The organism is Arthrobacter sp. GmRoot5-12 (genome assembly GCF_059739365.1).
Genome location: NZ_AP046056.1, coordinates 4428239 through 4485909 on the forward strand (window position 1 = coordinate 4428239; position 57671 = coordinate 4485909).

Annotated in this window: 47 protein-coding genes and 1 pseudogene (2 of these 48 running past the window's edge); 29 read left to right on the forward strand and 19 right to left on the reverse strand. The window is 60.9% G+C overall.

Annotated features, from left to right (window positions below):
• The 4 genes from AC6JAM_RS20435 to AC6JAM_RS20450 all read left to right on the forward strand — a co-directional run.
• Positions 1–749 carry the end of a glycoside hydrolase family 3 protein gene (locus AC6JAM_RS20435; protein WP_497935777.1) on the forward strand. It extends 1120 nt beyond the left edge of the window, so 749 of the gene's 1869 nt are visible here — the last part of the coding sequence; the start codon falls outside the window, past its left edge; the stop codon is at positions 747–749.
• 80 nt (positions 750–829) lie between these two features.
• Positions 830–2002 carry a Gfo/Idh/MocA family protein gene (locus tag AC6JAM_RS20440; protein ID WP_497935779.1) on the forward strand — a complete coding sequence of 391 codons (1173 nt, stop codon included), beginning with the start codon at positions 830–832 and terminating at the stop codon, positions 2000–2002.
• A 1-nt stretch (position 2003) separates the two neighbouring features.
• The gene (locus AC6JAM_RS20445; RefSeq protein ID WP_497935781.1) at positions 2004–2999 is read left to right on the forward strand and encodes a sugar phosphate isomerase/epimerase family protein; all 996 of its coding nucleotides are present in this window, start codon (positions 2004–2006) and stop codon (positions 2997–2999) included.
• Between the two features lie 787 nt (positions 3000–3786).
• Positions 3787–5079 carry an MFS transporter gene (locus tag AC6JAM_RS20450; protein ID WP_497935782.1) on the forward strand — a complete coding sequence of 431 codons (1293 nt, stop codon included), beginning with the start codon at positions 3787–3789 and terminating at the stop codon, positions 5077–5079.
• A 746-nt stretch (positions 5080–5825) separates the two neighbouring features.
• Here the strand turns inward: AC6JAM_RS20450 and AC6JAM_RS20455 are convergent.
• The 7 genes from AC6JAM_RS20455 to AC6JAM_RS20485 all read right to left on the reverse strand — a co-directional run bounded on the left by AC6JAM_RS20455 (position 5826) and on the right by AC6JAM_RS20485 (position 15613).
• Positions 5826–7262 (reverse strand): APC family permease, encoded by a 1437-nt coding sequence (locus AC6JAM_RS20455; RefSeq protein WP_497935783.1) that lies wholly within the window; start codon positions 7260–7262, stop codon positions 5826–5828.
• 562 nt (positions 7263–7824) lie between these two features.
• Positions 7825–9111 carry a flavin monoamine oxidase family protein gene (locus tag AC6JAM_RS20460; protein ID WP_497935784.1) on the reverse strand — a complete coding sequence of 429 codons (1287 nt, stop codon included), beginning with the start codon at positions 9109–9111 and terminating at the stop codon, positions 7825–7827.
• Entirely contained in the window at positions 9108–9470 is a 363-nt protein-coding gene (locus AC6JAM_RS20465) for a cupin domain-containing protein (RefSeq protein WP_497935785.1), read from the reverse strand. The genes AC6JAM_RS20460 and AC6JAM_RS20465 overlap by 4 nt, the downstream gene beginning before the upstream one ends.
• A 63-nt stretch (positions 9471–9533) precedes the next feature.
• Complete coding sequence (locus tag AC6JAM_RS20470; protein WP_497935786.1) at positions 9534–10991, reverse strand: aldehyde dehydrogenase family protein; 1458 nt, start codon at positions 10989–10991, stop codon at positions 9534–9536.
• A gap of 554 nt (positions 10992–11545) precedes the next feature.
• Positions 11546–12346, reverse strand: a complete 801-nt coding sequence (locus AC6JAM_RS20475; protein WP_497935788.1) for a hypothetical protein — start codon at positions 12344–12346, stop codon at positions 11546–11548.
• Between the two features lie 182 nt (positions 12347–12528).
• Positions 12529–14856 (reverse strand): ATP-binding protein, encoded by a 2328-nt coding sequence (locus tag AC6JAM_RS20480; RefSeq protein ID WP_497935789.1) that lies wholly within the window; start codon positions 14854–14856, stop codon positions 12529–12531.
• A gap of 82 nt (positions 14857–14938) precedes the next feature.
• Positions 14939–15613 (reverse strand): GntR family transcriptional regulator, encoded by a 675-nt coding sequence (locus AC6JAM_RS20485; protein ID WP_497935790.1) that lies wholly within the window; start codon positions 15611–15613, stop codon positions 14939–14941.
• Between the two features lie 409 nt (positions 15614–16022).
• Here AC6JAM_RS20485 and AC6JAM_RS20490 point away from each other — a divergent pair, with 409 nt between their 5' ends.
• The 22 genes and pseudogenes from AC6JAM_RS20490 to AC6JAM_RS20595 all read left to right on the forward strand — a co-directional run bounded on the left by AC6JAM_RS20490 (position 16023) and on the right by AC6JAM_RS20595 (position 41049).
• Complete coding sequence (locus AC6JAM_RS20490; RefSeq protein ID WP_497935791.1) at positions 16023–16289, forward strand: hypothetical protein; 267 nt, start codon at positions 16023–16025, stop codon at positions 16287–16289.
• A complete protein-coding gene (locus AC6JAM_RS20495; protein ID WP_497935793.1) occupies positions 16289–17134 on the forward strand; it encodes a DODA-type extradiol aromatic ring-opening family dioxygenase in 846 nt (281 codons plus the stop codon). Before AC6JAM_RS20490 ends, AC6JAM_RS20495 begins: the two co-directional genes overlap by 1 nt.
• A gap of 77 nt (positions 17135–17211) precedes the next feature.
• Positions 17212–18237 (forward strand): dihydrodipicolinate synthase family protein, encoded by a 1026-nt coding sequence (locus AC6JAM_RS20500; protein ID WP_497935794.1) that lies wholly within the window; start codon positions 17212–17214, stop codon positions 18235–18237.
• Positions 18238–18277: 40 nt separating this feature from the next.
• Positions 18278–19594 carry an aromatic ring-hydroxylating oxygenase subunit alpha gene (locus tag AC6JAM_RS20505; RefSeq protein ID WP_497935796.1) on the forward strand — a complete coding sequence of 439 codons (1317 nt, stop codon included), beginning with the start codon at positions 18278–18280 and terminating at the stop codon, positions 19592–19594.
• Between the two features lie 2 nt (positions 19595–19596).
• Complete coding sequence (locus tag AC6JAM_RS20510; RefSeq protein ID WP_497935797.1) at positions 19597–20115, forward strand: aromatic-ring-hydroxylating dioxygenase subunit beta; 519 nt, start codon at positions 19597–19599, stop codon at positions 20113–20115.
• Positions 20116–20127: 12 nt separating this feature from the next.
• The gene (locus AC6JAM_RS20515) at positions 20128–20406 is read left to right on the forward strand and encodes a hypothetical protein (protein WP_497935799.1); all 279 of its coding nucleotides are present in this window, start codon (positions 20128–20130) and stop codon (positions 20404–20406) included.
• Entirely contained in the window at positions 20403–21185 is a 783-nt protein-coding gene (locus AC6JAM_RS20520; RefSeq protein ID WP_497935801.1) for an SDR family NAD(P)-dependent oxidoreductase, read from the forward strand. The genes AC6JAM_RS20515 and AC6JAM_RS20520 overlap by 4 nt, the downstream gene beginning before the upstream one ends.
• Before the next feature lie 73 nt (positions 21186–21258).
• Positions 21259–21843: an amino acid synthesis family protein gene (locus AC6JAM_RS20525; protein ID WP_497935804.1), complete on the forward strand. Its 585-nt coding sequence runs from the start codon at positions 21259–21261 to the stop codon at positions 21841–21843.
• On the forward strand, positions 21840–23042 hold the full coding sequence (locus tag AC6JAM_RS20530; protein WP_497935805.1) for an amidohydrolase family protein: 1203 nt from the start codon (positions 21840–21842) through the stop codon (positions 23040–23042). The genes AC6JAM_RS20525 and AC6JAM_RS20530 overlap by 4 nt, the downstream gene beginning before the upstream one ends.
• 28 nt (positions 23043–23070) lie before the next feature.
• Positions 23071–23277 carry a ferredoxin gene (locus tag AC6JAM_RS20535; protein WP_497935807.1) on the forward strand — a complete coding sequence of 69 codons (207 nt, stop codon included), beginning with the start codon at positions 23071–23073 and terminating at the stop codon, positions 23275–23277.
• A complete protein-coding gene (locus AC6JAM_RS20540; protein ID WP_497935808.1) occupies positions 23277–24470 on the forward strand; it encodes an NAD(P)/FAD-dependent oxidoreductase in 1194 nt (397 codons plus the stop codon). The genes AC6JAM_RS20535 and AC6JAM_RS20540 overlap by 1 nt, the downstream gene beginning before the upstream one ends.
• A 38-nt stretch (positions 24471–24508) precedes the next feature.
• Complete coding sequence (locus tag AC6JAM_RS20545; protein ID WP_497935809.1) at positions 24509–25645, forward strand: alpha/beta hydrolase family protein; 1137 nt, start codon at positions 24509–24511, stop codon at positions 25643–25645.
• 196 nt (positions 25646–25841) lie between these two features.
• On the forward strand, positions 25842–26171 hold the full coding sequence (locus AC6JAM_RS20550) for a hypothetical protein (protein WP_497935811.1): 330 nt from the start codon (positions 25842–25844) through the stop codon (positions 26169–26171).
• An 832-nt stretch (positions 26172–27003) separates the two neighbouring features.
• On the forward strand, positions 27004–28509 hold the full coding sequence (locus AC6JAM_RS20555) for an NAD-dependent succinate-semialdehyde dehydrogenase (protein ID WP_497935812.1): 1506 nt from the start codon (positions 27004–27006) through the stop codon (positions 28507–28509).
• 56 nt (positions 28510–28565) lie between these two features.
• Complete coding sequence (locus AC6JAM_RS20560) at positions 28566–29984, forward strand: MFS transporter (RefSeq protein WP_497935813.1); 1419 nt, start codon at positions 28566–28568, stop codon at positions 29982–29984.
• Positions 29985–30234: 250 nt separating this feature from the next.
• A pseudogene (locus tag AC6JAM_RS20565) lies at positions 30235–32588 on the forward strand (FdhF/YdeP family oxidoreductase).
• Between the two features lie 356 nt (positions 32589–32944).
• The gene (locus AC6JAM_RS20570; protein ID WP_497935814.1) at positions 32945–33457 is read left to right on the forward strand and encodes an SRPBCC family protein; all 513 of its coding nucleotides are present in this window, start codon (positions 32945–32947) and stop codon (positions 33455–33457) included.
• 211 nt (positions 33458–33668) lie between these two features.
• A complete protein-coding gene (locus AC6JAM_RS20575) occupies positions 33669–34478 on the forward strand; it encodes an oxygenase MpaB family protein (RefSeq protein WP_497935816.1) in 810 nt (269 codons plus the stop codon).
• Positions 34465–34947, forward strand: a complete 483-nt coding sequence (locus AC6JAM_RS20580; RefSeq protein WP_497935818.1) for a hypothetical protein — start codon at positions 34465–34467, stop codon at positions 34945–34947. Before AC6JAM_RS20575 ends, AC6JAM_RS20580 begins: the two co-directional genes overlap by 14 nt.
• Entirely contained in the window at positions 34947–35951 is a 1005-nt protein-coding gene (locus tag AC6JAM_RS20585) for a hypothetical protein (RefSeq protein WP_497935819.1), read from the forward strand. The genes AC6JAM_RS20580 and AC6JAM_RS20585 overlap by 1 nt, the downstream gene beginning before the upstream one ends.
• A gap of 607 nt (positions 35952–36558) precedes the next feature.
• On the forward strand, positions 36559–40113 hold the full coding sequence (gene mobF / locus AC6JAM_RS20590; protein ID WP_497935820.1) for a MobF family relaxase: 3555 nt from the start codon (positions 36559–36561) through the stop codon (positions 40111–40113).
• Positions 40114–40764: 651 nt separating this feature from the next.
• The gene (locus AC6JAM_RS20595; protein ID WP_497935821.1) at positions 40765–41049 is read left to right on the forward strand and encodes a hypothetical protein; all 285 of its coding nucleotides are present in this window, start codon (positions 40765–40767) and stop codon (positions 41047–41049) included.
• Positions 41050–41169: 120 nt separating this feature from the next.
• Here AC6JAM_RS20595 and AC6JAM_RS20600 read toward each other — a convergent pair whose 3' ends face one another.
• From AC6JAM_RS20600 to AC6JAM_RS20640, 9 genes are all read right to left on the reverse strand, one after another.
• Positions 41170–41661: a single-stranded DNA-binding protein gene (locus AC6JAM_RS20600; RefSeq protein WP_497935823.1), complete on the reverse strand. Its 492-nt coding sequence runs from the start codon at positions 41659–41661 to the stop codon at positions 41170–41172.
• A gap of 56 nt (positions 41662–41717) precedes the next feature.
• Complete coding sequence (locus tag AC6JAM_RS20605) at positions 41718–42797, reverse strand: ArdC-like ssDNA-binding domain-containing protein (protein WP_497935825.1); 1080 nt, start codon at positions 42795–42797, stop codon at positions 41718–41720.
• Positions 42798–42950: 153 nt separating this feature from the next.
• The gene (locus AC6JAM_RS20610) at positions 42951–43463 is read right to left on the reverse strand and encodes a hypothetical protein (RefSeq protein WP_497935826.1); all 513 of its coding nucleotides are present in this window, start codon (positions 43461–43463) and stop codon (positions 42951–42953) included.
• Positions 43456–45261 carry a type IV secretory system conjugative DNA transfer family protein gene (locus tag AC6JAM_RS20615; RefSeq protein WP_497935827.1) on the reverse strand — a complete coding sequence of 602 codons (1806 nt, stop codon included), beginning with the start codon at positions 45259–45261 and terminating at the stop codon, positions 43456–43458. The genes AC6JAM_RS20610 and AC6JAM_RS20615 overlap by 8 nt, the downstream gene beginning before the upstream one ends.
• A gap of 8 nt (positions 45262–45269) precedes the next feature.
• Positions 45270–46715: a putative type IV secretion/conjugal transfer ATPase gene (locus AC6JAM_RS20620; protein WP_497935829.1), complete on the reverse strand. Its 1446-nt coding sequence runs from the start codon at positions 46713–46715 to the stop codon at positions 45270–45272.
• Positions 46712–48211 carry an SCO6880 family protein gene (locus tag AC6JAM_RS20625; protein ID WP_497935832.1) on the reverse strand — a complete coding sequence of 500 codons (1500 nt, stop codon included), beginning with the start codon at positions 48209–48211 and terminating at the stop codon, positions 46712–46714. Before AC6JAM_RS20625 ends, AC6JAM_RS20620 begins: the two co-directional genes overlap by 4 nt.
• Positions 48204–49523, reverse strand: a complete 1320-nt coding sequence (locus tag AC6JAM_RS20630; protein WP_497935834.1) for a type IV secretion system protein — start codon at positions 49521–49523, stop codon at positions 48204–48206. Before AC6JAM_RS20630 ends, AC6JAM_RS20625 begins: the two co-directional genes overlap by 8 nt.
• 54 nt (positions 49524–49577) lie before the next feature.
• On the reverse strand, positions 49578–49865 hold the full coding sequence (locus tag AC6JAM_RS20635) for a hypothetical protein (protein WP_109864358.1): 288 nt from the start codon (positions 49863–49865) through the stop codon (positions 49578–49580).
• A gap of 237 nt (positions 49866–50102) precedes the next feature.
• Entirely contained in the window at positions 50103–50522 is a 420-nt protein-coding gene (locus AC6JAM_RS20640; protein WP_497935837.1) for a hypothetical protein, read from the reverse strand.
• A gap of 14 nt (positions 50523–50536) precedes the next feature.
• Between AC6JAM_RS20640 and AC6JAM_RS20645 the strand changes: the two genes are divergently transcribed.
• Both AC6JAM_RS20645 and AC6JAM_RS20650 read left to right on the forward strand, forming a co-directional pair.
• Positions 50537–51319, forward strand: coding sequence for a hypothetical protein (locus tag AC6JAM_RS20645; protein WP_497935839.1), 783 nt, complete (start codon positions 50537–50539; stop codon positions 51317–51319).
• Positions 51320–51734: 415 nt separating this feature from the next.
• Positions 51735–53813 (forward strand): KAP family P-loop NTPase fold protein, encoded by a 2079-nt coding sequence (locus AC6JAM_RS20650; protein WP_497935841.1) that lies wholly within the window; start codon positions 51735–51737, stop codon positions 53811–53813.
• Positions 53814–54075: 262 nt separating this feature from the next.
• Here AC6JAM_RS20650 and AC6JAM_RS20655 read toward each other — a convergent pair whose 3' ends face one another.
• Complete coding sequence (locus AC6JAM_RS20655; protein ID WP_497935843.1) at positions 54076–55197, reverse strand: C40 family peptidase; 1122 nt, start codon at positions 55195–55197, stop codon at positions 54076–54078.
• A 734-nt stretch (positions 55198–55931) separates the two neighbouring features.
• Positions 55932–56831 carry an RNA polymerase sigma factor gene (locus AC6JAM_RS20660; protein ID WP_497935845.1) on the reverse strand — a complete coding sequence of 300 codons (900 nt, stop codon included), beginning with the start codon at positions 56829–56831 and terminating at the stop codon, positions 55932–55934.
• A 182-nt stretch (positions 56832–57013) separates the two neighbouring features.
• On the opposite strand from AC6JAM_RS20660, the gene AC6JAM_RS20665 reads away from it, so the two are divergent.
• The gene (locus tag AC6JAM_RS20665; protein ID WP_497935848.1) at positions 57014–57337 is read left to right on the forward strand and encodes an ArsR/SmtB family transcription factor; all 324 of its coding nucleotides are present in this window, start codon (positions 57014–57016) and stop codon (positions 57335–57337) included.
• 35 nt (positions 57338–57372) lie between these two features.
• Here the strand turns inward: AC6JAM_RS20665 and AC6JAM_RS20670 are convergent, their stop codons facing one another.
• Positions 57373–57671 carry the 3' portion of a hypothetical protein gene (locus AC6JAM_RS20670; protein ID WP_497935850.1) on the reverse strand. 136 nt of this gene lie beyond the right edge of the window, so only the last 299 of its 435 coding nucleotides appear in the window; the start codon falls outside the window, past its right edge; its stop codon occupies positions 57373–57375.

The following is a 57671-nucleotide window of genomic DNA, read 5'->3' on the forward strand; positions in this document are numbered from 1 at the left end:
ATCTTCTACTCAAGCTTTTGAGGCAGGGTGCCATCACCGAGGAGCGGCTTGACGCATCTGTCCGGCGTGTACTCTTGGTCAAATTCCAACTCGGGCTGTTCGATAACCCGTTCGTGGACGAGGACGAAGCCGAGCGCGTCGTTGGGACCAACAAATTCCAGGAGAAGGGCCACCGTGCGCAGGTGGAAGCTCTCACCGTCCTTAAAAACGAGGAAATTCTCCCCCTCAAAGAAGGCCTGCACCTCTATGTTGAAGGAGTCGACCTCACTGTCGCCGCCCGATATGGCACTGTCGTAACCGATCCAGTCGACGCCGACATTGCAGTAATTCGCCTAAGGGCCCCCTTTGAACCCCGAAATACCTACTTCCTCGAAGAAGCGACACACCAGGGATCGCTGGATTTCCCCGCTGCGACCGTTGAACACGTCACGTCCCTGGCCACCAGAGTCCCAGTGATATTGGACGTCTACCTGGATCGGCCTGCGATACTGACGCCGTTCAACGACACTGTCGCCGCGCTCGTTGCCAACTTCGGGGCATCCGACGCCGCATTGCTCGACGGCCTCACCGGAAGGATCGCGCATCGCGGACGCCTGCCCTTTGAACTTCCGCGATCGATGGACGCAGTCCAAGCCAGCAGGCCGGACGTCCCCTCAGACACCAACGACCCGCTGTACGCATACGGTGCTGGAATAGGGAGCCAAGGTGTTACTGCTGCGAAGACCGCCAACGGAGTGGGGCCGAGGTGACGGGCTCTTAACGCCGGTGTCGACATGCGGCACAGCGCCAGGCAAAGGTGCCCGACGAATCAAAACAAGTTAGGAATGACGTGACAAAACCAACTGCATCCCAGCCGCTTGGCGTGGCCGCCATCGGCTATGCCTTTATGGGGAAGGCCCACTCTAATGCGTGGCGGAACGTGGCCAGCTTCTTTGATGTCCCTGCTTTCGAGCAGAAGGTCCTCGTTGGCCGTGATGCCGCCCAAGTCGCCGACGCAGCCAGAAAGTATGGCTGGGCCGAGTCCGCCACCGATTGGCGCGCGGTTATCGCCAGAGACGATATCCACATCGTGGACATCTGCGCCCCTGGCTGGATGCACGCTGAGATCGCCATCGCGGCCCTCCAAGCAGGCAAACACGTCCTTGTCGAGAAGCCCTTGGCCAACACTCTTGAGGAAGCCAAAACCATGGCCTGGGCCGCAGCGGCGGCACGGACCAAGGGCGTTCAGTCGATGGTGGGGTTCAACTACCGGCGCGTCCCCGCACTGGCCCTCGCCAAAGAACTAATCGAGGAAGGCCGACTCGGCACCATTCGGCACATCCGCGCCGCATACCTGCAGGACTGGCTCTCCAATCCTGCGTCCCCTATGAGCTGGCGTCTCCGCAAGGAGACCGCCGGCTCGGGGGCGCTGGGTGACATCGCCTCCCACGCCATCGACCAGATCCAGTTCCTCACCGGTGAAACAATCCTGGAGGCCTCGGGGGTGTTGAAGACGTTCGTCGCTCACCGACCTGGGCCGGACGGTCTGGAGGATGTCACTGTGGATGACGCCGCGTGGGCGACTTTCTGGCTCACTGGAGACGTGGGCGCATCCGTCGAAGCGTCGCGTGTGGCGACCGGTCAAAAGAACAGCCTGAAGATTGAGGTTTACGGCACCGATGGATCGTTGACCTTTGACCTGGAAAACCTGAACGAGCTGCAGTTCCTGGACGCCACAGCCCCGGCACGCGAACAGGGGTTCCGGCGCATCCTGATCAACGAGCCTGAGCACCCCTACATGAAGGCCTGGTGGCCGCAGGGTCACATCATCGGCTGGGAGCACACCTTCACGCACCAAATCCGAGACTTCCTCACCGCAGTTAGTACCGGCGAGGCAGCGTCACCCTCGTTCGAAGAAGGGCTGCAAGTGCAGCGTGTTCTGCGCGCCGTAGAAGAATCGGCCAACAACAAAAATGTCCTGACGATCGTCGACCGTGCGGCGTTCACCACCGAAGGAGTCTGACGTGCCCCGTCCCTATAGCCTGTTCACCGGCCAGTGGGCCGACCTCCCCTTCGAGGAAGTCGCGCGCCTGGCTTCCGGCTGGGGCTATGACGGCCTGGAAATCGCCGTGTCCGGGGACCACCTGGACGCCTGGCGCTGGGACGAGCCCGGCTACGTCGAGTCCAAGCTCGCCGTCCTGGAGAAGTACAACCTCAAGGTCTGGGCCATCTCCAACCACCTCAAGGGCCAGGCCGTGTGCGATGACCCAATCGACTTCCGCCACCAAGGCATCGTTGGCGCGAAGGTCTGGGGCGACGGCGAACCAGAAGGCGTCCGCCAGCGCGCCGCCGAGGAAATGAAGCACACCGCCCGGCTCGCCAAGGCACTCGGTGCGGACACCGTCGTCGGGTTTACCGGCTCGTCGATCTGGCAGTACGTGGCCATGTTCCCGCCAGTCCCGGAAAAGGTCATCGAGGCCGGCTACCAAGACTTCGCCGACCGCTGGAATCCCATCCTGGACGTCTTCGACGAATGCGGCGTCCGCTTCGCCCACGAAGTCCACCCTTCCGAAATCGCCTACGACTACTGGACCACCGTCCGCACCCTCGAAGCGATCGGCCACCGCGAGGCGTTCGGCCTGAACTGGGACCCCTCGCACTTCATGTGGCAGGGCATCGACCCCGTCTCGTTCATCTGGGACTTCATGGACCGGATCTACCACGTGGACTGCAAGGACACCAAGCTCCGCCAGACGGGCCGGAACACCGTGTTGGGGTCCCACCTGCCCTGGGGCGATCCGCGCCGCGGCTGGGACTTCGTCTCCGCCGGACGCGGCGACGTTCCCTGGGAATCGTCCTTCCGGGCGCTGGCCGCGATCGGCTACAACGGCCCCATCTCGGTCGAATGGGAGGACGCCGGAATGGACCGCCTCCACGGCGCCCCCGAAGCCCTCGCCGCGCTGAAGAAGTTCGACTTCCCGCCCTCGAGCACCTCCTTCGACGCAGCCTTCAAGCAGTAGGCACTAGTGAGGGCAGGCCGATGTGGCTGAGGGGAGCGGTCGGTGATCCTGGCGATGTCCTCGACCGTGATGTTGATAAACGCCGAGCGTTTCTTCAGATGCTGGAGCAGTTCCGTCAGCGGACATTAGCTGGTCCATATATGTCGGGAAGGTTCGTCCGCTGGCCCTAGTGTAGTCCGCCACGAGCTTGGGGTCGGTGGTTCTTCGGCCGTAGGTAAGCTCGATGTCGATGTCACCCAGCGGGTCGATCTGAGAGTCGAGGTAGCTCCGGAAAACCCGGAGCGCGTGGATGAAGTTGGGTTTGATCGGGTCCGCGTTGTACGCCTATGCCCTGTCGAGTAATTCTGACATCAGCCTTTCGGCGGTTTTTCTGCTAATCGGCTTCCCGAGCTTGCCATCGCCAGGGCGTTGCCCTGGATCGTAGTGTCCCACCATATGTTCCCGGCATTGTCGACCTGGACCTTCTCCAAGTAGCCGGCTGCTTCCATCTGGGCGAACACGGCGCCGAGTTTCAAATGTGGTGGCTTCGAGCAGGTCCGTCACGGCCTCCGCAACCGCTTCCCGGCCCCTGAACCTTCGAACGATGGAACGGGCCAATTCGGCCGGCAGTCCGGCGATGACGTCCGTTTTCGTGACCCTCATGACAAAAGGGTAAGGGTGTCTCAGAGATTGCGCTCAGGATCCTATCTGCCGCCCACTCCCACAGGTTGACGGAATATCCGCTATCGGCTGGGTTCAAGGGCTGACAGATTCCCGGCAGTGACAGACTGAGGGTGTCACCCGACGTTTGAGCCTCATCCGCATAATCATCGGATCTGCAACCTTTTTCGACGCCTACACCGTCCTGGCCATCGCCTTCGCGATGCCCCAACTCGTAACCGAATGGCACCTGAGCGCAGGCGAGATCGGAATGATCCTCTCCGCCGGCTACGTCGGACAAATCTTCGGGGCGCTCTTCTTCGGACACCTGGCCGAGAGGATCGGCCGGCTGCCCGTCCTGCTCATCACCATCCTGCTATTCGTATCCATGGACATCGGGTGCCTTTTCGCTTGGGGAGCCTGGTCAATGATCGTCCTCCGCTTCCTCCAAGGCATCGGCACTGGCGGCGAAGTACCGGTCGCCAGCGCCTACATCAACGAATTCATCGGGGCCAAAAAACGCGGACGGTTCTTCCTCCTCTATGAAGTGATCTTCCCCGTCGGGCTCATGTTCGCAGGCATCGCCGGCTACTTCCTGGTCCCGGTCTACGGCTGGAAGGCCATGTTCATCGTCGGGCGCATCCCCGCGGTACTCACCATCCCGATGCGGGCGCTGATGCCCGAGTCACCCCGCTGGCTCGCCTCGACCGGCCGCGTCAAGAAGGCCGACGCAGTCGTCAGCATGCTCGAAAAAGAGGCGGCCAAAGCCGGCCACACGTTGTCCGAACCCGTCGTGCGCCCGGTGGACGCCAAGGCCACCGCCCGCTCCGACTGGCGGGAACTGTTCAGAGGCATCTACCGCAAACGCACGTTCATGATCTGGTTCCTGTGGATCTGCGTATACATGGTCAACAACGGCCTCATCACCTGGCTGCCGACCCTCTACAAGCAGGCCTTCAACCTTCCCCTGCAGACCAGCCTCGCCTATGGTTGGGTAACCTCCGCCGTCGGCGTTCTCGCGTCCATCCTCTGCGCCCTGCTCATCGACAAGGTCGGCCGGAAACGCTGGTACTCCATAGCCTTCCTTACCGCCACCATTCCGCTGGTGATCCTCACCGCCCTCGGTGCCGTGTCCGCCACACAAGTGGTCGTGTTCGCCAGCGTCGCCTACGCCATCCTGCAAACCATCTCGTTCTCCCTCTACCTGTACTCTGCAGAGCTCTACCCCACGCGGCTCCGTGCCATCGGCACCGGGTTCGGCAGTGCTTGGCTCCGCGCAGGCTCCGCGATCGGCCCCATCCTGGTCGGCTACATCGTCGAAAACTACGGCGTCAGCGTAGTCTTCACCGTCTTCGCAGCAGTCGCCCTCATCGGCGGCCTCGTCACCATATTCTTCGCCATCGAAACCAAAGGCCGCGTCCTGGAGGAACTCTCACCCTAACCGGCAAGACCCGACAAAAATCAGGACAAAAAGCAGCGGCATGGACTTCCTGAAGTCCATGCCGCTGCTTTATGCCACACCTACCAAGTACCCCCGCTAGCTATCGCCGACCGGTTGTGGCGTGCTGGCCGGGAACTGGTGAATGTCACAGCCTCTCCCCTGCTCCATCCGGACAGCCACGATGACCCCATCTCGGGACCGTCCATGCAGTCCATGGCGTCAACACGGTGTCTAGTGCAAAATGGCCAGCTGACGCCGCATTGTTCCACCGCATCGACGGATACAAAACCCTGCTGGACCGCTCCTGCCACTCACTAGATGCCAGGCGCCGGAGTAGAAGGACCGCCGCTGCCTATTGACGTACGCCCCAGCCTGACACGTGCCATTAGCATCACGGGACCTCATGATCGTGATGCACCCTCGCACTGGCCCGGCCCTTCTTAATGACCTGACTGACTGCTGTGAGCAACAATCGTTGCGTTTGTTACGTATCCGACGTCAACCCTCGACGTTACTCCTTCTGCCCTCACCTGCGGTGACGTCCTTGCCTCCTGATCCTTTGATCGGGTGGTTGGAACCTGACCAGGCAAGCCGTCTCTAAGAATCCGTACCTCTTCGTCAGACCCGACGCACCTCATGCGAAGGGTCCGCTGGCAGGCCCAGATACCTGGCCTGACAGCGGACCGAGCTAGCCGACGAGTGATTTTTCGAATCGGGTTGTGACACTTTCCGAGGTTGGGACCTGCCTACGTGATGTCGTCGAAGCTAAGTTCACGGTTTCGCTGAAATGCCCGCACAATAAGGCCCAACACCGCTGCGAGAGGAACAAGGATCCACAGCCATTCGGCGAATCCCTCACCGCCAGCGAGGAAGGAGAAGTTGAGGATCGTAAGGACGATTGCAACCGCGAAGGCGACGAAAGCGATGATGGGCGCGACGGTCGCAGTCCAGATGTTCTCCTCGTCTTGCGACTTCTTGAAATACACCACTACGGCCAAGGAACTGCCGCACATAAGCAGCAGGACTCCTAGTGATCCGACGGCAATCAGCCAGGTATAGAGCTGATGGAACGGATCTGCACCGGCCACGATGAAAGCGCCGATCACCGCGAGCAGGGTAATTGCCGTAACAATGCTCCCAATATGGGGAGACTGATGCTTCTTGTGGCTTCGGCCAACAGCTGCGGGAAGAATGCCAGCACGTCCCAGAGCAAAGACATAACGGCTGATGACGTTGGCAAAGCCAAGGAGGATTGCAAAAAAGCTCGTTACAACAAGGACGTTCAGAATTTTCACCCAGACGGGGCCGACATATGCTCCCGCAATGTCGAGGATGAAGCCTGTCGGGTTCTCAGTGGCTACGTCCATGATCTTGTCTGTTCCCACCGCATTGCTGACAGTGAGGGTGCTGAAGACATAGAAGACGCCCAAAACCAGGACCGTGATGTAGGTTGCGCGAGGAATGGTCTTCTTTGGTGTGCGCACTTCTTCACTGAAGACGGGTGTTGATTCCACGCCGACGAAGGATCCCAGGGCAAAAAGTGCTGCCAGTCCAAAACCTGGGCCAAACATCAGCTGGGGTGAGAACCCCTCCAGAGTGAATCCGCCAGGACCGCCGCCCCGAATCAAGATTGCAAAGTCGAGTACTAGGATGGCGGCCACAGCGAGCACTAGCAGAACGCCCATGAGCCGGGCACTGAACTCGACACGGTTGTAGGACAATGGGGTCAGGACGGCCAGTGTCACAAGAGCCCAGAATCCCCAGGGAAGATCGATGCCAAAGAGTTCCATGGCGGCTTGCTGAAGGAAGACTGCGTGGATTCCGTAGAGACTGCTCAACACGGCGACGTACGTCAGCAGCGTGACGTAGGACGCCGCCACTCCCGCTCTGATGCCCAGGCCCTTAACGATGAAGGCGATTAACCCGCTGGCGGTTTTAGAGCGGCGGCTCATAGCCACGTATCCCACGGCAAATATGAGGAACACGACCGTAGCGAGAAGATAGATGCCCGGTGTTCCTGCACCACTCAGCATGAAGACCAGTGGTGTTGCACCTAGGAAGGCGGCCATTGGCCCAATCATGGCTACGACCGTGAACACCAGTCCCCCTGTGCCCATGGCGCCCGATCGAAGTTTGGACTGATCAATCTCTTGCACAGCGTTGTCCGGAATTACATTTGACATTTATTTCTCCTGTGGAGATGAATTCGATTGAAGTGTCTGCTCGGATCCCTTGTCAGGGAAGGTCAACAGGGGACGTGCGGCGTCATGTTTGGCAGCAACACACCGGGTGATCGACGCCCTTGGATTTGGGCGCGCCGCTCAACGCAGCTCTGATGACGTGATTGGGTCCGCCGGAAGGTTTCGATCCGCAGCTTCGTGGGCATGTGCCGGTCGGGACCCTGGCGTCAAAGGTCTAAAAGCATTTTCACTGTTAGTAGTATGCGCGCTGAGCTGAGGAGTCGTGCCGGATTCATCCTGCGCTGCGCACTCGGAGTGCTGGCGGCCAGCTGAGCAATAGAGCGTAAGAGACAATGTCTCAACAAGTGAGTCACTCGGCCGATTTGGAAAAGGAACTCGACGCCAAGACCGTGGTTACGGAATTCTGGCTTTTGGTTACTTCGGATGTTGTGACTATCAACGGGGGCGTCTTCCGCCAGGCAGCCTGTACATTGCTTTTGGCGCAGGCCACCTGACGGTCGGAGCAAGCACGTCAGAGTTGGAGGCTGGGTTTCAACCTGCGTTTTCAGCTGAGTGCTGCGGCATCTCGTCCGGCGCGGATGCCTGTGGCTAGGGCCCCATCAATGAGGGCATAAGATCCGCTGGCGATGTCTGCTCCGGCCAGGAGTACACGTCCGTCGCGGGCGTCGACTGCATCCAGTTGCTCTCGAAGCTGCCCAGGACCGGGAACGGCCCATGTGCCGCGGTACAGTGCGTCCTTGGTCCAGTTGTGGGTGGCAACCTCCAGCACTTCGATGTCGGGCAGCCAGGATCGCAGGACCTGCTGGACTTCGGCGGCCGACGAACCGTCAACGGCACTTGCATCGGAGCCGAAGGCTACCGCAATGTGGTCACCGCCGATCGGCCGGTCGTACTGCAGGAGCACAAAAGGATGGCCCTCGGGGGCGAACGCCATGTAGGGAATCCTATCGCCTCTAATCCTGCAGACTACTTTTTGTCCCCCTGAGATTTGCCCCGATGCGCCCAGCTTCTCCGCGTGCTGATGAGCTGGATCGAAGGTAATGCGGGACAACACGTTCACCGGCACGGCACAAACCACGGCAGCGGCGGATATTGTCGAGCCGTCGGACAAGGTCAAGGTCACTTGCGAGCTACTTTCGGAGACATGGGTAACTGCCTTGCCCATGACGAAGTCGGCCTTTGTATCCGAAATAATTCCATCTGACAGGAGGCTCATTCCGCCGACGATCTTATAGCGGGAGATTACGTCCAGCATCACGCGCCAGTCCCAGCCTGCCAGTGCCAGCCACCGCAGCGGCAGGGTAAGACCTGCCTTGTCCAGTGGAGCCTGGCAAGCTGCAGCCCAGAAGGACGATGTGATGTCCCGTTCGAGCCTGGACATATCCACTCCGTCGAGGAATTCACCCAGGGTCAGCTTGTCGTACTCGAGGGCGGCATCCGAGAACCGGGGTTCGTGGGGACGCTCGTACAGAGTTCTTGCAAGGTCCGCCAGCGCGGACATGCCCTTTTCCATCAGCCCAAAGACGGTATTCTCGGTTCCTTCCTGCAATTGTCCGTTGTCCAGGTACAGGAGTTGTTCAGGTGGGGCGAATTCCTCGAGGTTCAGCTGGTAGCGCTTGATTTCGGACCATACATTGGGCTGAAGCCAGTGAACGTCTGTACCGCCGAGCTCGATGCGTGTTCCGAGACGGTTTTCAGTCCAGGTTCGTCCGCCGAGGCGTTCGGAGGCTTCGATCAGGACAACGGATTTCCCCAGGTTGCTGGCTTCGCGTGCGGCGGCCAGACCTGCGAAGCCGCCTCCTATGACGGCTACGTCGTAGTTCTTGCTCATGCCTCGACCTTCTGGATCTCAACCGAGAATTTGCGGAAAGGGGCGTGGAAAGTCCAGGTGGACTCGCTACCTTGGGGGAAAAATGCAGAGTCGCCAGTACGTAACACCACCTCTTCGCTGTCTCCCGAAGAGATGTGCACTTCACCTTCGATGACCCAGATATACTCATCGGTCTCAAAGAGATACGGCACTGGTACCCCGTCCGGGTATTGGCCCTCGAGCACGCGGAAGACACCGGTGCGGACGTCATCGCGGCCGGGAACTTCCGAGAGTTCCCCTGTTACTTCACCTTCGACCATGAAGGGTTTGTATCCTGCGGACAGTTGGTCGGCATAGATCAGATGGCGTTGGGTTGTCATGGTGTGTCTTTCTTAAGGATGTCAGGCTTTTTTAGTGATCCACTGCAGCGCTTGTGGGAGCACTTACTGGTAGGGGTAGTTCCGCCGTCCGTGGTTGACGGAGATCCACTTGAGGCTGGTCAATTCCTCAATGCTCGAATGGCCGTTGAGCCGGCCAACGCCGGACTGCTTTTCCCCGCCGAAGGGAACGATCGGCTCGTCTGCAATAGTGGCGTCGTTGACGTGGATCATGCCGCTCTGAATCTCTTTGGCGATCCTCACTCCTCGAGCGATATCACGGGTGTGAACGGCGCCGCTGAGACCGAAGTCTGTGTCGTTGGCGATATCAATGGCTTCCTCGTCGTCGTCGAACTCAAGCACGATGATGACGGGCCCGAACAGTTCGTCGTGTGCGATCGGGGAATTCCGGTCGACGTTCTCAAGAACCACGGGCGGGAAGATATTGCCGTCAGGTTCTCCGCGCAGTACGGCCGTGGCTCCCGCTGCGACCGCGGCGGTGACCTTGTCGTCCAGTGCTGCGACCTGCCGTGCGTTGATGAGTGGTCCGATGATGGTGCCGGGCAAGGACGGGTCACCCGTAGGAAGGGCCGCAACTTTTTCGATGAACCTCTTCTTAAACTCTGGGGCGATGCTGGAGTGCACGAGCAGGCGGTTGGCTGACATGCAGATCTGTCCCTGATGTGTGAATCGGCTAAAGACTGCCGCGTCCACAGCGTATTCCAGGTCGGCATCTTCGCAGACAATGAAGGCGCTGTTGCCGCCAAGTTCGAGGATTGATTTTTTGAAATGGCGGGCGGCGACCTCACCAACGTGCCGGCCCACACCGGTGGAACCGGTGAATGCGATGACCCGGGGAACCGAATGTTCCAGGAAGTAGTCGCCGATGACCGGGATTTCTGTCACTGTCACGTTCAGCAGCCCGGCAGGCAGGCCGGCCTCTTCGAAAATCGAGGCCAGGAGGGTGCCGCCTGTGATCGGTGTTTCCTCGTGAGGCTTGATAACCACACCGTTGCCCGTGGCCAGAGCCGGCGCCACGGACTTCATCGAGAGGAAGAACGGGAAGTTGAAAGGGCTGATGACGCCAACCACGCCGACCGGGACACGGTAAACGAAGTTTTCCGTGTCTTCGACGGGTGACGGGTAGATGCGACCTTCAATGCGCAGCGGCAAAGTCGCCGCCTCTTTGAGGGAGTCGATCACAAGGCCAATTTCGAAACCCGCTTTGAGAGCCGTTCCTCCTACTTCCGCCGTGATGAGCTTTGTGATTTGTTCTCGGCGTTCTTCAACAATCCTTGCTGCCGCTTCGAAGACACTTCTCTTCGCATACGCATTGACCTTGTTCCAAGCCGTCTGTGCCGCAGCAGCAGCAGCGTAGGCTTCATCGATGTCGTCGGTGGTTGCGACAGGGAACTCACCTAGGGTCTTGCCCGTATACGGGTTCAGGTCGACCAGTACTTTCTCTCCTGAACCGGCACGCCAAGCGCCCCCAATGTACTGCTGTGCAAGCTGCGCAGTGTCCATGTGTTTCTCTACCTTTCGGGCTCACTTCCAAGCCATACCGAAGTTGTTTGCCAACAATGACATGCGTCACATAGAGTGCGCGTCGGTATTTCCACGGAGGTGCTTACGGATCTTTCTGGGAAAAGCCACAACGCTGCGAGCACGTGGCTGAAGGATGGCCTCCAGTTGTTGGTGCCCGTTGCCTTTGGGACTGCTGCGGCTGCACCCGTTCGAAACCGCTTCTGAGCGGAGCGGCCCGGTGTATCAGTGTTGGGCTAGTGCTTAGGACCCAAGACAGCGCAGCCAACGGCGGAAGAAATTTCTCATGGGCCCGACGCTTTGAGCACCCCCACCAGCGGCGTCCACGCCCGTCTCCAATGGTTCGTGCGCAAGGGGCCGGCAGGCAGGAGGCTTCCTGATGGGCAGTGAAGCGCATCCACGCCGATGACCACAATCAACGCGATGAAGCCCTCTTGGGCCAGGGCATGGGGAGGCGGATATTCGCCGTTAGCCTGGGTAATTCATCGCACTCTGTCGTTACGAAGTAATGCGGGAGCTGGCCGGCCCTGGTGAGGCTAGAGCCGCATCAGTATTTCCTCCGTCGAAAGCAGGCGGAACGTCTGCACACGCGTTGACTCGGCAGGGCCTCTCTTATTCCTGATAGATTCCCTGGTGCTTACGGAAGTTTCATGCATGCGTTTCTTGAGGGTTTCAAGCCACTGTTGCAGGTCATTTTCGGTGCTCGGGCCAATCTGCATCGTTTCCACAAGTTCCCTCCCCGACATCGGTGCGTATCGGGCGAAGGTCTCCTCTGGACGCAGTGCCCACGTGGACATGCGCTCCAGCTCGATGGCCGAGGACTGGATTTTCCAATCGTAGGAGGCCGCAATTCCATTGCTGTCATAGGCCCAGGCAGTGGCCAGGTTTTCAAAAATGAGTGACTCCTCAGACCAGCCGGTTAGGGCCGCATGAAGAAAATCAGTGTTGTGAGGGGGAATATCGGGTACGGCCAGGCGTGTTATTGCGCGATCGTTGATTGAAGCAAGAAGGGCTGCCGGATCCTTTTCAACCAAGATCTCGTGGCGGGGCGGCCACACGTCGAAGCTACTGTGGTCTCCGTGCATTTGGCCTACATGGAAAACGTATATTTGAGGGTACTGTGCTGATTTTTCTCGTCTCTCTGGCCGTGCTTCGTAATGCAGCAGAGAGCCGAGCTGCATCAGGAGGCTCGCTCCAAGAGAACCCCATGGTTCACGGACGACGATTCCAAGCCGGTCCCGCATTGACCAGTCGGGGAGAATGTCCTCCGTACGGACACGGTCGCCGTGCACGGAAATAGTGAACATGTCTTTGCGGATATCGGTAGCAACGTGCATCTTTCACTCCACTCCAAATCACCTGGCTGTCCTCATCCGCGGCGTGAGCGCAGCGGACCGGTGTAAAACAGTGGCACGCGAAGGCGAATCGCGCGTCCGTAAAAACACTGGTTTGGCTACCGGGCTTTGGCGCGAGGCCTCCGGGGCGAGAAGCGCGTCGTTACCCGTCGGCAAGGACGGTGTCAAGATCCTGTCGAGTCGGGGTGCAGGCGCGCCCATGCGGCAGCCATTTGCGCACGGTTCTCAAGGCCAAACTTCGCGAGGATGTTCTCTACGTGTGTTTCTGCAGTCCTAGGAGAAATGGTCAGCTGCGAAGCTATTTCGCGGTTACTTAATCCGCGGCCTAATAACGCTGCTACTTCCTTTTCGCGGCGTGTAAGGCGGACGGCAGTGTCAGGTTCCGCGGCGGCGATTCCATCCTGACCCGTGGCCTCCTGCAGAAGAAGGTCGCTGGCGTCTGTTTGAAAGCCCTCCGCGTAAGCCAAATCGAATGCTTTTTGGCCGAGCGCATCACGGCAACGTTCGAAGGATTCTTGGCGTTGAGCGCCGATGTTGTGAAAGCCTGAAAAGTGTCCACCCATAAACTTCCAGAGTCGGTCGGCGCCTCCGAACAGGATCGCCGCGCGGGTATTTTGCTCGGCCTGATGTGCGCACCATGCCAGAAGTTCGATGCAGTGCGCCAGCAGCAGCTGGTCGTGGACATAGCCAGCAATCTTCAAGGCTAATTCGCGTGCATGGGTGGGTTCATTTTGAATCCATTCATGAACGGCAAGGGCGTATTCGATGTACCCGCGCCACATGTAGTCATCGAAGTCATCGCAAAGATCCAGCCCGGCCCTGCTCAGGTCCGCTACTCGATTGCTGTCATGGTCGAATGCGGCGAGCAGTACCGCGATGCCGATGGCATCCATCGTGAGGATCTCCGTTGCGGGCCCCGGGGCGCGTTTGTAGGTGTCGATAGCCTTGTCCAAGAGCCCGCGGGCTGATGAAACCCTGCCGTGTCCTGCCTCTACGACTGCTGAAACCTGAAGCGAAAGGGCATAATTTAGCGCGTCCCTGGTAATTGCCTGACTTGAAGCGGCCTGTTCAAGAAGTTTCTCCGCGGACCGCAATTTGCTTTGTAGAACGCACAGATAGGCGTGGATGCAGAGGGCGTACTCACGCTCTCGCGGGTACGCGTCGGTATTCGCGGAAGCCAGCACTTTCCCCAAGGTGGAACGTCCCTCAGAGAGCTGGCCCACGGCGAACCAGAAAAACCATAGTCCTGCGGCCATGCGAAGGCTCCCAGCAGTGAGGTCAGGGTCCTGCAGACCATAATTGATGGCGGCCAGGATATTGGGGTACTCCAGACGTAGACGCTCTATGCGTTCCCGCTCGCTACTTCCGGGGAAAGCAGTGGTAATGCGATTGAACGATCCCTCGTAATGGGCGAGATGCTTGTTGTGCAGAACCTGCCTCTCACCGGAATCGTCCAATCGGGATTCGCCATAGTCGCGGATGAGACGCAGGAGGCGATATCTCACTTCGTTCCCGACGTTATCCGCCACAACAACCGATTGGTCCACTAATGAGGCCAGCAGGTCCAGAAGGCCCGACGGTGTCAACGGCGGTTCTCCACAGACTGCCTCTACGGCCGGGAGATCAAACGTATTCTCGAAAACGGTAAGACGGGCCCATAGCAACTTCTCGTCGTCGCTGCACAGCTCGTAGCTTCCTGCCGTGAGGGTCCGCAGCGTCCTGTGCCGGGGATCGGTCGATCCTGCCCCCGCTCGTGGGAAGTCCGGATGACCTTCCATACGTTCAATAATCTGCTCTATCGACAACGCCCTAGTCCATGCCGCAGCGAGTTCTATCGCCAGGGGCAGCCCGTCAAGTCTGTGGCAAAGCCGGGAAAGTGCTGCTGCTTGTGGGTCGGCAACAGAGAAGCCGGGCCGGACCAGCCGAGCGCGTGCAAGAAAGAGCTTGGCTGATTCTGAGCCGAGAACATCGGAGAGGCGAACTTCCGAGGTCGTATCTAAAGGCAGTGACAGTGGAGAGATATTGACCAATTGGCCGCCGTCAACGTAGAGCGCCCTCCGGCTTGTCGCCAATATCGTACTTTGAGTGCCGGATGCGACAAGATCTTGAAGCAGGAGAAGGCAGTCTGAGTCCAGCGAGTCGCAGCTGTCCAACACGACGAGAGCTGCGAGGTCCTGCATGAAATCACGCAACAGCGCAGGCGAAACCTGTCCGCTGTTCCTCATTCCGAGAGCAGCGGCTGTCCGGGCGCAAAACTCCGCGGGATCGCGGACTCCAGCGAGGTCAGCGAGGCATACGCCCTCGGGAAACCTTTCACTCAGGCGCTGAACCAAGTGAGAAACGAGCCGCGTTTTTCCAACCCCACCCGGACCGACCAGGGTAACGAAGCGGCTGACCTCCAGTGCGCTGTCCAGTGTGGACTGCTCAGTCTCTCGTCCAATAAAGGTGGTCACATATTTGGGAAGTTGTGCCATCAGGGTTTGATCAGTCATTAAACAATGCCTCTCGTAACGCCGCCATCCCCCTCGGAGGCATCCTTTGTCATCCAGTGGACGGGCGTCCCAGCACACGCCATCATGGGCTCAGCTCTTGTGCCGCCAGTACGGGCAGCGTTGCCGCTGCTGAAGCGCGGACGTGTTCGATGCACGCCAGCCGGGCCTGGACAGGATCACCGGCGAGGATGGCATTAACAATCCGCTGGAGGGCTTCAATCGTGGGCTGGGCGCGGTCCTTCATTGACAACGAGACCCGGCGAATCTGATGGATACGCACGTGCAGGCGATTTACGGCCTCGTGCAACTCTGTATTACCGGCCCCGGCCAGAAGGTAGTCGTAAAAAGCGTCGCTTGCCAGCAACGTGGCAGTCGTATCGGGACCTTCGATGGCGTTCCGTACAGGCTCGAGAGACTCAGCAAATAACTTTTTTGCCGCCGCTGATCCGCGCACTGCGAACAGCTCGCCGGCCAGCCCCTCAAGGACTGCGCGGATGTCATAAATATCTGCAGCTTCTGCGTAATTAAGTTCCCGCACGCGGGCGCCCCTGTTCTCGGTGAGAACAACAATGCGTTCCGCCGCCAGATGCCGTAGGGCGTCACGCACCGCGGTGCGGCCGACGCCGTACTTCACGGCCAGTTCCCGCTCGACAAGTTTTGTGCCTGGAGCTAGGTCACCATCCGCAATGGCCCGCCTCAGCACTTCTGGAAGATCCCGAACGTCTTCCGGCGCCTCATTCGTCTGCACAAGCGACATGGCCTTCGGTGCTCCTGGGTCGGTGAGTGGTGGTTCTTGATTGAGCATACAGATCTCATCGTGAATTGAAACGGGTAAATCGGGATTTTGTCGACAAATCTTTGGGCAGCGACGCGCCCTTCGTCGGGGGTGTTCCGAAGCTAAAGCGGAGCATGCCCGGCCGTGTTGGGGCGGGAAAAGCTGCGGATTTTAGGGAGTTCGGGATGGGCGGTGTCTCCACCGCTTCTGTAGGAGATGCAGAAGATACGTGGAAATACGGAGTTTTTTTGTCGACATTTATCTCTAAGCTGGCTCCATTGCTCGACGCGGTGCAGGAACTGACTGGCTCAGGTCTGTGCTGGTCGGGAACGGCGCTGAGGCCATCCGATCCATTCGGGGGCCAACGGCCCAGTACAGCACCGAATGAGGAATGGAGGAGAACCGGTTGTACAACTTGCACAAGCTGCTGTGGGACATCCGTAAAGATCCCACTCTCGCAGAGAGTTTTCGTAGCGACCCGCACCCGATCCTCGACCAGTACGGGGTGGAGGGCGAGGCGCGGACGGCAATGCTGGAGCTGGATTTCAAGAAGCTCCACAAGATCGGGGCGAACCCGTATCTGATCTATTTCTGCGCCATCCAGCTGGCTGTTGATCGTGCGGCCTATTACGCACAGATCCGTGAGGAGGAGAACTGATGGGAAAGATCGTAGGAGCATTCGCAGCATCACATTCCCCTGGAGTGACGGGCTGGCCGGAACGGGCCGAGCCGCGGAAGAGGGAAGCTATCGAAGGAGCCTTCGCTGAGGCCCGCCGGCGGATCGAGGCTTTGGAGCCCGATGCAATCATCGCCATTTCCGTGGAACACTTCACCAACTTCAACTTCGGAAACCTGCCGGCGTTCGCCATTGCCACCGCGGACTCTTACCTGGGGCCCGTAACCCCGGAGATGAGCAACTTCCTGAGGGTGGAGCAGCACCAGTATCCCGGGAACGGCAAACTCGGCCGCCACCTGTACGAGTTCGCCATCTCCAATGAGTTCGACCCATCCCTGGTGGAAGGCGGCCTCGATTTCGACGAGAATTTCTGCGTTCCGTTCAAACACCTCGATCCCGACTCAAAGTATCCGCTCGTTCCTATCATCGTGAACGGCGTAAACCCGCCCTGGCCCACAGCAAAGCGCAGCTACGAATTTGGCGAGATGCTCCGCCGCGCCGTTGAAGCGCAGGATGCGGTCGAACGTGTCGTGGTCGTCGGAACCGGCGGGCTGTCCCACTGGGTAGGGCTGCCCGAAGCAGGCCAGGTGAACGAGGAATTCGACCGCGACTTCATTGCCCGTATAGAGAGCGGTGACCCGGAGCAGCTCAAGAGCTACTCCCCGAAGGAAATCGACGCCGCAGGCAACGGAGCCCACGAAGTGCGCACATGGATTGCCGCTGCCGGCGCCATCGGAGCCCCGTTCGAGGTGCTCGCCTACGAACCGGTTCCCGAGTGGCTGACCGGCACCGCCGTTGCAGCGGCAACGCCCGGCCTGAAGCTCTAACCCCCAACCCCAACCCCCAACCCGCCAGACGGCTCCGCGCCCGCGGAAGCCGAGCATCATCAAGGAGAAATAAGAACATGAGCAAACTTCCCAAAATCACCGGACGCGATATGCGCGGCGTCATGTCCTACCCGCCCACGCCCGCTCTGCCCGGCGCAGACGAGGTGGAGGCACAGAACACCGTCGATTTGGCCGAGACCGAACGCATGATCCGCCAGCTCATCACCGATGGCGTGGACGCCATCGCGCTGAACGGCACCCTCGGCGAAATGGCCACGCTGACCCTGGACGAATGGAAAGCCTACGCCGAATGTGCGGTACAGACAGCGCACTCGGTCAACCCTGATTTCCCCATCTTCGTCGGTTCAACCACCCTGAGCACCCGCGAAACGATCTCACGCATGCGGTTCCTTTCAGATCTCGGCGCCACCGGTACCCTCCTGGGCCGCCCGATGTGGGGCGAGATGGTGGCCCCTGTGATGGAGAAGTTCTACCGTGACGTCGCCGAAGCCGTTCCCGACCAGGCCATCGTGGTCTACGACAACACCGCAGCCTTTGGCGGTATCATCCCCCGCTCGGTGTACCGCACCCTGGTGGAACTGCCGCAGGTCGTTGCCGTGAAGTACGCCGGCGGCGCCTCGGTCGGCTTCCGCTACCACAACGACATGGCCCACACCGGGGACAAGTTCCCGCTCATGCCCATCGAGACCGACTGGTTCCCGGCCTGGGAAATGTACGGCGAGGAACTCGTTGGCATGGCCTGGTCCTCCACCACCGCCATGGGCCCGGACCCCGTCCTTCACCTGCGCGACGCGCTCCAGCAGGGCCGCACCGAGGACGCCCGCTGGCTCACGGAGCGGCTGCGCTGGGCACACGAGCCCTTTATCGTCGGACAGGACTTCTTCGAATTCGCCAAGTACAACATCCCGCTCGAGAAGATCCGCGTCAACCAGGCCGGCTACATCCACGTAGGCAAGAGCCGCGTTCCGTACACCGAGGACCTCGTACCCCAGGCGCACTGGGACTCCACCGCAGAACACGTCGAGCGTTACCGCAAGATCGGCGCGGAGATCGAAACGCGACTGGGATCCCGCAAGAAGTAACAGACCAGGAATAGACAGAGGAATCAGCGAGGTCATCATAATGACAACGGAGTCGGTAAACCCAGACACGGATGCTCAACTGCGCCAGATCCGGGAAGGGATCAAGCAGGGGCGGTTTCCGGCCCATGTCTTCAACGATCAGCAGATCTTCGACCTGGAACAGGAACGGCTGTTCGGTCAGGCGTGGACCTTTTTGGCCCACGAATCGGAGATCCCGAAGCCGGGTGACTACGTCACCCGTTACATCGGAAACAACAATATGATCGTTGCCCGGGACGAGCACGGGGAGATCCACGCAAGTCTCAACATGTGCCGGCATCGCGGCAACATGATGTGCAAGTCGGAGATGGGGAACGCCTCCCACTTCCGTTGCTCATACCACGGCTGGGTTTACAAGAACTCCGGTGAGCTCATCGGAGTTCCGTACATGGCCGAGGGTTATGAAGGCCGGCTGAAGAGGAAGGACTGGAGCCTGGTGGGGGCCCGCGTGGACAGCTACGCGGGTCTGGTGTTCGGAACGTTCAACCAGGATGCGCCCACACTGGACGAGTACCTTGGCGGGTTCCAGTTCTACCTCGACCTCTACCTAAAACAGGGCTTGGCCGGCAGTGAAGTGCACGGTCCGCCCGATCACTGGATCACCGAAACTGACTGGAAAATTGCGGCCGAGAACTTCGCTGGCGATGGTTACCACACCCCGGTAGCCCACCAGTTCGGCTTCAATCTGGGGTACTTCCCCTCATCAGGCGCGACACACAGCCAGGGCTGGGCTGCCAGCATCCCCGGCAAGGGACACGGCATCGGACTCGGGCACACACCTGGACTTACCCCCTTTGCAGGCTTCCCGGATGACCTGACCGAAGAGATGCGGCGGAGCTTATCCCCTGAGCAGGTGGAAGTGTTCAGCAACACCCGCACCGCGGTTGGAACAGTTTTTCCAAACTTGTCCTTCCTGATGCAGCCCTTCAGCCTGACACCCGGCGAAACGGGTGTGCGGTTCGTGACGATGCGGTTGTACCATCCGATCGGCCCGGGAAAAACGGAAATGTACTCCTGGTGCCTGGTCCCAAAGGACGCCTCCGAAGAGTACAAGGAAGCTGCCTACCAGGCGTATACGCTCGCGTTCGCCCAGGCAGGTACGTTCGAGCAGGACGACCTGGAGAACTGGGCACGCGTCACCCGCATGGCCAAGTCCTCGGCCGTGCGCGGCATTGAATTCCCTTACATGATGGGCATCGAGAGCAAACAGGACCCCGACTTCCCGGGTCCCGGCCATGTGGTCAAGCCCTACGTCAACGACTCCAACTTCCGGAACCTGTGGACCCGGTGGGCGGACTACCTGTTGGGTGAGGCCTGATCATGACGATACTCAGTGCCGTTGACCGGACCGTGCAGCAAGACATTCAGGAATTTATGTTCCGCGAAGCACTCGCTCTGGATGAGCGCCGCTTCCGCGACTGGCTCGAATTTCTCTCCGAAGACATTACCTACGATGTGCCCCTGCGGGTGGTCCGGGAAGGACTGGCCGAATGGGAACTCTCCCCCAACGGCCGGATCTTCCAGGACAACAAACAGACCCTCGAAATCCGGGTACGTCGCCTCGAAACAGATTTCGCCTGGGCCGAACAACCGCCCTCACGCACACGCCACTACGTGACAAACGTGCTCGTGGACGCCGGTGGGCAGGACGGCGAATACGAAGTCAGCTCTTACTGCCTCATTTACCGCAGCCGCGGAGACAGTATCGAGCCGAACTTCGTCTCGGTGTTCCGAAAGGATCTCGTTCGCAAAACTTCGGACGGTTACGAGATTGCACGCCGCTGGGCAGCCATTGACCAGGCGGTCATCAACGCTCACAACCTGTCCATCTTCATCTAGGAGGAATGAATCATGTCTGAATCGACAGCAAGGCCTCAGGCGGAGAATCCGGACACCGGCGAAGTGCTTGAAGTCCCCAAGGACGGCGGCAACAGCGGCCCGATCGTGATTGCCAACGAGTTCGCGGATGTCGTTGTCCGCAAGGTCGAAACACGAAACGGCGTCCGGCTCGAAATATGGTCCCCCCGTCGTGGCACCTGCGTGCGCTACGACGCGGTTGCCCTTGATGTTTTGAGCTATCAGGAACCGGAGTTCATCACCAAACTGCTGAGCAGGACCCCAGGAGCATGAGCGAAACACTATCCGGGCAGCACATTCTGGTCACCGGCGGGGGGTCAGGAATCGCCCGGGCCGCCGCCGAACGCTACCACCGTGAAGGGGCAAAAGTCACAGTCCTGAACCGGTCCGCAGGTGGTGCCCAAGCAGTCGCGGAGGCCTCCGGCGGTGCCATTCAGACCCTGGTCGGAGACGCGACCGACGCTGGCGTCCTCCGGGATGCCATCGCGGCCGCGGCCGACGCAGAGGGACGACTGCACAACATCACCTGCGGCGTCGGAGTGTTCGACAACTACGCCAAGGTCAATGAACTCTCGTCCGAGGAGCTCTTGACCGCGGCCGAGGAGGTCTGGCGGGTCAACGTGCGCTCAACATTGCTCGCGGTCAATCTCGCCGTGCCGGCACTGCGCGCAGCTGGGGGATCAGTCACTCTCACCCTCTCCGAATCCGCCTTCAGCGCCATCGGAGGCGGCGTGCTTTACGGCAGCTCCAAGTGGGCACTGCGCGGAATTGTTGACCACCTCGCTGCCGAGCTGGCACCTGAAATCAGGGTCAACGGCGTGGCACCAGGCGGCACCGGGGGAACCCGGTTCGGCGGACTGTCGACGCTCGGGCAAACCATGACAGCTGACCGTGTGGAGGGCCGCGACGAGAGAATCGCCGCCCACACCCTGCTCGGCTTCACCGCCACACCTGAAGACCACAGCGGGGCCTACCGCTTCCTGGCCGACCCGATCGACGCCCGCATTGTCACCGGAGTCGTGATCCGCACTGACGGCGGACGACGCCTCTAGCAGAACCCCACCCCCCCAAAAAAACCAGGAAAACGGTACGCCGTTGTACTCAAAATCAGAATGAGGAACACAAATGGCTGAGAAGTCCATCGAAATCCGTAAGACCTTTGCGCAGGTCGAAGAAATCCGTACGTCGGCCGGGAAGGGCGACGACGGCGGGCCGCTGCGTAAAGTTGCGGTCTGCGCCGTGATCAAGAACCCTTACGCCGGGGAGGGCTTTGTCGAGGACCTCTCAGCGTTAGTCGAGGCATCACGAGAAATCGGAACCCTGCTGGGCAAAGAGGCATTGGGGCTCCTCGGCGCCCCGGTCGAAAGCTACGGCAAGGCAGGCCTCGTGGGGAGCGCAGGCGAGCAGGAGCACATCAACGCCGCCCTTACCTCCGTCTTCGGAGACGCCTTCCGTGAGGCCATTGGCGGGGGCGCAGCCTGGATCACATCGGTGACCAAACCCGCCGCCGCGGGTGCAGTTATCGACGTGCCCACGGCATTCAAGGACGAAGTCTGGGTCCGCTCGCACTACGACGCGATGGAAGTACGGGTCCCTGACGCTCCCCACCCCGACGAGCTGGTCGTCATCGCCGCGGTGACAAACCGTGGACGGCTGAACGCACGCGTTGGCGGGATGTCCATCGCAGAGGCGAAGGAGAAGGGGCTGTGACAGGATCGATCGCGGTCGTCGGAGCGGGCACGATCCTCTCCGGAGACTGGCAGTCACCCATTATCAGGGACGCCGATACCGTCATCACCAGGGACGGGATTATCACGGCCGTTGGCCGCAGGCAGGATCTGCTGGCCGAAATTGACGCCTCGTCCCATGTGGTTGATGCCAAGGGCACCACGCTCGCACCGGGGCTCATCGACTCACACTGCCACGTGGTCATCGGCGACTACACACCCCGCCAGAAGACCGTGGACTTCCTCGCAAGCTACGTACACGGCGGCATCACCAGTGTCGTATCCCCGGGCGAAATCCACGCACCCGGCCGGCCTAGCAGCGCCATAGGAGTCAAGGCTCTCGCCATTGCCGCCAAAGAGTGCTTCGATAACTTCCACCCCAATGGCATGACCGTTCACGCCGGTGCCGTTGTGCTCGAACCTACACTGCAGGAAAAGGACTTTGTTGACCTGCAGGAGGCCGGGGTTCACCTGGCAAAGTTCGGGTTCGGCCGCTACATGGATCCCGCCGACGGCGTAGACCAGGTCCGGTGGGCAAAAGAACACGGAATAACCGTGATGTGCCACTCGGGAGGGGCTAGCATCCCCGGCAGTAAGCCGATCACCCCGAAGCACCTCCTCTTGCTGGCCCCGCACGTCTGCGGCCATGTCAACGGTGGCCCAACCTCACTCGATGAGGCCGGCGTGGACCTCATCATGGACGAGACGGACATGGCTTTGCAGCTCGTGCAGGCCGGTAATCTGCGCTCGGCAGTTCGGATTATTAACCGTGCCGCTGACAAGGGCATGTTCGAGCGTGTGGTCATAGGGTCGGACACCCCAACCGGCACCGGCGTCATGCCCCTCGGTGTGATGAAGACCGTAGCTGAGCTGTCATCGCTCTCCAACGTCGACCCGGCCCTCGTCTGGGCAGCGGCCACCGGCAACAACGCCCGGGTATGGGACCTGCCGGCTGGTTTCATCGCCCCCGGCCGTGCCGCTGATCTTGTGGTTCTCGATGCACCTTGGGGATCAACCCGCGACGATGCCCTGGGCGCCCTGTCCGTGGGCGATATCCCAGGCATTTCAGCTGTTATCACCGGAGGTGTTGTCCGCACGCTGCGCAGCCGGAACACACCACAGGCTGCACGCGCGGCCGAGGTCACGCCCCGCATCGAGCACCTCGAAGCCTCGGGCCATTGAGCAATAAGCATCTAAAGGAGACAAAGACATGGCATTCAAGATCACAGTGGATCTTCCAGCTTGCCAGGGTTACGCAAACTGCCTCATCGAAGGTCCGGCGCTATTCGACATCGATGATGACACCAACAAGGCGGTCGTGATCGGCTCTGACGAACACGATGAGCCCTTGCGCACTCAGGCAGAAGCCGCCCGTCGCGGGTGTCCAGCGCATGCCATCCACATCGAGGACATCTGATGCATCGGGTTGTGGTTGTCGGCGGTTCCCTCGCCGGAGTACACGCGGCAGAAGCGCTGCGCGAGCGTGGATTCGAGGGGGAACTGACACTCGTGTCGGCCGAGCCTGGGCTGCCATATGACCGCCCACCGCTCTCCAAGGAACTCCTGCTCGACGGCATGTCGGCCGAGCAGCTCCTGCTCCGCCCCGCGCCCTGGTACGAAGCTCAAGGCATCGAGCTGCGGCTCAACACGGCCGCTCGTGGCCTTGACGCCGATAAAGGGCTGCTTTCGCTCTCGGACGGATCCGACCTTCCCTACGACGGCATGGTCATTGCCACAGGTTCCGCCGCCCGCCGCTTTCCCAGTGGCACGGCCCAGGCCCGCGTGCACGTGCTACGGACCCTCGACGATGCCCTCGGACTCCGTCCCGAACTCATACCGGGCAGGCACCTCGTCATGATCGGTGGTGGATTCGTTGGCCTCGAAGTCGCGGCCGTAGCCCGAGGGCTCGGACTGGACGTCACCTTGATCGAAGGATCCCCGATGCCCCTAGCACGGGCCTTCGGCACCGAGATTGGCTCATGGTACCGGGAGCTTCACGAAGGCAACGGCGTCCGCCTGATCTGCGGCTCATCCGTGCAAAGCCTGCAGGACTCTCCCGGCGGGGCCACGGTCACCCTCAGCAACGGTGAAAGCCTCAGCGCTGACGTCGTCGCGGCAGGCATCGGTGCCACACCAGCTGTCGAGTGGCTCGCCGGAAGCGCCGTCGAGGTTGCCAACGGTGTCACCTGCACACCGGAACTGCTGACCTCTGTCCCGAACATCGTCGCTGCCGGAGACGTCGCCAGCTGGCGCAACCCGGTCTTTAACGAGGAAATGCGCATCGAACACTGGTCGAACGCAGTGGACCAAGGCCGGCATGCAGCAGCAACACTGCTTGGCGAGAGGGACCCGTTTGCGTCAGTGCCGTACTTCTGGACAGACCAGCATGACAAAAAGATGCGGTTTGTGGGCCGCACCGCCGGTGCCACCGACATCCGAATCGAAGAAATGTCGGACGACAGACTGGTTGCCACCCTCGGCCGCGACGGCCTGCTAATCGGTGCACTCACCGTCTGCGCTCCTCGGCAACTCGCCAAATACAAAGTCGCAATCCAAAACCGCACAGCTTGGGAAGCCACCGACGCAACCCGGCTGGCCCCGGCCAACTAAATCTTCCTTTCCCACCCGAACCCAACAAGGAGACACACATGAACACCGTCAAAACGGGCGACGCACTCTCGCTCATCGAACTCTTCCCCCAGGACGAAGACTGGTCACTGCAGACCATGAGGCTACTTTCGCAGGTCGCAGTCGGCGGCTCCGACCTGTTTGAATGCGCACGTACCGCAGCCCGCATCGGCCGGGAAACCACCGACGGCGAGACCTGGCACCGCGAGTGGAGCCAAACAGCAAAAGACATCGCCGCCACCGGCTACGAAGCCCTCGAACGCGGCGACATCACCACCGCCCGGCGGGCCCTGTTCCGCTCCATGAGCTACTGGCGCCACTCCGAATTCTTCCTCGACTCCTTCGACGAGCGACGCACCGAAGCCTACGTCGAGGGCACCAAAAACTTCCAAAAGGCTGCCGAGCTGTCCGACGGACTGATCGAGCGGATCGCCGTACCGTTCGAGGGCAAGGAGATGGAGGGCTACATCGTGCGCCCCGACAACTCCGGCCAGGCCCGCCCCACGGTCCTCTTCCTTGGCGGCGCCGACTCCTGGGCCGAAGAACTCTACTTCCTGGGCGGAACCGAATTCCCGGCTCGCGGCATGAACATCGTCATGGTCGACACCCCCGGACGCGGCAGCTCGCTGCGCTTCAAGGAAATGTACAGCAGGCCCGACTATGAAGTACCTGTCACCGCCATCTTCGACTTCCTTGAGAAGCGCAACGATGTCGACGCGGACCGGTTCGGTCTCGCCGGCGTGAGCTTCGGTGGCTACTACGCCCCACGTGCTGCCGCATTCGAACCCCGCGTGAAGGCAGTAGCCGCCTGGTGTGGAACATGGAGCATCCTCACGGACTTCTACGAATTCTACCCGCCCCTGCAGAAGCAGCTCCAGTGGCTCAGCGGCTCAAAGGACGACGCAGAAGCCCGCGAGAAGCTGGCCAAATTCACCCTGGATGGTGTCGCAGACAAGCTCAAGATCCCCGTCTATGTTATGCACGGCACCGCCGACATCATCATGGACATCAAGGGCGCGGACCGCTTCGTTGAGGCGCTGACCTCCGACGACGTCACCGTCGACATCTATGACGGCGCCGGATCGCTGCACTGCAGCTACGACTACATGTCAGTAGCAGGTGCACGACTGAGCGACTGGTTCCTCCACCGCATCTAACTGCATCCCGGCTGGCTCCCAAAAGTCACTTTTTCCGAGGATTCATCTCGCTTCCCCTGCCACCCCAACGTTCCGCGTGGGGGTGGCAGGGGAAAACGAGAACCGCAGCTGCGTAGGTGATGAGGAACCGAGCACCACTCGCGCCCGGACCGGAGCGCTGAGGTAAATGACAGATTTCAAGGAAGAAGGACTCCACGTGGCCGATCTCTTGATCCAGCGCGAAATCGCCGAGATATTGCCCTTGCTCACCAAATACCCGCCATTGAAAACGAAGGACTGGGCTGGTCTTACATCTGGGGACAGGATGTACGTTCAGAGGGAAACTCAAGTGCTCGTGCGTGGCACAGTCGAAGACATGGTTCCGGACGGGTCGATCTTCTGGATCTGGATCGACGGCGGAGGCGGCCGGATCGCCGTCCACAAGGATGATGACGTCCGTGTTTGGCTGGCAACAGAACCTTCGGGTGCTCGCATCAAAAGACGCTTCAACGGTGCCGCAGTCACACATCAGGCAGAGGTTCGGTAAGAACCAGATGCCGTCTCTGCGAACAGCAAGGAATTTCAGATGCAGGTCGAGCCTATGGTTCGCTTCCTGATGCGTCCCCTCACTGAGCCGGGAGGCGCCTGGGGCTTTATCCTCGGCGAAAATACTGATCCTACTGCGGGTATCATTCTGGCCGCTGTCACTGTAGTTGCCTTGGCGGTCCAGCTATGGCTGATCTATAGGACGGGCCGCAGAGGAGAGCAGACCTTGGAGGACTCTGAGGCAGCCGTACACGTCTACCTTCCCGTCTGCCTGCACGGTGACCCGCTTTTCTATCATGGGTCCCCTTCCGATGATGAACCAGGGTAAACGGTTCCAGAACTTCCCTACCGTAACCACCGCCCCAACCGCACTTTAAGAACCTGACTACTCGAAATGGTGAGCCAATGATGCCGACACATGCCTCGATTACTGTCATCGCCCAGGACCGGGCCTCACGCGACCAGCAACTCGATGAAACAACTCGTCTGCTCCATGAGAAGCAGCCCCATTGCGGCCTCCTAGTAACACGACACACCTTCACGACCTTCACCGTTGCTTTACACCCAGAAATCGGGCACGGAACGATCCAAGAAAAGGACTTAGTCCGGTTGTAGGCAGTTTGTGTTGCTCCCACCCAACGCGCCTACCGCTCTGCTGCCCTCGAAGCGCGCACCTTGGCCCATAAACGCCTGCGCATTGGAAGCGGCAGAACCTTCGATTGTTTCGACGCCAGATCGCCTCGCGGCCGCTATGGACTATGTCCCACAACATCATCCTCGCGGCGCCGAAGTATAAAACCCGGCACCGCACACTTATTGAGGAGACCTCCCGCATGACTACGTCACCCGTAATATACCCTGCCCTAAAATCCGAACGCGAGCAGAAGCTCCTTGCTTCCGTGCCGACCGGCCTGTTGATCGGCGGTGAGTGGCGGGACGCGTCCGACGGCGGCACGTTCGACGTGCACGATCCCGCCACCGGGGAGGTGCTTGCCACCCTCGCCTCGGCCACAAGTGAGGATGCAATCGCCGCGCTGGACGCCGCTGACGTAGCCCAAGCGTTCTGGGCGCAGACCGCACCACGGGTGCGGGCAGAAATTCTCCGCCGCGCATTCGACCTCGTGACCGAACGGGCCGAGGACTTCGCGCTGTTGATGACCCTGGAAATGGGCAAGCCGCTCGCCGAAGCCCGCGGCGAGGTGACCTACGGGGCAGAGTTCCTGCGGTGGTTCTCCGAAGAAGCCGTCCGGGACTACGGCCGCTACCTCACCACCCCCGAGGGCAAGAACAAGATCCTCGTTCAGCACAAACCCGTCGGACCCTGCCTGCTCATCACACCCTGGAACTTCCCCCTTGCGATGGCGACCCGCAAGGTCGCCCCGGCCGTCGCTGCAGGCTGCACCATGGTCCTCAAACCAGCCAAGCTCACCCCGCTCACGGCACAGCTTTTCGCCCAGACGATGAGAGAAGCCGGCCTTCCCGCCGGCGTCCTGAACGTCGTCGCGTCATCCTCCGCGTCAGGGATCTCCGGGCCGCTGCTGAAAGACTCCCGGCTTCGGAAAGTGTCCTTCACCGGGTCCACCCCGGTCGGTAAGCGGCTGATGGCCGACGCCGCTCAGAACGTGCTGCGCACATCCATGGAACTCGGCGGAAACGCACCGTTCATCGTGTTTGAGGATGCCAACCTCGACAAAGCGGTCGAAGGGGCTATGGCGGCGAAGATGCGGAACATGGGCGAAGCCTGCACAGCAGCCAACCGATTCCTCGTCCACGCCTCCGTAGCGCAGGAATTCACCCGGAAGTTTGCCGCCGCGATGGGAGCGCTCACTACCGGACGCGGCACCGACCCCGCTTCACAGGTCGGCCCACTCATCGACGCCAGCGCCCTCGCCGACGTCCACAACCTCGTCACGGCCGCAGTCAACGCTGGAGCAGTTGTCGTTACCGGCGGCGCACGCGTGGATGGCCCCGGCTACTTCTACCAGCCCACTGTCCTCGCCGACGTGCCCAACAATGCGGTGATCCTGAGCCAGGAGATCTTTGGTCCCGTCGCCCCCGTCACCACCTTTACCACCGAGCAAGAAGCCATCAAATTGGCCAATGCCTCCGAGTACGGACTTGCCTCCTACCTTTACAGCAAGGACTTCAACAAGCTCTTCCGGGTCGCGGAACAGATCGAATTCGGCATGGTCGGGTTCAACGCCGGCGTCATCTCCAACGCAGCAGCGCCCTTCGGCGGCGTGAAGCAATCAGGTCTCGGCCGCGAAGGCGGATCGGAAGGCATCACCGAGTACACCACCACGCAATACATCGGCATCACCGACCCTTACGCCCGCTAACCACTACTTGTAAGCCGCCCTCGGGCAGCTTTGCACGGCTACAGAAAGGCCTGGCCATGGCACAAACTACGACTGGACAAGAAGACCCCAGCTCCCTCGCTTATGCGCTCCGGAATGGAAAAATGAACCGGAGAGCGTGGACTATTACCGGCATGCTGGTAGTTCTCCAAATTATTGCCTTTGCGGACCGGGCGGTACTCGGACTTGTAGCCCCCTCAGCAATGGCTGAACTTGGGATGACGACTACCCAGTTTGGCTTTATCGGAAGCTCCTTCTACTTCCTCTACGCGGTCATAGCCGTCATAACAGGCGTTCTAGCCAGCAGGTTTTCCGTCAAGTGGATCCTGTTCGTCCTTGGACTGACATGGGCATTGATGCAGTTTCCATTGCTGTTTGGCGGAGGCGCCGCAGCGCTTCTCGTCACCCGGATCATCCTGGGAGGTGCGGAGGGTCCTGCGACTCCGACGTCGCTGGCAGCAGTTCACTCCTGGTTCCCGGCATCGCGTCGCGCCCTGCCCTCAAACCTTGTCGCCATCGGGTCAACTCTCGGGCCGGTAATCGCCGCCCCCTTGCTGGGGTTTGTTATCGCCGCCTGGGGATGGCGCTGGGCTTTTGGCGTTCTGGGGATCCTCGGTCTGCTGTGGCTGGTCGCCTGGTTGGTCCTGGGTAAAGACGGACCATACGCGCCGAATGCCCGCGGCGCGTCTCTGACCGAGAATGACAACACAAAGAGCATTGATGCACCCGAAAGCAGTGCATACTCCTGGTTCGACACACAGACCCACGTGCCGATATTCAAGGCACTCCTCAGCGGAACCTTCCTCATCACCGCTTTTGGCGTGTTCACCAACTTCTGGACCATGGGCTTTTTAACAACATGGCTGCCTCAGTACCTGAAAGTGTCCGCAAATCTCACGATCGAGCAGGTCGGCATCGTTACAGTATTTCCCTGGCTTTTCGGCGCCACAGTCCTGCTGGTCTTGGGAATCATCAGCCGCCAGCTCATGAAGAAGGAAAAAAGCGTGCGTCAAGCGATGGGCGCACCATACAGTCTGACGCTCGTCACCGGCGGACTAGGTTTCCTGCTTGCAACCCAAACTTCAGGAGTGCTGGCAATCGTGCTCCTCACCATTGGCGCCGGGTGCAGCATCATTTATCCAATGGGAGCAGCCATGGTCGCCTACATTGTCGGCATGAAACAACGTCCCATAGTCATGAGCGTCCTGGGTGCAACGGGATCCATAGGTGCCATTGTTTCGCCCGTTCTGGTCGGTTGGCTCATGGAGAACGCCGGATATCGAACTGCCCCCGCAGGAACGGTTCAGACCGCAGAAATGGTCAGCTGCATGGTCACCGGAGTGAACCAATCCTTCCTGATTGCCGGGTTACTTCTTCTGGTCTCCGGTCTGCTCGGGCTGGCATTTATCCGCCCTGACCGAACTGCCAGGACGCTGCAGGGGTCCGTCACCCTTTAGCGTGCGCAACTCCTGCTGCGCCAAAGCACTCAATGAGAATGAGCACCGATACATCGCGGACACGGTGAGGTCGCGCAAAGGTAGGAGCGCACCACCACCATCCGGCTGATCGGGAAACGCTGGCCAAGGCAGCCCGGTGGGCGGCTTTTCGGAGCCAACACCCACCTGGTAAAGGCGGGCCGGGAACCCCGGCGCGCCTTTACTGCCGCTCCAATGAAGTACGACATTTGCCCGTAAGGAAGTTTGAACGATGAAGTTCGGTAAGCAGGCCGCCCCCGTTGCGGACATCAACGAGGATGACCTCGAAGTCCATCAGCCCAAGACCGAGGCCGCCGGCGTCAAGGCCGTGATGGTGGCGCTGGAGCGCGCGGTGGCCCAGGCCGGTGTGACCCGGACAACCCAGTCACTGCTGCGGTTGAACCAGCGCGGCGGCTTTGACTGCCCGGGCTGCGCTTGGCCGGAGTCGGACAGGAAGCGCAAGGCAGCCGAGTTCTGCGAGAACGGCGCCAAGGCGGTCGCGGAGGAGAACACCCTGCGTACGGTCGGCGCGGAATTCTGGGCGAAGCATTCCATCGCGGAGTTGGCGGAGAAGACCGAGTACTGGCTGGGCAACCAGGGCAGGCTCAGCGAGCCGGTGGTCATCCGGGAAGGCGAGACGCACTACTCGCCGATCTCCTGGGCGGACGTCTTTGAGCTGATCGGTGAGCATATCCGGGCCAGCACGCCGGAACGCTGCGTCTTCTACACCTCGGGGCGAACCGCCAACGAGACCGCGTTCATGTACCAGCTGTTCGCCCGGTCCCTGGGCACCAACAACCTGCCGGACTGCTCGAACATGTGCCACGAGTCCTCCGGCTCGGCGCTGAACCCGACCATCGGCATCGGAAAGGGCACCGTGTCCCTGGATGACATCCACGACTCGGAACTGATCTTCGTCGTGGGCCAGAATCCCGGCACCAACCATCCCCGGATGCTCTCGGCGCTGAAGGAATGCAAGGACAACGGCGGGAAGGTGGTGGCGGTGAACCCGCTGCCCGAGGCCGGGCTGTTCAACTTCAAGGACCCGCAGACCTTCTCCGGGGTGCTCGGGAACGGCACGCCGTTGGCCGATGAATTCCTGCAGATCAAGGTGGGCGGGGACCTGGCGTTGTTCCAGGCCCTGGGCCACCTGCTGCTCCAAGAAGAAGAATGGGCACCCGGCACCGTCGTCGACCGCTCCTTCATCGAGGCGCAGACGGCTTCGACGCCTACCGCGACGCCCGCCGGGAGCTGGAATGGGCAGAGACCGAGAAGGCCACCGGCCTGGCCCGTGCCCAGATCGAGGACGTGGCCGGAATGCTCCTCCGGTCCAAGGCCACCATCTTCTGCTGGGCCCTCGGCGTCACCCAGCAGCCGCACTCTGTGGACACCATCAAGGAAATGGTCAACGTCCTGCTCCTGCAGGGCAACTTCGGCAAGCCCGGCGCCGGCGCGTGCCCGGTGCGCGGACATTCTAACGTCCAGGGCGACCGGACCATGGGCATCTGGGAGAAGCCGAAGGAGTGGCTGTTGGCGGCCCTCGACAAGGAGTTCGGCATCCAGTCTCCGCGGCATCACGGCCATGATGCGGTGGAAGCCATGGAGGCGTTCGAACGCGATGAGGTGGACGTGTTCGTGTCCATGGGGGGCAACTTCTCGCTGGCATGTTCCGATACGGAGACCCTGGAAGCCGGCATGCAACGGATCGGCCTAACTGTACACATCTCCACCAAGCCCAACCGGTCCCACGTGGTGCACGGCCGCACCTCGCTCATCCTGCCCACGCTGGGGCGGACGGACAAGGACGACAAGCACTCCAGCGGCGCGCAGTTCCTGTCCGTGGAGGACTCCATGTCCGTGGTCCACTCGACGCAGGGCCGGTTGCAGCCGGTGTCCGAGCACCTGCTCGCCGAGCCGGTCATCGTGGCCCGGATGGCTGAAGCAACGTTCCGGCCCGCCCACCCGGTGGACTGGAAGGCCATGGCGGAGGACTACGACGTCATCCGGGAGCACATCGCCCGGGTCCTTCCGGGGTTTGAGGACTTCAACGCCAGGGTCCGGACGAAGAACGGGTTTGTGCTGCCCAACCCGCCGCGGGACACCCGCTCCTTCGCCACGGACATCGGCCGAGGCCGCTTTACGGTCAGCCCGCTTGAGTACCTGACGCCGCCGGAAGGCCACCTGGTGCTGCAGACCATCCGCAGCCACGACCAGTACAACACCACCTTCTACGGCTTGGACGACAGGTACCGCGGAATTTCCGGCGGCCGCCGGGTGATCCTGGTCCACCCCGAGGACCTGGCCGAGCAGGGCTTCCGGGACCGGGACCTCGTGGACGTGGTCAGCACCTTCCGCGGCCAAGACAGGAAGGCGGACAAGTTCCGCCTCGTCGCCTACCCCACCGCCAAGGGCTGCGCGGCGGCGTACTTCCCCGAGGCCAACGCACTGGTGCATAGGGAAAACGTGGCCCGCGAATCCAACACCCCGGGCTTCAAGGCCATGTTCGTCCGCTTCGAACCCCACGAAGGCGAAGGAGTGGCAGCAGAAGAGTCCGCGGCGGAACTGGAACCGGCAATGGCGGGCTAGCCTGGCGCCGCAACAGTGATCACCTCTCGGACATGAGTGTGAAGAGTCCCCCGGTGCGGCGTTTAGCCGATACGAGGTGCCCAGAGAAGGCAACTAGTACAGATAGGGCACACCCCAACCTGACGTCAGGGCAGCGGCGAAAAGCGCGTCAGAATAGGGTCCGAAAGGCTGTTCCTGCACATGCCCACTGTTGAGTCTTAGAGTCCTACCTGACAACCAGCTCGGAGGCGCCGACGACGGCAGCCCGAAGCACAGAGTTATGCTCAACGAGGCCGGAGACGTCGAAAATGCCTTCCTTGCTTGCCTCGCGAAACCGGTGGAGCAGGGCGTGCCGGAGTTGATGCCAAGATATTCATATGAAGTCTCGCCTCTTCGACCTCAACTCCACCTGGCAGTTCCCCGCCTCGCCCGAAAAGGTCTGGGCCGTCATTGCAGACACCGATATGAGTTGGCCCCAGTGGTGGCCGCACTGCACCTTCGCTGCACCGTTGGAGCGAACCAAAGCCGCGAGTGGGACCCAGGAGGAAATCCTGAAAGCCACTACGGCCCACCTGAACTTCAAAGCCTTCCTCGGTTACACGCTCACCATCTCAATACACCCCACAAGGGTAGCCGCACCTCAGGAAATAGAGTTCGACGCCGGCGGGGACTTGCAGGGCACAGGGCGCGTGGCACTCATCCCTCAGGACCAAGGCAAAGCAACGCGCATGGATATCGAGTGGCGCGTGCGCCCTACTCAGCGCTGGATGAATCTCATGACACCTATTGCTGCGCCGGCCTTCACGGCAGCGCATGCGCTGATGATGCGTCAAGGGGAAAGAGGCCTGAAACAAGCGCTGGCAAAGAATCGGGTCAAGAAAGCAGCGTAGACCCGTCTACATTCGCCTAGCCAGGTGAGGACATCAGTTCTACGATGTAAGCAAGTTAGCCGAGCTGGGGAGCCTTCGCAGCCCACAGTTCGAACGCGCATAGCAGCCACTACGAACGGGGGCCACAGTGAACCTTCATCCGACCCTCGCTGACAGCCTCCGCCGCCAGGAGCGCCCTTCCCCGAATGACTGGGAAACCACCTTCCGCACAATGGTCCTTTACGACCTGGCAGCAGATATGGAGCTTGGCTTCTTCCTCTCGTACTATCGCAACTTCGCTATCCCAAGCATCGCGGCCACTCTCTACCGGAACGGCGAAATCCAGGAGCGTCCCATGAAGCGCTCCTACGACACTGCAATCGTCCTTTACGAGCTCATCGCAAGCGGCCTCGATAGCGACCGGGGAGAGCACATGGTCGCCCTGCTCAATCGCGTTCACCGCAACGTCCCCGGCAGCGCGGACGATTACCTCTACGTCCTTCTGACCCTGCTGGTCGTCCCGGTTCGCTGGGCCCAGCAGCATGCGTGGCGCCCGCCCACAGGAGCAGAGCTAACCGCTGCAGCCCGTTTTTTCGCAGAGTTGGGATCCCGGATGAACGTACAGGGTATGCCGGAGACCTATGCCGAAGCGGAGCGTTTCTTCGACCAATACGAGGCAACCCACGTCTCTGCATCGATTGAAGGCAAAAAGCTGATGGACGCGACAGTTCAGGTCTTTCAGAGCCGTCTGCCGCTTCCTCTACGACCCTTCGCTGCAAGAATGATCAGTGTAATGCTCGCTGATGACCGGCTCGTTGGCGCCCTCGGGCTCCCCCGCAGCGGCCGAGGCTCCCGAGCCACCCTGGGAATTATTCTGGCAGTCCGCAACGCCCTCCACCGCCGGCTGCCGTTGCAGCGAAAGCCTCATTTCACGCCGGGAAAGGCCGGCTCGTCTTTGTACCCGGGCGGCTACTCGCTCGATCAAATCGGCCCCGTCAAGGTCCCTGACCCGTCAACCTTCCAAAGCAATGAACTATCGTGAAGCTCGAAAAGTAGCCCGCAAGGCCGAGCAAGGCTTTGGGTTGCCCAAGGCGCCAACGCTCCAGCTCATTCAGGACAAACTGGAACGGCAAAGAAGCCGCCCCATCATTGTCGACGTACTACCCGGCCTATCCGGATCGGAACTCTGCGGCGTGTGGCTAATCTGCGCGGACCGGGACATCGTGTTGCATGCCCCGGTGAAGTCGGCCTGGCACCGGCAGCAGATCGTCCTTCACGAGTTCAGCCACATGATTCTCTGTCATGACCTCGAAGAAAGTAGCGCAGACCTTGCCGCGACCTTCCTGCCTGACCTGAGCCAGGACGTACTCCGCGTGCTCGGACGCAGCAGCTACACAGACGGCGCAGAACTCATGGCTGAAGTCTTGGCCGACCAACTCGCTACTCGGATCATCAACAGCGACGTCGATGCCATGCCCGAGCCCTTGGCATTTCGACAAGTATTCGGCTGATGGAAGCGGTCCCTGCCGCCGCACTCTGGGTCCTGACCGTTCTCAGGCTTCCAACAGCGCTCGATGCTCACCGTGGAAGCGTCTTCCGCGCGACTATCCTCGCTGCGATCGCCTGTACCCTTTATGTCCCAGCGGTCTACTACACCGTCGACCCATTACTTGGCGGACGCAACCGCGTCGGGCTGGTTACCCTCTTGTCTTTGCTCCTGGGGTTCTGGCAGTTTCGCACGGCGATTCTGCTGGCAGCGGTTACAGATACAGAAGTACGACGGCGGCAGCTCGTCTTGGGCAGATTCGCTGCTGCCGCCGTGTGCACCACAGTGACGGCCGGCTTTCTCGCCAGCCGCGTGGATGGCACCGATCCCAACTTGCCGCTGACCTACGCTGACCAGCCCGGGATGGCAGTCTTCCTCTGGACAGGCTCCGCTTTCATCATGTGGGTCTGCCTCGACATAGCCCGGGTGTGCCGCAGCAACGTCCCGCACATGCACGCACCGGCCTTCCGGTCGGCTTTTTCCCTCATCGCAGGGGGATGCATCCTCTTCGCACTTGTCCTGCTGGACCGGCTGATCTACGGCGCTGTGGTTGCAGCTGAAGGCGCCGACAGTCAAACAGCTGCCGCACTGACAGGCTTCTACTGGATCGGAGAGACGGCTGCTGTGCTCCTGGTCAGTCTTGGATTACTTCTCCCCCGCATGGCGGGACGCCTCCGGCAGGGCATCTTCGCGCTGCGGGCAAGGCTACTTCTCATGCAGATCAAGCCAATTTGGAATGACGTTACAAGTTGCCAGCGTGAGCTGGTCCTGCAGGACCACCGCCCCGCTTTGCTCGTGTTCTTCTCCCGCCACGCGGAAACGCAGCTTCACCGGCATTTAGTCGAAATCCTAGACTGTGAATTGGCGAGTCCCCTAGCCCGCGAGCGCCTCAACGAACACCACTTGTCGGTAGTCGAACGCGCCGAGCTCTTACTCGAGAGCCGCTCCACTCCCGACCTTCCTCGTTAGAATCCAGGCCTCACACCTCTGGCATCCAAGGCGCCAGCGTTAGATGCTGTCACGGCCAGTCATGTCGCCCCGCTGAGCCTCGCTGATGAATCAACGTGAACCAGAAGAATTGCGAAGAGTGCCGTACCACTTTCGAAGCGACGCGGAGGAGTCACCGGTTCTGCTCCCAACGTTGCGCGAACAGGCACCGGAGTCGTCGCCACCGAGCCACAATTCGACCTTCTACAGTGCCGGCAACAACTTTGAGCTCGCCGCACCTCAAAGCGCAGTTGCAGGCTACGAAGCGTCGTCTGGAGTCCGAGAGGATATCCTGCGAGCGCCAACGCCAAGTGGTTCAGTCCAAGCTCCGCTCTCAAGCCGCAGAGATCGACCGGCTCGAAGCCGAGAGTTCGGAACAGCGGCTGAGCATCAACCTCCTCCAGTCGGAGGTCGCACGCCTTAAACGAGCTCAACGGACTAATGTGCAGGACCTGGCGCACACCGCGGCCCTGCTTGTCTCAATCTCCCGTGCCAAGGGAGTGGCTCTTGACGTCCGAACCTTGGACATCCTCCGCCGACGGGGTTGGTATCCAAGCAAACAGCAGGCAGGGGCACCTCGCCTGTGACCATGTCTATCGCACGTCTGTCTGCCCGGTCGGGTCTGCGCTACCTGTTCAAGACGACGATGATGGATGACTTGTCCGGTTCTCCCCCGGACCCCACCACGTACTACATGAAGGCGGGCACACCCCAGGGGCGCTGGATTGGCGGCGGACTAAACGGCATCAGTAAAACGCTGGGTGACGCCGTCACGGAAACCGACGCAAGAGCGGTATTTGACATGGCGGTGCATCCGCAGACCGGCACTCCCCTGGGCAGGCCGCACGCCCAACCTGCCGCTGTCGAGAACAAGGCCGGCCAATCAGCTCAACGGCATGCGGTCATTGGCTTCGACCTGACGTTCAGCGTGCCAAAGTCGGTGTCCGTACTCTGGGCGCTGAGCCCACACAGCAAGCAGCAGCAGATCCTGCGAACCCACCACGAAGCGGTCGAGGCGACCCTTGCGTGGCTGGAAAAGAACGTCATCCATACAAGGGCCGGCCGTAACGGAGTCGCCCATATCGGCACGCAAGGAGCTGTTGCGGCCGCGTTCGACCATTGGGAGTCACGAACCGGGGATCCGCAGCTCCACACCCACCTGGTTATCGCCAACCGCACACAACGTGCCACCGACGGAGCCTGGGTCACCCTCGACTCCCGGGCTCTGTACAAAGCAGCGGTCGCAGCGAGCGAACACTACAACGGCCTGCTGTTCGACGCCCTCCAACGGGACCTTGGGTGCGACCCCGAGAGCCGCGTTCCCCTCACCACAACGCACAACCCCAGCCAACAGCTCACCGGGATCGATGAAGAACTCATCCGCGAATTTTCCAATCGCTCCCGCCTCATCGACTTGGAAACTGATCGCCTTGTGGCAGCGTGGACCAAGGATCACGACCAGACTCCATCGGCTACGACCACCATCAAACTCCGCCAGCAGGCTACCCTTTCTACTCGCGCCCCGAAGCCCGAGAGTCCCACACCGCTGCACCAGCTCTCTGAACAATGGCAGACTCGAGCAATTGCCAAAGGTTTTCAGCCATCTGACGTCCTCGCCCACACCATCAACCGCTCCCGCGTCGCCCCTTTTACCTTCCTGGACTTCACTCCCGACTGGACATCCGCTGTCGCGACCATCGCCAGGGAACGGGTTGCCGGAAAACGCTCAACCTGGAACCGCTGGAACCTACTTGCAGAAGCGGAAAGAGTCTGCGCCCAAATCCGCTGCAGCACCTCATCAGACCGGGCCGCTCTGATAGATGCAGTCGCCACCGCTGCCGAACAACAATCAGTGCCGCTGAACGGATACCGCTATTCCCTTCCATCGAACACTGGCCCGGACCTGCAGCTCAACCAGCGGAGCGTTTTCGACTTCCATGGGTCACGCCTCTACACCGACGCTTCAACACTCGCCTGCGAGGACGCCATCATGACGGCAAGGAAGGACAACGGCGGACCGGCTGTCCGCCCATCAGTCGTCATGGACTCGCTGGACAGCGGCCGCCGTCTGCAAGTGCCGAGGCTACATGCCGATCAGCGCGCGGCAGTTGCGGACGTCGTCCTTAGCGGAAACCGGCTGGACGCCATTGTCGGCCCGGCCGGAACGGGAAAAACCACCACGCTGGGCGCCCTGAAGGCTGTTTGGGAAGCAGAGCACGGGGCTGGGAGCGTCATTGGGCTCGCTCCAGCTGCGGCGAGCGCAGCGGTGCTGAGCCACGAACTGCGCATAACCACCGAGAACGTCGCCAAGTGGCTGCACGAGTCAATGGGTCAGAGTGCAGCTACGAGGGGTGAGCGTTTCTTCCACATTCAGGAACTCCTGGGGGCATCCAATTGCAGCGATCGCCGGAGCATTACATTCGCCCAGGAAGCAGCCCAGCTGGCCGCAACCCAACAGCGCTGGTGCTTCCACCCGAATCAGCTCGTCATCATTGACGAAGCGTCCATGGTGTCCACCTTTCAGCTTGCTGCACTTATGCAACAAGCAAAGGAAGCCGGTGCGAAAATCCTCCTGGTGGGAGACCCAGGCCAGTTGGACGCAATCGACGCTGGCGGCGTCCTCGGTTGGCTGGACCGCCAAGGACTCACCACCCGCCTCAGCACTATTTGGCGATTCCACGACGAGTGGGAGCGCACCTCATCCCTCAAGCTGCGGGCGGGAGACTACTCGGCGATCGAGGACTACGAGCAGCATCGGCGGATCCGCCACGGCTCCTACCTAAGCATGCTGGACGAGGCGTATCTTGCGTGGCGGGCCGACAGGCACGCTGGTAAGTCGTCTATCCTGATTGCCGCAGACAACGAGACGGTCAGCATGCTCAACGAGCGGGCCCGAGCAGACCTGGTGGCCCAGGGAGTTGTGGATGCAGAGCTGGCAGCTCAACTCTCCGACGGCTTGCAGGCCGGTTCCGGTGACACCATCATCGCCCGCGGCAACAATCGCCGGCTCATTGACAGCGAAGGCGAATTTGTCCGAAACGGGACGCTGTTCGACGTCAGAGCGGTCAACAGGCACGATGGCTCGGTTCTCGCAGTGCGGCGGGAGATTGGGGCGAGCGTCGTACTCCCCCGGGCCTACCTTGAGACGTCCGTTGAGCTCGGCTATGCGACTACAGCTCACCGATCCCAAGGCCTTACGGTCGATACCGGGCACACGGTGGTCACCCAAGGACGGTTGACCCGCGAGCTGCTCTACGTGAGCATGACCCGCGGCCGGTCCGGGAACGTCGCGTATGTCAGCGAGGGCGACGACTCGGAACACCAGGCCGTGGATCCTTCGCAGCATTTGTCGTGGCGCAGCATCCTTGGTGAGGTGCTGGCCGCAGAGGGGGCGGAGCGGACTGCACACGAGGTCCGTGAAACAGAGAGGAGGAAGGCGGACAGCCTTGAACGGCTGTACGCCGAGTACGACTATCTGGCGCAGATTGCTGCTGCCGAGGACCTCAGTCGTTGTCTGGGAAAAATTGACCCGGTTGCAGTCCCCGGGCTAAGCGCATCACCGTCGTGGGGCGCCGCAGTTGCGGCCTGGCGCAAAGCCACAGCATGGGGCCGTCACGGCGCAGAGCGAGTCATGGAGCGGACCGTGCAGGACAGACATTCAGTGCACGACCCGATGGCCCACCTCAGCGCGCGGCTTCGTCGCTGCGCAAAAGGAACACCGACGACGGCGATAGACCCTTTGCACGAATCGTTCCCTGTGCTTGGACCCGAGTTGGCAGACATGATCGTCCAGGTCCGCGAACGCATCAGGCAAAGGACGGAAATTGTCACTTGGGCGGCCCTGACGCAGGATCTTCCGTGGAAGGACGAGCTAACTGCGGCCGTGGGTGCTACAGACTCCTTCGGCCAGCTTGTTCGTGACGTTGCCCTGTTCCGGGACAGATGGGGAATATACGATACTCACCTGCCATTGGGAGGTCGCCCGGCGGACTACGAGTGGGAACAGCTGGGCCAGCGGGAAAGACTCCAGGAAGTAATTGAGAGCGCCAAAAGCTGTCAGGCTGCCCCTCATCCAGAGATGAGTCCACCCGATATGCATCGATCCCAGCAAGTCGTCCTTACTAGTTCAGGCTGGCAGATCTAAGCTGATGTAGAGGCAGAACATTGGTCGTGAACCCAGCGGTGAAACCGAGAGTTGCGACAGCCGGGTTGGTACTGGCCAGCGCGGTTGTTCTATCCGCGGCCGCCCTCTCTCTGGTTCTCCTTCCCTCCGCCGGCGTTCCCGTCTCCGCAAAGATAGTAGGCGGCGCCACGCTGTTCGCTGCTGCACTACTTACCGGATGGCAATGGTGGCGACGGACTAGACAACGTCGGGCCTGGCAGGAACAGGCGACGGAACAGTGGAGATCCTTCAGCAATGCCAAAGCGCTTGGCGGCACATCAGCGGAGGTGACGCTGGTTAGCGTTGACGCAGTGCAGCCCACCGGCTCCTGGGTCACGATCAGATGGAATCGCTTCAACCACACTCAGCGGGCCTGGCTGGAGTCGCTTCCGGAACCGATCTGGCCCGGATCGGTCCTGCTCATCTCCCCGGACCCAGCCCAGGTTATGCCTGGCGCGCCATGGCCGGACACGTACTTCATTCAGGCGGTCGATTTTTTGGCCTGGGCTCCTGCCGAAGGGCGCGGGGCGGCTCCTGTAACGCCATCCGTTGTGAGGGCGCGGAATACCTGAAGCTCCTGCCGCTGACTTGGTCCCAAACCCTTATTCGAACATATGTTCTATAGTTGTTTGCGTGATCAAGTCCGGCTCGCCAGAAGACCTCGAGCGCGTGATGGCCCGGATGGACGCTGAATCCAGCCGCCCGATCGATGATCCGGCGCCTATTCGGGACTTCCCGAAGTATGCCCGGCCGTTAGTGTATGTAGGCGGAATCTATGGCAAGGCCGTTGGCTGGACCCACAAGTACGGTCTCATCGAATGGCTGGATGCCTCCGGCAAGTACCACATGGGGTGGGCCCACTCTTCGAGCATCAAGCGGGTGGAACCGGACGAATGGAAGGGCAGTTCGCGGCTATAGCAGGCACCGCGGTCCATCAGCGAGACAGCATGGCAATGGCCTGGTCCTCGGCGGAAGGACCAGGCCATTGCCATGTCTCGCTAGGGGGCAAGCTCAGTAGGCCCTCCCAACGGCGCAGGGTCAGAGACTAACCTCATTCCGCGCCGGCTCGCCGAAAGGGGATACCGACACCGGACCCTTGGTTGCGATGTTGTACGTCGGCTCCGGCGCCGCTTGCAGGCCCGCCTCGGTTGAAGCGCCAGGCCCAGCGGCACGCGCAGAACGTTGGTATACAGCGGTACCAAAGCGAAGGTCCGGGCCAATGGTCTCGGCTACGATCCGACGAGCCTCGCGCCGCTCCCCATCCTTTTCAAAGGAACGGAATTCCAGCTCACCCGAAACGGTGACGGGGTCGCCCTTCTTCAGCGAATTGGAGGCATTCTCGGCGAGCGCCCGGAACGCGGAGACGTTGTGAAAAACAGGCTCACCGTCATGCCAGGATCCATCTGGCCCCTGGACGCGCTGGTTCACCGCAACGCGGAGCTTGGTGTGGGCCACCCCCGACTCGCCGTAGGTCAGATCCGGATCTGCCACGAGGTTGCCGGCGATGTTGATCGGTATTCTGGTGCTCATATCGTGCGTCCTTCCTTCGCGGACGGGACTTTCCCATCCCACGCTTCAAAGCCGGCCTACGGGCCAGAAATCTCCAGGCCACGCGACGGTTCCTGTGCCGGTTTCACGCCCGCATAGGTTTCCTGGCCTTCAACTTGCAGGGAGGCTTCTGCAGCCGGAACCTTCCCGCCTAGTCCTGGCGGATCGGTCACTTCAAGAATTTCCTTGCTTGCGGCCGTCACCCGGCCAAGCACTGATTTGGCAATATCCACGCGCGAGGCCGGCTCCTTTCGGGACGTAGCTCCGGCGGCTGAATGCTCCGCTTCGATAACTGCATCAGCCCAGCCGGACAGATAGCTTGCTGATTGAGGCCCTCTATCAATTCCATGCGCCTTAAGCACCGTGTAGGCCACTGACTCCGCCTCGACTTCTGCCAGCCCGCGGTGGTCCACGCTGCTTCCATACAACTTGCCCACGTTGTCGTTCGGGCCGTGCAGCAGAACGTGCCCGAGCTCGTGCGCAAGCACCGCTGCCCGTTCCTCCGGGTTCAGCCAGCCACCCACCTGCACCCGGTGCTGGGCAAAGTCCGTGAAGCCGCTTGTAAGCCCAAACTGTGAATCCGCGACATCCACTGAGAAGCCATGTGCGCGGGCAACCGCAGCCAGTGACTCCCACAGCCTCGGCACCTCGACCGATATGAGTGCAGCTGCTCGAGGAACCAGCAGCGGGGTACCCTCGGTCTGGGAGACGTCGAAGACCGCCTGGCCCCGCCAGCCTGTGATGAGCGTCTTCTTCCCCTCGTCAACGGCGCCCGTGGGAGCCTTGTCGCCAACAGGGATGCGGTGACGCGTGCCGTCAGGCAAGAGCACCTGTTGAACGCTGGCCGTCCTTGGCGCAATCACCCACAAAGCATGCTCACCACGAAGAACAGTCCGCCCGTGCCGCTCCCATTCCTTGTAGCCGGCCACGAGCGTGGGCTCGTCGGTACCGCGCTGTGCCATCTGCATCATCAGCAGGGCAACATTCCCGCCGGAATAGCGCCACAGGCTGGCGGAAGCGTCAAGGAGAACCTGCCAATGTGACGGCGACTCGACAGCCTTTTCAAGAATCGAGTGCAGCCCGTCCATCAATGCAGCAACACGTTCCTCAGGCGCCATTCGCCGAGTCTCCAACACGGAGTTAAGGCCAGCGGAGGGGCTTGACGGAACTTCGGGTGCAGCGGCCACGACAGCCACCCTTCTGCTTCTTGGACCGCAGCTAAGCTGCGCAGACACCGGTTCATGGTCACCGAATCATCCGAGCGACATGACTCAGAATTCGGGTACCAATTGGTGGCACGCCTTGCACCAGTCGAGGAAGGCCGGATCGTCGTTCGCAAGCATGCGCGGTGCGGGCTCCTTGTGCGCCTGCAGTCCGACGCATCCGGCCGCCCTGGTGTGGGCCCTCAGGCGTTCGACGGCGTGTGGGAGCCTTTCGTGAAAGGCGAGCGGCCCGAAGCCGGGATCGTCCGTCGTGTAGGAGGCCAACTCCGCGCGGTGCAGCGCGTACAATTCGGCCACGATCTCAGGGTGACGCCACCAGCAGTCCGGGACGACCGACGTCGTCAGTTGGTAGGTGGCCACGAGCCATCGCACCCACGCAAATAGCGATCGCCATGCCTCCTGTGATTGCTCGGTCGTCATCTCCCGCCAGCGGCGGGTCACGGACTTGGGCCCAGCCTGTCCGGCAAATGCCGACCTGAAAAGTTGTGCAGTAATCTCGTCGTCCCCAAAGGAACCTGAGGAGGGAACATCAAACTCATCGACGTTGTCACGGCTATGCATCAGGAGCCCCTTCGGTCTTCTGTTGACGCTGCTTGTGCCCGTCGGCCAACAGGCGCTCCATCTCAGCCTTCAGGCGGCGCAGTTCCCCGGCGTCCTTGCGCTTGTGCCATTCCAGGAGATCCAACAAAATGGGCCGCGTGCGCCGACCCAGCATGAGTGCGGTGCCAGCTGGGAGGCGTCGAATCTCGTCCAAGGCGATCACCGGACGGTCGCGAAGCTGTTCGCCGTCCTGCCGGCCCTGTGACGACCAGGAACGCGTGGTGAGCGTCAAGCTGCGCTCGCCGAGCAGACCGGCGAGCGACCGGAGGTCGTGTTCGTCAGATCCGCCTCCGAAAATCACCTTGATGATGGCGGAGTCCCATATTGTTGACGCTTCATCGATGGACCAGCCCGAGCGGGCCTGAGAAAGGGATTGGAGGACGACGAGGGTGGAGATGCCGATGCCGCCGCCATCAGCCAGCGCCACGGGTAAGCCCGGCCAGGGAGCCAGGTTGGCGATCTCATCGAGTATGAGGGACAGCGGCGGCTCAAGCCTGCCGCCTGGCGAAACGAATGCCATTTCGCGTGCCGCGCTGTCAATGTCGTCGATCAGGGCGGACAGGTATGGACCGGCAGCAGCCGCGCCTGCGCGCGTGCCGATCAAATAGAGCGTGCCCCGTTCCCGAATGAACGCCTTCGGATCAAACTCCTCGGACTCATCCTGCGGGTTCAGTGCAGCCAAAACCTTCGGTGAAGACAGCGGGGCAACCGCTGCCGAGACACCGATCCAGGAGTTCGAGGTATTCCGCGGGTCGTCTTCCAGGATTCCCATCAGGTCTGACTGCCAACCAAGCGCCGCGCCAGGCCTGCCCAGCACTTCCAGCGCTTCCCGGGCAAGCACAGGGCTGGAGGACCAGCGTCGGAATGATGCCACTCCCTCGCCGGACAGGGCAGCAGCATGGAGCAGGCATTGGAGGACGATCAGCGAGCGCTTCTGCCACGCAGCATTTTCGCCCTTCATCTCCGTGTCCGCGGTAATGACCAGCGCTCGCCGGGTGGCAACGTCCGGGTCCTCACATCCCCGCACCGGTGACCAGCGGAGGGACGACGGCAAGCCTGACATGCCCTGGGGATCGAACACCGTCACCGGGCGCCCGTCAGAAGCCCTTGCCTTCATGGTCACTACAAGGTTGTCAGCCCGGGTAGACGTCGTTACGACGGCACCGGGCGCGTCGAGGATCGCATTGATCACCACGTAGAGGCCCTTGCCGGACCGGGGAGCACCCTGGATCACCATCGATTCTTCAGTGGAAACGTGGACCGTGACGCCGCGGGATCGGCCCAGGGTCCAGGACAGATCCTGCACCGAAGGCTTCACCAGTCCCGGGCGCGTGAACTTCCCCCGCTTCTGCACCGCCCTCGCCCCAAAGTCGTGGACGATTTCGGCGCGACGGGCAACGCCGTCCCGGTTCAGGATGTCCTGCCGGAGCCATGCCCCCGATTGCTTCCACCGCCTCCACGCAACCAGCGCAGCCACGGCGAGCGCTCCGACCAGCAGCAGGGCCGGAGCCAGGATCCACCAAACGCTGTCCGTGCCGACTGCGCAGTCCCCACGGCGGATGACTATCCAGTCCATCCTGTTGGCCAAAAGTCCGACGACGGCACCCGGGTTGAAGGGCGACGGCGGCAAGGCGCCGCAGTGCCAAGAGATCGCGAGCTGCGCTGCGGCCTGCACCACGGCGCAGAGACATATGTAGGCCGCCGCTCCAACGAGGGCAACGGCGACCAGCGGATTGTCACTTGCAGCGCGGGAACTCACTGGCCGTCTCACAGCATCCTGTCGTCTGTCCCAAAAACGGCCAGCTCGTCCGTTGTCACACGGTTGGCTACGATGAAGGACCGGTTTCCGACTTTCCAGAGACCTACGCCCTTCGGAAGGTTCTCAACGTGCTCGCACTCAGCTTCCGTGAGGCCCAAGGCTTCCTTTGTAAGCCGCATGGCATCATGCTTCTGGCGGTAAATGATCCTGGTATCTGCTTCGGTTAGAAGGCCGAGGGCTTTCTGCCGATGTCCGCTGGTGCTGTCACCGATCTCGTTGAGGTCAGCGACCTTATGCATGATCAGCAGGTTGGCAATGCCGTATGTTCTGGCAAGGCGCCACTGCTCGCTCATCTTCGCCAACATGTAGGGATCGGCGAGCATCCGCCAACCTTCGTCGTACACGACAAGGCGCTTGCCGCCGTCGGGATTGGTGATTGCCGCCTCGAGCCAGGTGGCGCCGCAAGCGGCGGCTAGCGAAAGGGCCTGCTCTGACGCTCCGATGAGGGCGGAGGTATCCATCACCATCATTGGGGCGTCCGCGTCGAAGGCTACGGTGGACGGAGCATCGAACATGCCCTCCAGATCACCGGACACCGTGCGCCGAAGGGAATGGCTGACGGCGGTTCCTCCCTCTGCACCGACGAGGGCCACCATCTCCTTCGAGGGTCGCAGTAGGTGGTCCAGCACCATGGGCAGCGTGGGGCTGGAGTTTTCCGCCATGGTTTCCATGAGGGCGATATCCAACGCTGTGTGCTCGACGGGGCGGAGCGGCAGTCCTTGGCGCATGAGGGACACCAAGGCGACCAGGAGGTACCGGCGGCGCTGGCGAACGACAGCCTGCCACTGTGCCTCGGTAAGGGCGCTGGACCGTGGCCCGGCGTCCAGGGGATTTACTCGTGCGGGACGGCCCGGTCCGACGGAAATGACCTTTCCGCCTACAGCTTTGGCGACGGCAACCCACTCACCCTTGGGGTCGGAAGCGACGGCAGCTTTCCTGCCCAACGTGATGGACCGCGCGACGAGCGACTTGCCGCACATCGATTTACCCGTGCCGACTGTTCCGATCACGACGATGGACGGCCCGCTGATGATGCCCTTGTCGTAAAGGATCCAGGGATCGTAGGAGAAGGCTCCTGACCCGAAGACGTCGGTTCCGATGTAGGTGCCTTCGTGCCCCAGCCCGGACTCTGTGAGGAACGGGTAGGCGGCCGCGAAGGTCATGGTTGAGGCGCGGTGGGGCGCGGGACGCAACCGGTGGGGGCCACGAAGCGAGTTCGGCTCTTTGCTCCCCCAATCGCCCATGAAGCGTAACTTCTGAGGTTCCGGCTGCTCGTGCTCCAAGGGAGCAAGCGGCCACCCGGACGCCCGTGCTGCCGGCCGCCGTCGTGCTTTCCGCTCGTCCCGGTTCATGCCCGACGGAAGATATTCGAAGCTGGCCCTGGTCATCTTCATTGCAGTCCCCTTCCTAATGGCAGCCCGCTGGCAACAAACGCCGCCCATTGCTGTCCGTACAGCAGGCGCAGTTCCACGAATGCTCCGGAGGCGGCGGACTCAAGCTCCTGTCTGTGTCGCGCCAAGTCCTCTAGTGAAGTAGCCGTGACGGTCATGTACGCGGCCGGCCGGACGTCACCGTGGCCGGCGACAATCTCTTCCTCCCGCAGTGTCACCTCTTCTTCCTCGGCCCTTTGCTCACGGGTGAGCGGCCTGTCGAAGCGGGCGTTGATGCGGCGGCGGGTCTCGTGAGCTTCCTGGGCTGAACGGATGTCGCGAAGAGCTTCAGCGGTAGGTACCGCCCGAATAACCTCGGTAAAGGTGTGGCGGAATTCGCCGACATAGATCAGGGGGTGAAGGAAGCCCGGAAAGACTTTTTGCCGCGGCCATTCAGCGATCCAGAAGGTCTGATGAAAGCCGGAATCCGTCCGCAAGTACGTCCAGTGCTCCTCCACGCCCATTGGCCCCTGCCTCATGAGGTCATCCTCTAAATCTGCTGCTGGTGCGTTCGACGCCGGAGCTGTCGCGGTCGGCGCTTTGCCCGTTGGCAACAGGGCAGGATCGAAAGCGCCGCGAATTATGGCAAACAGACCCCGCTCCCCAACCCACTCCTCGACCTTGACGCTATGGGTACCCAGCGAGGTTCGTATCGCCTCGACTTCGAGCCGCAGGACGTGTTCAAGGCCGGTGACACCCCCGCCCGACTCCCTGATCCGCCGTCGCGCCTTGCTCGTGTCCAGGACAACCGAGACAACCAGCTCATGGCTCATAGCTGAGCCCGCGGCGCCCAGTAAGTCCTCGTACGCACGGCGTCCCCAAGCAGCATCTTCCTTGCGGTCTCGCGCCGGCAGGGCATTCTCCCTGTAGAAGTCCCAGAGGGACGATGACGGGTAAGGCACGGTGTAGTCCTGGATGGCGATGCGGGCAACGCTTTGCCGTTGGGCCATGCCGGCCTGAACGCGTGACCAAGCCTGGACTGCCCACGCTTTATCGTCAGCATCCAGGAGAGCGAACGAACGCGTACTGCACCTCAGCACCGCGATTGCTTCCTTGCCGTGGCCATCGACCAGGAAGCATTCCCCACGGGCGGTTGCTCGAATCTCCAGATTGCCCAACCCACCCGGGAGGGCAAGTCGGCCAGCGAGGCGTGGAGCTTCGGGCTTCGCGAGGAACCTCGTCTGGCCCGCAGCTGCGCGGTAGAAGAACGTCGCGATCTGTTGTGCCCAGACTGGATATGGGACACGGGAGTACTGGAGGATACCGAGCAGTATCAGCGCGAGCCACATAGGCCCAGTGGTGAATAATCCGATTGGACCATGGCTCGCTGATGCAACGATGGCGACGGTAACTCCCGCGGCCACAATGAGCAGCTGGTACCACTTGAGCCCGAGGAAGAAGCCGCGGCGTTCGTACCTTGGGAATTTGACGGCTTCCAACGCGCGCCCGTCTTCAGACATGAGGGGTGCCTCCCGTCGGAGGGTCAATTCTTGGTGGCTGGGGTTTCGGAGGTTGAGTGCTCGACGGGCTTGGCGTGTTAGCGGGAGGCCGCGCTCGCGGTCCCGGTTCGGTAGGCGTGCTCTGCCGGGCTGGCGCTGGAACCGCGCCGGCTTGGCTCGGTGGACCTACACGCACGAACCCTGTGGGTTCTGCGGGCTGCGGTGCTTCTGGTGATCCGGTTGAGAGTCCTGTTTTTAAGGCTTTCTGTCCTCCATCGGGGCCCGGTGAGGTCAATCCGGCGGGCACAGGAGGAGCGGACACCTGTGTCGGGAAGATGCTACGGCTTGAATTGATGGGCCGTGTCATAGCGGAACGACTCACCATGTTCGCGAGGGTCAGTCGGCCGCCTGACTGCCGACTGATTTGCCGGGCCGCAACACTGCTGCTTCGCGAGAGCACGTGGCCACCGCCCGCCGTTTGCGCAGCTGCAGCGAGTTCCCCTCCAGCGAAGCTCACGAGGCGCAGGGCCATCATGGGTGCCCCACATGCGAGGGCCATGCCTACGGTTCCGGCTGCCAAGCCCGCGAAGGACTTGGAATCGGCAAAGAGCTTTACGGCGACGGCCAAGACTGTTGCAGCCAAGGGCTTGGCCACAACCAACGCGATGACGACCTCACACCAATGACGAGCCCAGGATTTTGTCTTGTCCCAAGGCAGCAGCATGAGGGCCACGGGGGCGACGGCGGCGAGGACAACGAGGGCGAACGAGCGGAAGATCATCGAGCACATCAGAATGAAGGCGAGTATCCAGACGACCACGACGGCCATCATGGTCACCACGGCCGCGCCCGCCGGGCCGCCGGTGTTTCCGGGAGCCAGTGAAACCAGGTTCCATTCCCGGCCACTTCCCTGCGGCGCTCGTTCAAAGCCGAAGAGCCGCATGAAGACGAGGTAGGGATCAGAGCCAATTGACTGAAGCAGAGCGGCAGACGCTAGATCTGTTGCCCTCGTCAGCTGCCGTACGAGGTACACGGCGGCGCCCACCAACGGGATCGCGAGGGCGCCACCTACCATCGCCCTTCCAATGCGTCTCGGTTGCTGGCTAATCAGCCCGGAGAGCAGTTGCAGAATCATGACGACGGCGAGCGGAGTCAGCATTACAACCACCCACCAGTTCGTCAGTCCTTCGATCGACACCCATTGGGAGTCGTCGACGTTCGACACAGTGAAAGCACCCGTGATGAAGGCCCACAGCCACGACGCCATGTTCTGCAGAATGTTTGCGAACAGTGACGTGACCGCGCCGAGGGCGTTGTCGTTTGCCTGTGACACCAAGCCGCATCCGGGCGGCCACCATCCATTGAGATCGCACTCAACGGGCATGACCTAGAACCCGAGAGGGAATGCGGTTTGCGACCAGAGGATGTAGCCGTTGATGCCGCCAAGTATGGCGGCCACGGGGCCTGTCCAGAGGAGGATCACGCCTCCACTGGAAGCCAGGCGAGACGATTGACTCAGCTTGCCGGCCAGCAGCAAGGCTGCGCCGATGATCGCCACGATGGCGATGATGATGAAAGCGCCGACCAGGATGCCGCCGCCAATTTGTTTGAGCGATTCAAGGAAGGGGAAACTCGCGTTCGGCGTGATTCCCGGGTCCACCGCTGCCAGAAACATGGGTGCTCCGTCCGTCGTATTCCATGGAGTGAGCAGATGAGCTCAACCGTTCATGAAAGGAGCGGAGGCCAGCGACATGACCTGAACATCGAACACGCCTATCGGACACGACGACGACCAGACTCGCACTGACCCCAGACAAATGTGCGCCAAAGGGTGGGTCGTGATCACCCGCTGGCAGATGCGATTCCGGGTGGCGGAGGAACCAGTTGTAGGCTTCGTCGTCGGATGCCTCTTTCACCAAGGCTTGGGCAGGCCATTGAGCTTCCGGGCCTTCCGACCCAGCCACTCTTCATGGACCTTGACCCAGCACTGGATGACCGCGAGACCGAACAGGACCCCGAAAAACACCATCACCAGTGCCATGATCGGGACAGGTCTGAACAGTGCGAGAACCCCAAAGGCCAGGCACGCCAGCGAGGCCGGCGCCGTCAGCATCATCATGAGCAGGCTGAAGTTGAAGGATCGAATTAGGTTATGGTCGCCGCCACCGGAGCTGGCCCCAATGCCCCACTCCTCCTTGGTATAGGCGTAGATGCTTTTACCAGCCACGGCATACCCGTAGTGGAACGGCCTGCTGGTGGCGCGCCGTAAGGCTTCGTTACTCGCATTTTCCCCGATGAAATGAAGCCTATCCGTGTCGTGATGCGGGTACATGAAACACTCTCCTAATGAGTAAGACTCCTGCATCTGGTGATGACGGCGCGTTTCCTTCTTCGCTAAGGAATGCCGTGGGCATGGCGACCGTGGTCATGCTGGTACTAATCTTGGTGGCGTTTACCGTCGTTCCATCTTTTTCGGCCGTCCACCAGTCATTTATTTCCGGTGTGATCGGCAGTTTCGCCGGCAGCATCCTTGCTTTCTTGCTGGCTGTCGTTCTATGGCGCATCGAGCGGTCGGTTCTCATCGCCGAGCGTGCCAAAGACCGCGAGGATGCGCGCCGCACCGAGGTCGAGCGCAACGATAAGAACCAGCTTCGGGAGTGTCTGGCGGCAGTCACTCAACTCCGGGCTCTGGATTATGTGGTGTTGAAGGAAGATTCATCCAGCCGGGACGACAGGGAAAAGTACTTCCTGGAATTGAGAATTACCCAGGCTGTGTCCCTGATTGCGAACGATGCATTGCGAGAAGAGGCAAGGTTCATCGACAGCCTCACAGCCAGCGATTATCGCCTTGATTATTGGGTGACCGAACGATATTCGCGCCTTCATACTGCAGTGGACTGGTTCGGGCGCCTGGTGTCGCTCGATCCGGATGTTGATGTTAAAGAAGCCAGGCCAGGCACCTATGTGAACTTGCACGAATCGATGAGTGCGTATCACGCAGAATTGGCTGAAGAAAACGAACGGTATGACGAATGGCAACGCGAAGAACGCGCGCGCCTTGCCAAGGAAAATGCATCACTCGTGGAGAAAGCTCAGGGGAGTGATCTCGGCCCTGCCAAGGGCGAGTAACGGTAACAATCCGGGTTCCCAACGCAGCCTAGCTCGTCAGTCATTATCGCTTCCACAGTCCATGGGCGGCGACGAGATCGAATACTGCTTGGACGGTGCGGGAAGCACGCTCACTATCTGGATTCTCACCCCTGTGAATTGCGTCGTTCCGTACCTCAGACAGCTCATCCAAGCCGTCGAAATCAATCCTGGGTCAAGCTCTATGTCGCGAGCCAGCGTCACAAGCCCTCCAAGTGGTTGCTTGACTAAAGCCGCGAGTTTTTGTCGAAGCCTTCTGTCCGGCATATTCTCCGGGGATGCTTCGACGCTGATCACTCTGTGCAGGACAATCTCGGCCGCCGACTTGTGTTGACTTCGACGCTTGCGCGCCTCGGGGCGCTCCCGCGACTCAAGGCAAGTGTGGTTTGGTAGCACTATGAAGAGCACCGATCGTCCCCAGGAGAAACCCCCAATCGACGCGCCAATCACCTCCTCGAGTGAAGACGACCTCGGGCGTGCGCCAGTTGCGCACGACTTCGCGGAATCAATTCGGGAACTCGACGCGAGCCAGGGACTCGTGGTGGGCATCTTGGGACCGTGGGGGCACGGCAAAAGCTCCTTCATCAATCTAATGCGCGAACAGTTTGAGACCGAGCCCGCTCTCACTGTCGTCGACTTCAACCCTTGGATGTTCTCCGGCTCGAACCAGCTCGTCAACTTCTTCTTTACCGAGATCGGAGCAGAACTCAACGTCCGTAACAAGAGCCGCTTTGGGAAGACCGCGGACTGGCTCGCTCAGTACGCTGGCATCCTCAAACCTGTGTCTCAGTTCATTCCGCTCCCAGGTGCAGCGGCCGCAGGAGAAGCGGCCGCAGCTGCGCTCAGTGGACTGGCCAACACAACGGACGCGGACCGCAGCGCGAAGAGAGTGCGTGAGGAAATTACAAAGGAGCTCGCCGCACTCACACAACCCATCGTGGTCGTCATCGATGACATCGACCGCCTCACCACCGTCGAGATCCGCGAGATCTTCAAACTTGTCCGTCTGACGGCCAGCTTTCCGAACATCATCTACGTGCTGGCTTTCGACAGAGAACGCGTGGAGCAGGCCCTCACCGAAGACGGCATCCCCGGACGGGCATACCTCGAGAAGATCGTGCAGGTCAGTTTCGATGTGCCGCAGGCACCGGAGAAGCTGCTTCGGTCGCAGATCTTCGAAGAGCTAAATCGCATCCTCACCCCCGTCACGAACGCCACACTCGATGAAAGCCGATGGACTGACGTCTACTGGGAGGTGATCGACCCGCTGTTCTTCAACATGCGCGATGTTACTCGCTATGCAATTTCGGCCAGGTCAACAATTAAGAGCCTCGGGAATGAAGTCGATCTTGTCGACCTTCTCGCAATGGAGGCACTTCGCGTCGTCCGCCCTGAACTCATCCAGCAACTATCGAAGCTTCGGAGCGAGCTCACGAGCACACGCGACTTTGCGGGGCGCAAGGACGAACGAGCCCAGAAGGCAATCGCTGCACTGCTCGCGAATTTCCCTGATGACGACGAAGTAATCCGGGCGCTCTTCACCCGCGTGTTCCCAGTCGCGCTTCAATACATCGAGAACAATCACTATGGATCCGACTGGCTCAGCACCTGGCGAACGGCACACCGGATGGCCCACGTCGACTTCCTCAGCCTCTACTTCGACCGAGTCGCACCAGACGAACTCGTGGCGTTCCGAAACTCCGAGCAAGCTTTTGAACGTCTGAGCGACGGGGCAGGGCTCAAGGAGTATTTGACTAGATTGGACGCTGAGCAGCTCGAATCCGTTCTCGAAGGCCTTACCTCCTACGAAGCAAGATTCACGACCGACATGATCGTCCCAGGATCAATCACACTGCTGAACCTCATCGACGCCATTCCCGAGAAGAAACAGCGAGGCTTCTTCGACGTCGGACGCCGCGACATCACCGTTGGCCGCGTCGTCCTACGACTCCTCCGCCGCGTAGAGGATGAGAGACAGCGAGAAGAGCTGATCGCGCAGATCCTCGAGGGCATCGAGACGTACTCCTCTCAGCTCGACTTCATCAACAGCATGGGCTACCGCGAAGGCGCGGGCCACAAACTGGTCAGTAAAGAGTTTGCAGCGCGAATCCATGAGGAGTTTGTCGCACGCCTGCAGCAAACCCCGCCAGCCGAGCCGTCGCGCGAATGGGATGCCTGGCGCATCTACGACGCCGTCCAGACCGCCACAGGCGAAACGCCGCTCAAGCCAAGTGACGACCCCCTTCTGTTACGGGCAGTACTGCATTCGGTTAAGACGACTGCACGGTCGCAATCGATGGGCTCCCGACAGATCAAATCTGAAGATCGTCTCGCTTGGGACCTCCTCGTCCAAGTGTTCGGATCTGAATCCGCAGTGGAGGAGGTCGTAGGCAACGCGCGCAGAGCACTGGGAGACGACGAAGTTCTCCAACTCGCCGCCAGGTATTTATCGGGCTGGCGGCCCGATAGCTTCTAGACAGCACGCGCGCAAGCCAGTGTGATCCGGCTTTCGCCAATCGCTAGCCAGTGCTAAGGAAGAGAGGCTGGATCGGCACTTTTCGAATGTCAGCTAAGCGCTCATGATTAATTCTCTCCAGCACGCCCCCGTAAGCACGTTTCTCTATTTTCGGAATCTCCCTTAGCGCATGAGATAGGAACCGAGGTGGGTCCCCCGCAGGACGTCGCTTGTGAGCTGCCGCGCCTATGGCCGAGATGCCCACTGCGCGCGACACGAGCCCTCAGCGTGGAAGCAGATCAAAGTAGGCGGTGCCAGAATTCCAGCTAATTGGATGCAGTAATGTACCGACGGCGGGGTTCAAGGCGCTCCACATCATGCCGTTGCCCGCGTAGATGCCAACATGCCCCCAGTTATCCGGTCCTTGGGGATTTTGAACCACCAGGTCCCCCGGCTGCGGGTCGTCGGTCCGTACCCCAACACGCCACTGCTCCACCCGCGGCAGTTCGATTCCAGCCTGCCGATAGATCCATTGCACGTAGCCGGAACAGTCCCAGGCTTTGAATGCAGTGCCACCCCACACATACCGTCCACCTAGACCTTCCTGCGTGAACCGCAGGATGTCCTGGCGGAGCTGACCCAGGTTTTTCCAAGAGGCCGCAGGCCCCACTTTGGGCGCCGAAGATGAGCAAGGAGCTGGCGATGTGTCCGGTTCTAACGCGGCAACGACTGCTGTCGCCGCACGCTCCCAACGCGCGTAAAGCTCGGGAAAAGCAGATACCTGGACTGCCTGAGCAGCCAGGTCTTTGTCCATTGCCTGCCACCCCGGTACGTCGAGCAGCCCTCGAGGACTTCCTCGGTTGGGACCCAAAGGGCCGCCGTAGAAGGCGCGAGCGTTGTAGAAAACGTCCATAAGCTGCTCAACGCTCCCCCACCCCGCCGTGGGACGTTGTTGAGCCGAGCCTATCGAGTCGTGGTCGCTCCCAACGCCGTCATTCGGAAACCCCATGGAAGCCGGCACCCTGGGGTTTGCGAGTACGCGCAAACTCGACTCCTGCATCGCCATCATGATGGCAATGATCTGTCCCGAACGGGGTACGCCAAGCTGTTTCCCGACCACAATGTACGCGCGAGCCACGCTTTTCTGTCGCGAGTTCAGCTCGTATAGCACCTGGCTGCCATCGCGGACCTCCAGACCCTCGGCAGTCCCCGTGCCCGTGCTAGCAGATGCAGCATCAGCCGGAGCACAAGCGACAGCGGGCTCGGCTCTCAAACCGGCAACTAGAGCCACACCCGCGACGAACGCCATCAGGCCGATAAGCACAAGGACAGTAACAGCGGCAGCGACTCCCTTCAGCAGTGCCCGTCGCCTGACCAGACTCGCCACTGACACAAGGCCGATCATCAGTAGACGATCCTGTCTGCGGTCGCATAGAAGGCAACCATGGCACAGTGGTCCGCAGGGGCTGTAACCGCAGGCGGGCAGTTCAGCATCACCGTTATAGGTGTTGAATAAGTGTTTCGATCCCTGCTGGTCTCATCGACCACTTGCACGATCACAGTGCACACATGAAGGCCTACCCAGGGAGGTGGGGATTCCTGGACTTTGGCCAACTCAAGATCGCAGCGAACAGATTGCGCTGTGCCGGTCCGGCGCGCCGACTCCCGTCCAAGGCTCGCGAAGGAAGTGGCAGTCACACCAGTGGCCTCGAACTCTTTGACCAACACCGATAAGGGGTTGGATCCATCGGGAAGCAACTCCCACCACGAGCGCACCCGTGCATACACATCCGAATACGACGACGAACGGCTGTCCCAGGTGTAGATTCCCCTTGCTGCCTCTAAAGCAAGCGCACGGAAGTCGCGCGTTGGCGAAAGATCGACAGGCGAGGCTAGTGCGGCCACATTGGTTTCGCCAGGGAGAGCAGGGGGCGCGCCCGTTGCTGCGGGTGTCCCGGAAGGTACTGACGCTGGAGGCATGCTTGGTGTCGGGCTTGGGACCGGCGCCGCAGCGGACCTACCGACCGGCCAGAACAGGATGACAAGGCCGCCTATCAGCAACACAACGAAGAGTCCGGCAACGAACAAGTGCTGACGGCCCACCGCAAGGAGTGCACGCAGTCCCCGGCCAACCATGACTTATGCAGTCTGCCTGTTGGCCTCGTGCTGGAGCACGCGCCAAGCTATCCGGTACAACTGCCGCGCGAAACCGATATTCACGGCGACATACCGCTCAGTGACACCAAGCTCGCTCGCTAGCGCCGCCATCTGCACAGACCTAGGCAGGCCGCGCAACCCTGGACGGACTATGGTCTCCGCGACTCTTCTCAGAACAGCCGTAGGAAGGCAATCCGCAGCGCACCGGCAAAGACCTTCCATGCTGACCCCCGGCTCGGGGTGGCAGTTCAAAGCAGCATTGATCGTCATTGCGGTCTGCCGGACGACAGTAACAGCATGCCAGCGCCTCCTGTCCCTTGGCGAGGGCGGCCCGTAATGCCTTGGCCCGACTAGGCTTGAGACAGCCAATTGCCAGATATCCTCCCTCACGTTTCTTTGCACCAGGCCAAGCATGGCCTGAGCCCAGGCGTGATCGACATACTTCTCCGTGCTGTCCCAACCCAACCCGGCGCTGACGACAGCAAGCACTTCAGGTGAGGGTTCCGCCGTCGTGAAATCCATGAGCAGCGGCAAAGTCTGATGACTAAGTTCGCGCCGTACATGTGCCGCGCAGATTTTGTTGCAGACGCCTTGAACCCAAGCTTCGAATGGAATTCCCGGCAACTCCCGGTAGCGCCCCTTCGTAACCCCGTCCCATACCGCGACCCGAACGTCCTGCATGAGATCGTCTACATCGCAGGTCCGCCCAATCCGTGCTAGGCGCGAGACGACGTAACCCTGAACGCTGTTCACCGCGCTCATGATGCGGTCGATCGGGATGTTGCACTCCCCTGCCGCAGGCGGGTTTAGCAATGAGACGTCGACAGTGATTGTCTTGGCTGTTTCCCTGGCGGGTTTATTTGGTTTGGCGTCGATTTCCACGACTTCACCGCTTTGTTCAGATCGAGTAGTTAGCAGAGTCGCGAATGGAGCCACTCCCGGACGTGGATACGCAGATCCAGCAACGATCAGTAGAAGCTATAGAAATTATTGTCGAAGATACTTAAAGTAACGTCAAGGGTCCGGTTCTTACTTTTTGGTCATCCTTCGGGAAGAATGTCGCTATGCCGCGGATTACCCAGCCACACGACGCCGCCTGGTCGGCTGACGTTGAGGCTGCCGTCGCTACCTTTGGCAATCGGTCGCGGAACGAGATTCTCCGGTTCCTTACGGCGAATGGACCGGCGACGCGCGGCGACATCGTCGCCGCCGTCAGCGCCGGCGAACCGAGCGTAGCTAAGCACCTCACGGCTCTGGAGCACGCGGGCGTGGTGATAGTCGACATCGAACCTGGGCGCCGCCACGGACGGTCGCCCCGGTACTCTGCCAACGCAAGCCGAATAAAGGAACTGCTCGACGCACACCTTAGCTACCTGCTCGAGAAGTAGTGGCAACGTTGCGACGGCGATAGCGCCTATTCGACCTACTCCCCTGCTTCACCCGCGTCCGACGACGAACCCGCCGCCGCTTGCTCACCTTCCGGCCGCCGGCTGATGTCCCTGTTCAAGTACTCTGTGATGGCACGAAGCGTCTCCGGGGACACATCACCAAGAGTCCTGGCCGCAAAGGTCTTCACACGGGCTGCGCGCAGGGACTTCACAAATTCAAGCTGTGAATCAATGCGGTCGGGCAGGTCAGCGGCCTCGCCACCCTGCAGATACCCTGAGTCCACATTGAAGATTTCACACAGAGCGCCAAGCAAGGCCGGGTCACTGACGAGTC

Excerpts from the sequence above, each read along its gene's own strand:
- AC6JAM_RS20455 (WP_497935783.1), bottom strand. The coding sequence starts at position 7,262 with ATGTCAAATGTAATTCCGGACAACGCTGTGCAAGAGATTGATCAGTCC.
- AC6JAM_RS20460 (WP_497935784.1), bottom strand. The coding sequence starts at position 9,111 with ATGAGCAAGAACTACGACGTAGCCGTCATAGGAGGCGGCTTCGCAGGT.
- AC6JAM_RS20465 (WP_497935785.1), bottom strand. The coding sequence starts at position 9,470 with ATGACAACCCAACGCCATCTGATCTATGCCGACCAACTGTCCGCAGGA.
- AC6JAM_RS20470 (WP_497935786.1), bottom strand. The coding sequence starts at position 10,991 with ATGGACACTGCGCAGCTTGCACAGCAGTACATTGGGGGCGCTTGGCGT.
- AC6JAM_RS20475 (WP_497935788.1), bottom strand. The coding sequence starts at position 12,346 with ATGCACGTTGCTACCGATATCCGCAAAGACATGTTCACTATTTCCGTG.
- AC6JAM_RS20480 (WP_497935789.1), bottom strand. The coding sequence starts at position 14,856 with ATGACTGATCAAACCCTGATGGCACAACTTCCCAAATATGTGACCACC.
- AC6JAM_RS20485 (WP_497935790.1), bottom strand. The coding sequence starts at position 15,613 with ATGTCGCTTGTGCAGACGAATGAGGCGCCGGAAGACGTTCGGGATCTT.
- AC6JAM_RS20490 (WP_497935791.1), top strand. The coding sequence starts at position 16,023 with ATGGAGGAGAACCGGTTGTACAACTTGCACAAGCTGCTGTGGGACATC.
- AC6JAM_RS20495 (WP_497935793.1), top strand. The coding sequence starts at position 16,289 with ATGGGAAAGATCGTAGGAGCATTCGCAGCATCACATTCCCCTGGAGTG.
- AC6JAM_RS20500 (WP_497935794.1), top strand. The coding sequence starts at position 17,212 with ATGAGCAAACTTCCCAAAATCACCGGACGCGATATGCGCGGCGTCATG.
- AC6JAM_RS20505 (WP_497935796.1), top strand. The coding sequence starts at position 18,278 with ATGACAACGGAGTCGGTAAACCCAGACACGGATGCTCAACTGCGCCAG.
- AC6JAM_RS20510 (WP_497935797.1), top strand. The coding sequence starts at position 19,597 with ATGACGATACTCAGTGCCGTTGACCGGACCGTGCAGCAAGACATTCAG.
- AC6JAM_RS20515 (WP_497935799.1), top strand. The coding sequence starts at position 20,128 with ATGTCTGAATCGACAGCAAGGCCTCAGGCGGAGAATCCGGACACCGGC.
- AC6JAM_RS20520 (WP_497935801.1), top strand. The coding sequence starts at position 20,403 with ATGAGCGAAACACTATCCGGGCAGCACATTCTGGTCACCGGCGGGGGG.
- AC6JAM_RS20525 (WP_497935804.1), top strand. The coding sequence starts at position 21,259 with ATGGCTGAGAAGTCCATCGAAATCCGTAAGACCTTTGCGCAGGTCGAA.
- AC6JAM_RS20535 (WP_497935807.1), top strand. The coding sequence starts at position 23,071 with ATGGCATTCAAGATCACAGTGGATCTTCCAGCTTGCCAGGGTTACGCA.
- AC6JAM_RS20540 (WP_497935808.1), top strand. The coding sequence starts at position 23,277 with ATGCATCGGGTTGTGGTTGTCGGCGGTTCCCTCGCCGGAGTACACGCG.
- AC6JAM_RS20545 (WP_497935809.1), top strand. The coding sequence starts at position 24,509 with ATGAACACCGTCAAAACGGGCGACGCACTCTCGCTCATCGAACTCTTC.
- AC6JAM_RS20555 (WP_497935812.1), top strand. The coding sequence starts at position 27,004 with ATGACTACGTCACCCGTAATATACCCTGCCCTAAAATCCGAACGCGAG.
- AC6JAM_RS20560 (WP_497935813.1), top strand. The coding sequence starts at position 28,566 with ATGGCACAAACTACGACTGGACAAGAAGACCCCAGCTCCCTCGCTTAT.
- AC6JAM_RS20570 (WP_497935814.1), top strand. The coding sequence starts at position 32,945 with ATGAAGTCTCGCCTCTTCGACCTCAACTCCACCTGGCAGTTCCCCGCC.
- AC6JAM_RS20575 (WP_497935816.1), top strand. The coding sequence starts at position 33,669 with ATGGTCCTTTACGACCTGGCAGCAGATATGGAGCTTGGCTTCTTCCTC.
- AC6JAM_RS20580 (WP_497935818.1), top strand. The coding sequence starts at position 34,465 with ATGAACTATCGTGAAGCTCGAAAAGTAGCCCGCAAGGCCGAGCAAGGC.
- AC6JAM_RS20585 (WP_497935819.1), top strand. The coding sequence starts at position 34,947 with ATGGAAGCGGTCCCTGCCGCCGCACTCTGGGTCCTGACCGTTCTCAGG.
- mobF (WP_497935820.1), top strand. The coding sequence starts at position 36,559 with ATGTCTATCGCACGTCTGTCTGCCCGGTCGGGTCTGCGCTACCTGTTC.
- AC6JAM_RS20600 (WP_497935823.1), bottom strand. The coding sequence starts at position 41,661 with ATGAGCACCAGAATACCGATCAACATCGCCGGCAACCTCGTGGCAGAT.
- AC6JAM_RS20605 (WP_497935825.1), bottom strand. The coding sequence starts at position 42,797 with ATGGCGCCTGAGGAACGTGTTGCTGCATTGATGGACGGGCTGCACTCG.
- AC6JAM_RS20610 (WP_497935826.1), bottom strand. The coding sequence starts at position 43,463 with ATGCATAGCCGTGACAACGTCGATGAGTTTGATGTTCCCTCCTCAGGT.
- AC6JAM_RS20620 (WP_497935829.1), bottom strand. The coding sequence starts at position 46,715 with ATGAAGATGACCAGGGCCAGCTTCGAATATCTTCCGTCGGGCATGAAC.
- AC6JAM_RS20625 (WP_497935832.1), bottom strand. The coding sequence starts at position 48,211 with ATGTCTGAAGACGGGCGCGCGTTGGAAGCCGTCAAATTCCCAAGGTAC.
- AC6JAM_RS20635 (WP_109864358.1), bottom strand. The coding sequence starts at position 49,865 with ATGTTTCTGGCAGCGGTGGACCCGGGAATCACGCCGAACGCGAGTTTC.
- AC6JAM_RS20640 (WP_497935837.1), bottom strand. The coding sequence starts at position 50,522 with ATGTACCCGCATCACGACACGGATAGGCTTCATTTCATCGGGGAAAAT.
- AC6JAM_RS20645 (WP_497935839.1), top strand. The coding sequence starts at position 50,537 with ATGAGTAAGACTCCTGCATCTGGTGATGACGGCGCGTTTCCTTCTTCG.
- AC6JAM_RS20650 (WP_497935841.1), top strand. The coding sequence starts at position 51,735 with ATGAAGAGCACCGATCGTCCCCAGGAGAAACCCCCAATCGACGCGCCA.
- AC6JAM_RS20655 (WP_497935843.1), bottom strand. The coding sequence starts at position 55,197 with ATGATCGGCCTTGTGTCAGTGGCGAGTCTGGTCAGGCGACGGGCACTG.
- AC6JAM_RS20665 (WP_497935848.1), top strand. The coding sequence starts at position 57,014 with ATGCCGCGGATTACCCAGCCACACGACGCCGCCTGGTCGGCTGACGTT.